Below are 57,671 nucleotides of genomic sequence, written 5' to 3'. Positions count from 1 at the left end.
TGCCCTGAGAGGATCTTGCTCTTAATATCATCTATGATGATCTGATATTTAGGTTTCATCTCGTTCACTTCTTTCATCTGATCCGAAAAAGTTGTACGTACATTTTAGCACGAAATTGAAAAAATGAAAATGTAATGACTGTTATTGTCGAAAACGTTTGATCTTTATCGATATATGTCACATGATTGCGTTGTTCGTTGAACAATAACGTATCAGTCCAGCGGTTAATGTAAGTATAACTATCTTCGTATATTGACAAAGGTACGTACAAAAAAATATACTTAAATTAAGTGAAGAAAGCGTATTCTCAAGTGCATCAAGCTGCCTTCATCATACAGCGTTCTATAAGAAAGGAGTTATGCGGCCATGAATCAAGAGAAGCTGCGGGAAGCGGTGGCGAATGGGGAAACCTCGCTGGGAATCGAATTCGGCTCGACGCGGATCAAGGCGGTGCTGATCGACCGAGCGTTTAACGCGATTGCGACAGGAAGCTATGAATGGGAGAACCAGTTGAAGGACGGGTATTGGACCTATGATCAAGAGGACATCATCGCTGGCATGCAGACGGCTTATCGCGAGATGAAGCGGGAAGTGCAGGATCGCTTCGGCATCACGCTCAGCAAAGTCGGCTCCATCGGATTCTCCGCGATGATGCACGGGTATATGGCCTTCGACGATCAGGGCCGGCTGCTCGTTCCGTTCCGCACATGGCGGAACGCGACGACCGGTGAAGCTGCAAGGAAACTCACGGAAGTGTTCCAGTTCAACATTCCTGAGCGGTGGAGCATCGCGCACCTGTATCAAGCGATCTTAAACGGTGAAGAACATGTGCCGCGGATCGATAACCTGACAACCTTGGCCGGCTATATCCACTGGCTGCTTACTGGGAAGAGAGCAATCGGAATCGGGGATGCCTCGGGGATCTTCCCGATCGATGAAGCGACCCGGGATTACAACCAGAGGATGATCCGGCAATTCGAAGAGTTGATCGCAGACCGCGGCTATCCGTGGAAACTGCAGGATCTCCTCCCGAAAGTATACCTCGCAGGGGAAGAAGCAGGTACGCTGACGGAAGAGGGCGCGAAGATGCTCGATCCGGACGGCGATCTTGTGCCGGGTATCCCGCTCTGTCCTCCGGAGGGCGATGCAGGGACGGGCATGGTGGCGACGAACAGTGTGCGCAAACGCACAGGGAATATCTCTGTCGGCACCTCCGTCTTTGCGATGATCGTGCTGGAGCGGGAGCTCAGCAAGGTGTATCCGGAGATCGATATGGTGACGACGCCCAGCGGCGATCCGGTAGCCATGGTTCACGCCAACAACTGCTCGAGCGACCTGAATGCTTGGATGGATCTGTTCCGCGAATTTGCAGAGGCGATGGGCTATGGGGTGGATGCCGGTAAGCTTTACAGCGTGCTCTTGAACAAGGCGCTGGAAGCCGATGCCGACGGCGGCGGACTGCTCAGCTACGGCTATCTCTCGGGCGAGAACATCACCGGCTTCGATCAGGGCAGACCGCTCTTCGTTCGCTCACCGAAGAGCAAGTTCAACCTCGCTAACTTCATGCGTACGCACCTGTTCACCGCCTTCGGTGCGCTGAAGATCGGCATGGATATCCTGACCAAGCAGGAGCAGGTTGAGATCGACGGCATCCTGGCCCATGGAGGGTTGTTCAAGACCCCTGTTGTTGGCCAGAAACTCCTGGCTGCTGCTTTGAACGTGCCGGTATCTGTGATGTCTACGGCCGGTGAAGGCGGAGCCTGGGGCATGGCGATTCTCGCCTCGTATATGATCAATCGGGATCAAGGCGAGAGCCTGGAAGATTTCCTCGACAAGAAGGTCTTCCTCGGTGTCGAGAGCACGGAGCTGGCGCCGGATGCTGAGGATGTGAAGGGATTCGAAACCTTCATCGAACGCTACAAAGCAGGCCTGGCGATCGAGCGGGCTGCTGTGGATCACCTGCTGGAGAATGGGAGGGCTTAATCGGTGCTTGAACAACTGAAAGAAGAAGTCTATGTAGCGAACTTGGAATTGCCCAAACACGGTTTGGTGAAGTTTACTTGGGGTAATGCCAGCGGCATCGACCGGGAGCGCGGTCTGTTCGTTATCAAGCCGAGCGGCGTCGACTATGACAAGCTAAAGCCAAGCGATATGGTCGTCGTCGATCTGGACGGCAACGTCGTCGAGGGGGACTTGAGACCGTCCTCCGATACCGCTACCCATGCGGTGCTGTACAAACATTTCCCGGAGATCGGCGGCATCGTCCATACCCACTCGACTTGGGCGACGATCTGGGCACAGGCCGGCTTGGATGTTCCCTGCATGGGAACAACGCATGCCGATACCTTCTATGGCACGATTCCCTGCGCCCGCTACTTAACCAAAGAGGAGATCGATCGCGGGTATGAGCATGAGACGGGCATGGTCATCGTCGAGACTTTCAAGGAGCGGGGGATCGATCCCATGGCGGTTCCAGCGGTCCTGCTTCATGGTCATGCGCCGTTCACCTGGGGCAAAGATGTGATGTCCGCCGTGGTGAACAGCGTCGTGTTGGAAGAGGTCTGCATGATGAATCTCTATACGCGTCAGTTGAACTCCTTCGCGAAGGAATTGCCGCAGGAGATCCTGGACAAACACTATCTCCGCAAACACGGCAAGGATGCTTACTACGGTCAGAATTAATGCAGCATCAGAAGCAATGCCACCATCTATAACAACTTATAGGGAAAGAGGTCGATAGCATGTCTCAACAACTCAAAAGAGAATTCTGGTTCGTCATAGGTTCTCAACATCTGTATGGGGAAGAAGCACTGGCGCAAGTCAAGGCCAATGCTCAGAAGATGACGGATGCGCTGAACAACAGCGGAGTGCTGCCATACCCCATCGTGTTGCAGGATCTGGCTGTCAGTGCAGAGAAGATCACAAGCATCATGAAAGAAGTGAACTACCGCGACGAAGTAGCAGGCGTGATCACCTGGATGCATACTTTCTCGCCGGCCAAGATGTGGATCCGCGGAACGCAGATTCTGCAGAAGCCGCTGCTGCACCTGGCTACGCAGTTCAATGAGAGCATCCCATGGGATACGATCGATATGGACTTCATGAACCTCAACCAAGCTGCGCACGGCGACCGCGAGTACGGTCATATCAATGCCCGTCTGAACAAACGCAACAAGATCGTCGTTGGCTACTGGCAGCGGCCGGAGGTTCAGATACAGATCGCCGAGTGGATGGATGTCGCTGTTGCTTATAACGAAAGCTTCAACATCAAGGTGGCGCGCTTCGGCGATAACATGAGAAGCGTTGCGGTTACCGAAGGGGATAAGGTTGAAGCTCAGATAAAATTCGGCTGGACCGTGGATTACTACGGGATCGGCGATCTGGTGCAGTACGTCAATGCGGTAACGGATAAGGAAATCGATGAGCTGATGGCGGAATATGCGGAGCTGTATGATTTTGACTACGGCAGCTACAGCAAGGAAGATTGGGAAGCCAGCGTGCGGATTCAAGCAAGCTATGAGATCGCCCTTAAGCGTTTCTTGGATGAGAGAGGGTACAATGCCTTCACTACGAACTTCGAGGATCTCCATGGCATGAGACAGCTTCCGGGTCTCGCTGTGCAGCGCTTGATGGCACAGGGCTACGGCTTCGCTGGAGAAGGGGATTGGAAGACAGCTGCCCTGAACCGCTTGCTTAAGGTGATGAGCCACAATCAGAGCACGGGCTTCATGGAGGACTACACCTATGAGCTGGCTGCTGGTCAGGAAGCGATCCTGCAATCCCATATGCTCGAAGTAGACCCGACCTTCGCCGGCAAGCGTCCGCGCATCTTCGTTGCACCGCTCGGCATCGGCGACCGCGAAGACCCGGCGCGTCTGGTCTTCGACGGCAAGGCAGGGGAGGGCGTCGTCGTATCGATGGCTGACTTCGGCACCCACTTCAAGCTGCTCGTCAATGAGATCTCGGCCTTCGAACCGACGGTTCCTGCTCCGAAGCTGCCGGTGGCGCGCGTGCTCTGGAAGGTGAAGCCGAACTTCCATGACGGCGTGAGAACTTGGATCGAGAACGGCGGCGGCCACCATACGGTAGCGTCGCTGAATCTGACGACGGATCAGATCGTCACTTTAGCGAAGATGTTTGATGTAGAGACTGTAGTGATTAAGTAACTCGAAAGAGCGAAACAAGACCGTTTCGATCGCGCTGTTGAAGTGCGAAGAAACGGTCTTTTTATATGCTATGCATGACACACGGCAAACAATTTATGGGAGATTAGTATACAGAAACGATACCCAAGCTCACCGATCCGTCATGAAATCATCCGGTGAGATGAATTTATTCCTCAAAATGATACAAATACACGTCTTCTAAGTTGGGTTTGACCTCTCTCATTTCCAGCTCGTCAGACAACGGTTCTTCATGAACGATTCTAACCCATATGCCATCGCGATCACTTGAAATATTACTAATTTTATAACGGGCTTGATATTGTGATAATTCGGTTTTATCTATACGTACTTCATGCACATGGCCTTCCATCTTCGATAGAATGTTCACAGGCTGATCTTTTAAGATCAATTTTCCCTCTTTCATCAGTAGAATTTCCTTAGAGATAAATTCGATATCCGACACAACATGTGTCGCAATTATAACAATTCTATTTAAAGCAATTGTTGATATAAAATTCCGAATACGAATCCGCTCTTTCGGATCAAGTCCTGCAGTCGGCTCATCCATGATTAACAGCTCTGGATCATTAAGCAGCGCCTGCGCAATCAATATGCGTTGTTTCATCCCTCCAGAATATGCGCCTAGTTTTGTATCGGCATCTTTAGTCAAATTGACGATCGATAATAATTCTTCTATTTTCGATTTTGCTTTACTCGTTGGCAATCCCTTAAGGGCAGCCATATACCATAAAAATCGCCGGCCGGTAAATTCGCGATAAATCCCCTGCTGCTGGGGCATGTACCCTAACACATCACGGTATGCGCGGCCCAGACGATGGATCGGCACCCCATTGTATAATATCTCACCCTCATCGGGCTTCATCTGATCCGTTACTAAATTCATTAAAGTTGTTTTACCTGCACCATTTGGACCTAATATACCATATATGCCGGGAGTTAGTTCTGCAGTAAACTGTTGAAGCGCTGCTTTACGTCCGCGCTGATAACGTTTAGTGACACCGTTAATCGATAGTTTCATGCTTAAACGACCCTCCATTCCGACCGATTGATCACCGACCAAGCCGCCCAAAAAGCCGCTGTGCCAATCACAAGCAGTGTGCCAAAGTATAAGCCAATCCCTGTTTCATAAGAGACTGAATGAAACTTGTCATACAACAAGAAGATAAAATTAAAACTATACTTGCTAATCATTGATAGTTCGAAATACTCAAGACTCAGCGGCAGAACCGTTAGTGATGTCGCCGCTATCAACATAAACATCTGTTTCCTCACTAAAACGGCACACATCAAAATGACATGAACGATCATGAGCACACCGCATATTTGAAGCAAATTCGTAATGATCACATAGGCTAATATACTGACTGGCCAATTGACGTGGCCTAATACTTCAATACTTTGAACGGGCAATTTCCAATCGATTGAAGGCAGGTGAACGATCACATTGAAGTATTTGGGAAATTGCATCAGCACGAACAAACCTATTGCGTATAAATAGGCTATGATGTACTTGATCGCAAACATCCGCCATCTGCCTTTGGAACTGCTCCAGATGATGCTCATGAATCCGTATTTCACATCTATGGGAAATAAAGGGGCTAGTCCGACAATCAATAAGATCAAATACGTGATGCCATCTCTAATCTGTTCCTGTTTTCTGTTAAATAAGGCATCGCTCGTCATTGTATTCACAAAACCGCCGGTGATTCCCTTATGCTCTTGTAACCGGATTAGATAATCACGTTGTTCAATGACATATTGGAACGCGCGCTGCCGGTTTAAATATCGTTCAATCTCATACTTTTCTTGATTATAGGTTAATAAGTCAATCTCTCCTGCATCCAAACTCGCTTTTAAATGGTTCAATTGATTTGGAAGTTCTGCAAATTGATCGAGTTCGTTCTGGATCAATTGAAGCTTATGGTCCGTTAATTTTCCATTTAAGATCGATATATAATGATTATAGGTGCCGGTTTCCACATCATATCGCCGTTCATCTTGCTCGATGTGTTGATACATATAGATGAAAGCGATAAGAAAAACGAAGATAGACTTGCCGACAATGAGCAGCTTAAACCATTCATGCATAATAAGTGAATTCGTCCGTTTATTATTCCATAACCAAGCTTTCCATCCAGCTATCCAGCGCCATGGAGCTGGTCTTGTGATCGTTCCAGATTGTCTTACAAAGAACCAAGCACTGACTGCCGGCAACACAATCGCTAAGATCCCCCAGCTGACAAAGGTTAATGTGTCTTTGCGAATGGGATAACCGAGTATGTTTAAGTTTCGATAATCCGAGATCAAATGAAAGAAATCATAAAAAGCAATTAGATTGATATATTTCAAAACGTTCATATAGGAGTTCGGATGAATAAGTACATAACATAGGAAGTTGGCTGCGATGAACAGGGTTAATACGATATATATTCTCGAAATGTGACCCAGCGAAACAAACAATGCGGTTATTAACCATGCCAATAAAACATTGACGATGATCTTCGCTGCCAAATAAAAGAGTAAATACTGACCTGCGGTGAGCGGTTCAACAGCATGATCGAAGGCGCTCATCGATTGGATATACCGCGAGAGATCGCCAAACCCATAGATTCGCCCGGCCAGAAACAGAATAGACCCATAATAAAGCAAAGATAGACCAATTGTGCAAATCGTGAGTACAGTAAACTTTGCTCCAAATGTGCGAAGCTTTCCATGACGAGCAGCGCGAATAAGAGGGACAAGCCCTTCCTCCTTTTCGACATAGAACAACACCGATGCAAGGAGTAAAAGGATAACAGCCATACAGAGATCTGTCGGCCTGAAATTCGATCCGGTAACCACACCCTCTTCCAACCCCAGTTGGAACGGCAACCCTCTGAGTGGTTTAAAATCCTCAACAGTTTTCACAATATTGCGATAAGAAAATGAGTGTTTGTCATTAAATATAGAAACCGACACCATATCCTTTGCCCGATCTTCCATAGTCATGATCTTCTCTTGGAAATGAAGGGCGTGTTCAAATTGAGATTTTAGCCGTTCATTAATAAAGGCATCTCGTCGGATCGCATCGGCATGATTGTAATACGGGCTCTCTAAGTATTGCTGGTATGTATCTTCTTGTTCCTTGATCAATTCTTCCATGAAAGATTGCCATACAGGATCATCAGAAAATACATCTGCTTGAACAAACTGTTGGAATAGATTCAGCTGCTCATATTGTGCGGATGTCAGTTGCCATCCTTCTTCAGGCGATATGCCTTCATATTTCTGTTCTTGCTGTTTATATGCTTGAAGATCCTGGATGAGTGTTTCGTTTGTTTTATATTGTTCATATACATAAAATACGCCATTAATCACTAATAGAAAGAAGGATAACAGCAACACAATCCGTTTTTTTGAAATTTTATAGAATTCGTAACCAATCAGCTTCATACAAGCGCCCCTTAGTCAAATGCAGGAAATCATCCTTGGGAAATCACTCCGTTCTCACAGTCTCCAGCAAAGGAATAAATGCAGCTTCTTGTGTTTCGAATTTTTGCTTGTCGATATAATAAAATCCGGACTTCGTATTGTCATCATAACTAACAAACATATAACGTTCATCACCTACATACACGTCGAGAAAGTTCGTCAAAGGGGTTAAATCGAGTGCGTGTATTTTCTTGCCATCTTTAAAAACCGCTAATTCATAAGGAACATCTTGAGGAAGAAGATCAGCGTAACCATCAACTGGACGAATATAGGTGTAATTCTGATCTTTAAGGAAATAATAAATAATCGGCGGATGTTGACTGATAGTTACTTCTTCTTGTATATCATCCCCTGCAAGATTAGAAGAATATTGAACAAGAGCTCTCGGATCAGTTGGATCGCCATAAAAGTAACTAAAATATATCCTTTGATCGGAGATCGTCGAATATGAACTGCTGCTGCCATCCCCGCGATCCCACAATGTTGCCACTTCTCCTGTGATCAAATCATATCTTTGCGTTACATATCCGCGCCTTCCAAAACCAACCCAATATACTTGATTGCCAAAAGGGGTCAGGGTCATAGGCGATATATCCTCGATTCCATCTGCTTCTCCGGAATAAATCAGTTCTTCTTCATTTGGTTTTTGAATACTCGAGCGAAAAATTTCCAACTTTTCTTCATTTTCCTTGCTAACACTTACGATAGCATAATAAATATAGCCGCGATGAATAGCGAGGGATTTTGGACGGATGGGAAACGTTTTGATTTCCTTTCTGTTTTTGCCATCTAAGTCGATTCGTGATAACTTCATATACCAACCAGCTTTAGAAATCTGGGGATCAAATAACGTCTCCGCTATGTATAAATGGGAGTTATAATATTGGATGAATTTTAAACCAGTCGCGCTTTGTTCAACATATGCATAACAGTTCTCACTATTCGGTTGATGATCACAACCATGATCAGGTCTATTGTCTAATATGACAGGTTGCATCGTATCTTTGTCCAAGTAATAAATCAAATTATCGTGAAGCAAGTAATATCCGTTTGGTGAACTTGCCACCTCCAGACCATATAAGCCGTCGCCATACATGTATGGAAAGTCCACCTCAGGATGATAGACATTGTCGTTTGGCAGCTCCTCGCGCTCACTGCAGCCTGTTATGAATATCGCAAATAATAGAGTTACCACGGCATATATAAGTCTTTTCATTATCTCATCCCTCTCTATAAACGAAATAGGTATGTATGGACGAAGTGCCTTAGTAAGAGGCTTCCCTCTTATCTAAGGCACTAAGTTCTTAGCATTACTTAAAGATTTGTTTCTGCTCCCCACTTATAATGCTCTGTGCCCCGGACGAAAAAAATGCTATGATCGCCTCTTGCAGAAAGAAACACTGCTGGGACGTATTCCGCTCGAGCAATCGCAGATGCAGATACCGTTCCAGAGGCTGAGGCTGTTACTGTTCGAGTTAAATTTATATCACCCCACAAGTAATTGTTGTGTTTTATGTGAATTCTGGATGTCATAACCCCTATTAAATGGGGGATATTCCCTAATATAGGATAATACTACATAAATATTTTGTCAAATGTTGATGCATTTTCTTTTTTATAATGTTATTTACATGAAACTTACAATTCGCATAAGATTACAACCAAATATTCTCTGCTTGCCACAATTGTTTATGAAACCTATCGTCGATTAGGGCGGAGGATCATTCATTTACCAATTCCGCTATCCGTATATGCTCTCTGAGACAACAGGATCTGCCATCTCACGCGCCAGCCGACTCACTCACCTGCCATCTTCACACACCAACTTCGAATCTGCTCGCCAGCATGTTCATACACACATGAAAATGGGCTGTCCTTACTCCTCAATCTTCACTAACATTCCTTGAAGCATCTCAACATCGAGATGAGGCGGAACTTCAAGATAAAAAGATCGAGAGAACAATCATCTTCCAACCTCCAATCGGCTCGTTAGGATGACGACAGATGTATAGAGGACGACCAAGGTGGCGATGATCTTGCAGCTATATACGAGGAGTGAGGTTTCCTCGGCATAGAATTGGAACATCATATATATTAATTCGAATTCACCGGAGATATTGAGCATGAGGAGGCTGATGAAAATTGCAGGAAGCACGATTATGAATAGTCTGACGAGTTGAATAAGCGTGCTCCATAGATAACCGATGGCCGATAATAAACTGACCGCCATGGTCGTCGCCCACATCCCAATGGCATACTCTTCTGCAGATAACACGACATCACCGGATAAGATGAGCGAACGATCAGTGGTTAAATAGATGATCAGCTTGAACAAAGAGCCTAAGAGCGGCACCGTGATGCCGGCATATAGACTTACCGTCAGCAAGAATGCGATATTGGACAGATGGCTGGTCAGGCGATTGGCCACGAAGAAAAAATCCGTGTCGCGCAGGGATTTGGGGTTGCCTGAACTCGGCCGATAGTATCCCGCGAGGATTCGCAGCAAAGTCGTCTTGCCCGCGCCGTTGCGTCCGATTAGACCGGTGATCGTATGTTCTTTGATGGTGAAGGACAGGTTATGCAGTGCGCGTTTTCTGTAATAGTACTTGCTTAATTGGTGACACTCGATCACATTCATGAGGTCCCATCCTTTCGCTCTGAGATGGCTTGTTTGATCATAGCGATCAAATCCTCCTCACTTACACCAAGATTAGCGGCTTCTCCCACGACGTCATAGATGAGCTGTCTTAAGGTGATCTCCTTCCTTTTGGCCTGGATCCTTGCTTGGGCATCTTCAGCGACAAACATGCCGAGTCCCCGTTTCTTGTACACTAGATTCTCTTCCAATAACAAGCTCAGCCCTTTAGCAGCGGTAGCAGGGTTGATGTTGAACATCTCTGCCAACTGATACTGTGAATAAATCCTCTCATGAGGTCTGATATTCCCGGACAGGATCTCGTTCTCCAGCCATTCTGCGATCTGGATGTAGAGCGGTTTGGTTGTATTCGAATGGAAAATCACCGTCAGACCTCCTAACCTCGGCATGATACCTTGATACCTAGTACATTACTGATGTAATGTACTATACACCGAAGGAATGGAAAAGTAAAGGGATAATACAAAAATATACCTTATATGGAATGGTGCGAGGCGAATAGAAATCCACTCCTTATGGAGTGGTTGGTTATTTATGTTTATGTTTCATGTGCGGGTTCTTCATAGGGAAGCGTTAAGCTCACTTCACCGCCGCCCGCAGCTTCCGAGTTGGCGATCAGCAGCTTGCCGCCGTGCAGATCTGCGACGAATTGCGTGATGTAGAGCCCCATGCCGTAATGACCGCTGGCCCCCCGCGAGGCATCGCCCATATAGAACGGCTCTGCAGCAAGGCGCAGGGCTTCCGGTGAGAAACCGGGCCCTTCATCGCGAATGCAGAAGCGAATGCTTCCCGGTATCTGCTCTGCTATGAAGGTCAGCTTGCCGCCATACGGAGAATGATCGACGGCATTGGCTATGACGTTCATCAAAGCTCGCTCCAACAGCCCAGGGTCCCCATATACGGTATCCGGCAGACCGCAGGTGATGACGTTGCAAGCAAGGGACTTGGTCACCGCTAAAGCGTTCATCTGATCTTCGATCTTCTGGATGAATGGGCAGATGGTGAAGTGTACAGGTTGATAGGAGGCGGCATGTTCGGCTTTGGTGATCTCGATTAATCGGTTGATATAGTCCTCCATCTTCCCGGCGCTTTCAGCGATATAGCGCACATATTCTTCCTGTTCAGCGGTGAGGTCCGTCTCCGCCAGGAGATCCGCATTGCCGCGGACGATGGTCAGCGGCGTCTTCACATCATGGGCCAGTGCCGACACCTGCTGCCGCCGGCTCCGCTCGAGCTTCCACTGCCGTTCAAGGGAGTTTCGCAGGGCGTTTCTCATCTGATCCATGGATTGCAAGACCTGATCGATCTCTGCAATCCCGCTGTATCGGATCGCAAACGCCAGATCCTGCTTTTGAATGTGCTTCGCGGCCTCTTGCAGTCCGCTTAGCTTAAGCGTCAGCTTGCGTCCGAAGGAGGAGGCAAGCAGTCCAACCCCGATCAGGAACGCGATGCAGAAGATGACGATGAAGCAGATCTCCGCATTGGGCAGCACTCTCTGCATGCCGGGATGGTTGAATTGCGCAGACAACGAATACCTAAGAATATAAACGTCCTGATCGTTCACGGCTTTGGCATAATTGTAAGGATAACGATAGATAAACTCCCTGTCTTCAAGCAGGTTCCATGCGGCAGCGGCTTGTTCGCTCGAGAGATTATGTTCCAGCAGCCGGCCGTCTAACGTGTACTTGGCGTAACGGAACAAGGCGTGCGGATCATCAAGCTCGGGCTGCTGCCCGGCTTGAATCTCCTCTCGGATCTGCATCACCTGCTGCTCGGCATAATTGGCCGGCAGGATCGCACCGATGGTCATTAAGCCGGAGAAGATCAGTACGATGGCCAGGACGAGGCCGATGGTTCCGGCACAGAAGACAGCAAGATACTTTAGAAAAAGCGTGCGAAGTTTTATGGTTTTCTGCCTTTTGCGGCGAAAGCTCATCTCCATCGGTATCCGATCCCCCATACGGTTTCAATCGGTGCAGCTCCCAGGCGCTTCAGTTTGGCGCGTATATTCTTAATATGTTCGACGATCGTGGTATAATCGCTGTTGCCGTCATAGCCGAAGACCGAATCATAGATCTGATCCTTGGAGAATACCTGCCCTCTGTTCATGGCTAGGAACTCACAGATGGCATATTCGCTCTTAGTCAGTGCGGCGATGTGATCCCCAACCATGAGTTCTTTGCCGGATAGATTAAAGGTAATCTCACCGAGGCAGAGAAGATTGCGCCGCTCCCGTTTCTCACGACGGAGATGAGCATGGACGCGGGCTCTAAGCTCACCGGCGCCGAAGGGCTTGATGATATAATCATCGGCACCCTCGCCTAAACCTGTCATGATATCCTGCTCCATGGATTTAGCTGTGAGAAACAGGATCGGACCATCCACCTTGCTGCGAATCTTGCGGCAGAGGGTGAAGCCATCTATCTCCGGCATCATCACGTCGAGCAAGATCAGATCATAGGCTCCCAGCTGAAGGTTCAACACCTCGGCTGGGGAGGAGATGGTCGTCACGAGATGGCCGTCCTTCTCGAGAATATTCTTGATCAGAGCCAGAACCGCAGGTTCATCATCGACAGCCAGCAGATTAGCCAAGAACATCACTTCCTTAATATTGCGTGCTATTAACGAAGAGACTGTTGCTCGTGTTATCCATGGGATAATCTGCCTTCCCAGCGGCAGAACCACCACCCTAATAATAGCATGCTTAAGAGGGTTCCGGCTGTGCTGAGCAGGATCCCCTGCTTGAACAGCAGTTCCGCAGGGAGGGGATGCTCTGAGATCCCAGCTTGCATCCAGAGGGTGATAAAGCGCGGAGCCCATGCGCAGGGAACATAGATCCATAAGCGATCTCCCAAACCGGTGAGGAGGAGGGCAGCGAGGAGGCTCTCCATGACTCCCAGTCCGATCGAGGCGCCGCTGCCGAATCTTAATCCAACATAAAGATGCAGCGCATAGAGAATCACCGTACTTGCAAAGAGGATGCAGGCAGCTTTCAGGTAAAACCCCAATTCAAAGGGGGATTGTCGCAGCCAATAGAGGAAGCCGCTTCCGAATCCCGCAGAGGCCAATACTGAGCTGCCGACACCTAAGCCCAGAAGAAGGGTCAACTTGCCTGCTAGAGGGACAAGCCGGCTTGGCTGGGTCAGCAGCTGCTGATACTGTCCGGCAGCTGCTTCTTGATCGGCAGCGATGGCGCAGACGATCCCGATCATCACAGGATAAGCGGCTGCCAGGACCTGCATATAGGCTAAGGCTTTAGAAACAGGTGAATAGGGTGTGAAGGCATAAAAGGCTAGGAAGATCCCTGCACCCGCTGACGGGACCAGCAGATGGATCAGCGGCAGCGGTTGTCTTCTGAGTTTGATCGTCTCTGCCAAGATACAGTGCAAGTAGGATCGCATGGCTTATAAAACCTCCCGGCGGCGAAAAGGCAGCATCGTCAGCAGACTCAGGATGACGAACAAGCCCAAGGTGATCAGCACGCCCGGCAAGATGACGCCTTTATCCAGCAACACATCTCCCTCGGGAACAGGCAAGCCGTTCGGCAGTACGCCGATCGCTGCGCACATCAGCCTTGCGGGGATCGCATAGGGAACGGTCCACCAGAGCGGCGTGTCTGCCAATAAGACGCTGCTTGCGATGTTGCCTGGCAGATTGAGGATGAAGGCAGCGATCATGCCGAGCCGATCGGTCAAGAAAAGGCAGAGGGGAATCTGCCAGAGATAAGACAAGTAGAGCAGTAAACTGCCCAGGGCATGCTCAGACCATGTCAGCGAGGCAGAGAATAAGACGCCGCCGATCCCGACGCCGATGAACAGGATGATGGTGGTAAGCAGGTACAGGATCATTGCGGCACCGATCTTGCCATACCAGACTTTCTCCAGCTGAATAGGCAGCCCGAGGATGGCGCGATAGTTTAATTTCCTCTTATCCCTCATCATGATTCCCGCGCAGATCAGCGTCAAAGCCCCCGGCAGCATGAGAATATACCACCAGTTGTAGGTTCCCGTTTGGAAATATTGGCCGCCCATAAGCGCGAAACTCATGAACATCGTGAGAAGCGGGGCGAGCCAGAACAATTGCTTCGTGAACGTTCTGCGTATTTTCAGATATTCCGCACGAATATAGACCAGCATCCTAGTTCCCTCCCTTCCGATGCTTGCTGATGATCTGCATGAACAAGGATTCCAAGTCCCCATCCGGGGTAACCGGCCCCTGATAGGCCAGCACGCCGCCGGCGATGATGCCGATATGATCAGCGATTTGTTCCACTTCACTTAAGATGTGGCTGGAGAGGATCACAGTGATTCCCTGCTTCGGAAACGAACGAATGAGCTCCCGCTGCTCCTGAATGCCGATCGGATCCAGGCCGTTGGCCGGCTCATCGAGGATCAGCAGTTTGGGCTGGTGGAGCAATGCAAGGGCGATCCCGAGCCTCTGCTTCATGCCCATGGAGAATTGGCCGGCACGTTTGTTCCCGGTATGTGCCAAGTCCACGATGTGCAGCACCTCATCGATCCGAGTGTCCGGCAGGCCGAGGAGGGTTGCTCTCACTTTCAGATTCTCCCGCGCGGTTAAGTTTTCATATAACGGCGGCGACTCGATTAAGGCGCCGATTCTTGCCAGATCCCTGCGTGACCAGGGTCTGCCCTCGAACAAGATCTCGCCGGAGGAGGGCCGCAGCATGCCGGTGAGCATCTTCAGCGTTGTTGATTTGCCCGCCCCGTTGGGACCGAGCAGTCCATAGACTGCGTGCTTAGGAATGGAAAGAGAAACATCTTGGACAGCTCGCTGTCCCTTGAATGATTTACATAGGTTTCTCGTTTGCAAGATCATTTCCATCGGTCTTCACCCTTTATCGCAGTGTTATCTTTCTCGCTGTCATCTACTTTACGAGGCAATTCTAAGAATTTTATAAGGATCATCGTAATGATGCTGGATTTTGGTATAATGCACCTAAGTGTCGTAAGAAACCATTTGGGGGAAGCGCGATGAGGAGCAGGAAGGGCGTTTATGTTGCCTCAGGAAGTATATTCGGAGGGCTCATTCTAACGGGAGTGTTGGCAGTTGGCCTCGTGTGGTTTGCCTGTTATCGAACAAGTTCAAGACGATTGCAAGAATAGGAGTAAAGTAATAAGAAGCCCTGGCTCTTTAGTAGAGGGAATCCGGGATTTTTCTAGTATTTAATCCAAAATTACTACAATAACATTAACTTATCAAAGAATGTTCTTTAATTCCTACGGTGATGTTTGAATGGAAATCATGCTAACTTTGAATATGGAGCAAAAGCTTCAAGTATTGTAACCGCTTTCTCCAGTAAATGGATATTATTAACGAGGGGGAATGCTAGGAATGAGTCGAGCGTTCAGACGAATCATCTCCGTATTGCTGGCAGCATTGCTGATCCCGGCAGGGTGGTTGACGCCCTTAGCAGCTGAAATGTCAGAATCATCTGACGATATGGTGATCTACCATGAAACCTTTGAAGATGGGTTGGGAGCAGTTATTCCTGCCGGAAGCGCTAAACTTGAAGCCGTTTCTGACCTGTTCTTCGATGGCAATGAAGACGGCAAAGCGGTTCGTGTTTATGACAGGGTGAATAACTGGGACGGCGTCGATATTCCGTTCAGCGAAGTCGGCATGGTAAACGGAGCGACTTATACGATTCAAGTCGTCGGCTATGTCGCTGAAGATGTCGATGTTCCGGAAGGTGCCAAAGCTTTGCTCCAGAATGTACAGAGCTACAGCGGCCTCTATGTTGAAGCGAATTATGAAGCGGGGAAACCCTTCACGCTTACAGGCACTTATACGGTAGATACAAGCAAAGATTTTGCCGTGAGAGTGCAATCTAATGATGCGGGCAAGGAAGTTCCCTTCTATATCGGGGAGATTCTGATCACGGGCAAGGAAGCGTCTGTTGAAGAACCCGATGATGACAGACCGCCTGCATTGCCTTTTACGACGATTGATTTTGAAGATGGAACGACACAAGGTTTTGAGGGACGTGCAGGTACGGAGATCTTGACGGTCACCGACGAAGCGAACAGCACGGAGGGCGGCAAGTACGCTCTGAAGGTTGAAGGCAGAACCGTAGAATGGCATGGTCCGTCGCTGCGCGTGGAGCAATATATCGACAAGGGCCATGAGTATCGCATCTCCGTGATGGTCAAATTGATCTCGCCGGAAACTGCGCAGATCCAACTGTCGACGCAGATCGGCTCGGGGGATGGAGCAAGCTATAACAATATCGAGGGCAAGACCATCAGCGTCGAAGACGGATGGGTCAGGCTTGAAGGGACCTACCGTTACAGCAGCGTCGGCAACGAGTATGTAACTGTCTATGTAGAGAGCTCGAACAATGCAACAGCTTCCTTCTACATCGATGACATTACCTTCGAACCGACGGGAGCTGGTCCAACGGATATCCAGCGCGATCTTCCATCGATTAAAGAAGTGTATAAGGACTACTTCCTGATCGGTAACGTTGTTTCGACGAAGGATCTGGAAGGTGTTCGCCTTGAACTTATTCAAATGCATCATAATCTGGTGACCGCAGAAAATGCGATGAAGCCGGCATATGCATACAATGAAGAGGGGGAATTTGACTTTACGGCGGAAGATGAACTGGTGCAAATGGTTGAAGATGCCGGTCTATTGCTGCACGGCCATGTGCTCGTATGGCATCAGCAGTCCAATGAGCTGCTGCATTCGGATGAGAACGGCAATCCGCTCAGCCGCGAGGAAGCACTGGCGAATCTGCGGAAACACGTGAAAACCGTCGTTGAGCATTTCGGCGACAGAGTGATTTCTTGGGACGTTGTCAATGAGGCGATGAGTGATAACCCGCCGAACCCGGAAGATTGGAGAGCATCGCTGCGGAACTCAGGATGGCTGCAAGCGATTGGTCCTGACTTTATCGAGGAAGCTTTCCGGGCTGCAAGAGAAGTAATCGATGAGAACGGCTGGGATATCAAGCTCTACTACAACGATTACAACGATGATAACCAGAACAAAGCCGAAGCGATCTATCAGATGGTGAAGGAGATCAACGAGCGCTATGCCGCTGAGAATGACGGCAGACTCCTCATCGATGGGATCGGTATGCAGGGGCACTACAACTTGAATACGAACCCAGCGAACGTAAGACGTTCCCTAGAGAAGTTCATCTCTTTAGGAGTAGAAGTGGGAGTTACTGAGCTGGACATCATGGCAGGGGAGAACCATGAGTTGACAGAGAAACAAGCGATGCAGCAAGCCTATCTATATGCTCAGTTATTCCAGCTGTACAAGGAGTATGCAGATCACATCTCCCGAATAACTTTCTGGGGACTTGATGATGGCGCAAGCTGGCGAGCAGCGAACAGCCCGACACTCTTCGACAGCGACCTGCAGGCGAAGCCGGCATACTATGCAGTCATCGATCCGGAAGGATTCATCGCAAGCTATGATCCTGAAGTACAAGCAGCGCGTCAAGGTCAAGGCGTGTACGGTACACCTGTGATCGACGGGGAGATCGATGACGTATGGAGCCATGCACCGAATCTGCCGTTAGACCGCTATCAGACCGCATGGCATGGCGCTAACGGTACAGCGAAGGTGCTGTGGGATGAAGAGAATCTGTATGTCTTAGTACAAGTTACGGATTCGGAGCTCGATAAGAGCAGTGCGAATGAGTGGGAGCAAGACTCCGTCGAAATCTTCTTGGATGAGCGGAATACGAAGGAGACCTTCTACGTAGACGGTGTTGGTCAATACCGCGTCAACTTTGACAATGAAACGTCCTTCAACCCGGCAGGGATCGAGGAAGGCTTCGAGTCGGCGACGAAGGTGTCCGGCACAAGTTATACCGTGGAAGTGAAGATTCCGTTCACAGAGATTACGCCTAAGGCGGGAGTTCAGATCGGCTTCGACGTTCAGATCAATGACGGTAAGGAAGGCGCACGTCAGAGCGTGGCGATCTGGAACGACCTCTCCGGTCAGGGCTATCAAGATCCGTCCGTCTTCGGTGTATTGACTCTGGTTGATGAGGCGACTTATGTATTCGAGGATATCGCACATGTGCCGTGGGCTGAAGAAGCGATCACAGCGCTGGCAGCACAAGATGTCATTCGCGGTGTAGGTGAGAACCGCTTCGCACCTGACAATAAGATTACAAGAGCGGACTTCGTCGCTCTATTGGTCAGGGCACTGGAGCTGCAAGCGTCGGATGAGGATGTGACGATGTTCGCAGACGTGCCGGCATCAGCCTACTACTATGATGAACTGCGCATTGCCAAGCAGCTGGGCATCGCAACAGGAGCCGCAGACGGTACCTTCAAACCGACTGCACCGATCACCCGTCAAGATATGATGGTGCTGACGGTTCGTGCGCTTGAAGCAGCAGGAAGATCCCTGGCAACAGACGGTTCGCTCGCCGCATATGCTGACGCAGACCTTGTGGCGGTCTACGCTAAGGACAGCGTCGCAGCGCTGGTAGAAGCCGGCGTGATCGTCGGCAAAGGCGGAGACAGAATCGCACCGCATGATAATCTGACACGTGCAGAGGCAGCAGTGATTCTGTATCGGATCTGGCAAGAGTAACATTAAAGCGTTGTGATGATGCGATAAGCATCTTCGCCATACAACCTTCCCTATGTGGTAATCATAGTGTGTCCGATCCTCGGCCGAGGGTCGGGCACGACTTTTTTCGAGGTAGTGCGCCCAGATGACTATTAACTTCACAAAGTATGTTCTTAAGTTTGTCTGGTAATGATTTCTTGGTAAACATGGTAAGTTGTTTAATAGGGGGATCTTGTAATTACATCATTGTGAAATCGCTTACCCCAAATTCGATCATCATTATTTAGGGGGAATGCTGGGAATGAGTCGAAGGTTTAGGCGAGTCATCTCTGTGTTGTTGGCAGTTTTGTTGATTCCAGCAGGTTGGTTGACACCTATAGCGGCCGAAATTTCAGAATCATCCGACAATTATGTCGTTTATCATGAGACGTTTGAAGAAGGGAATAGTGTTGCTCGTCAGTCTGGCGGAGCATCGCTCGAATACGTTACGGATAAAGTATTTGATGGAAATGAAGATGGTGCGGCACTGTATGTAAATAACCGTACAAATAACCATGATGGACCAGACTTTTTCTTTGAAGACTTAGGTTTGGTGGATGGACGGACGTATACCGTGACCATAGCCGTTTATGTGGATTCGGATGTTACTATTCCTGAGGGTGCTCTACTCGCTATTCAACCTGTTGGCAACGACAACTATGGATGGGTTACTGGTGCCGAGATTACAGCCGGTAAAGCAATGACGTTAACCGGTCAATTTACGGCGGATTTGTCGATGTATGACCGTCTGCGAGTGCAATCGGATGAAGCCGGGAAAACAGTTCCATTCTACATTGGAGATATTCTGATCACTGGTGAACCAGAACCGATTGATGAGGAACCGGTTGAAGAGCAGATTATCTACCATGAGACATTTAAAGATGACGCAGGAAAAGTTAAACCAGCGGGAGATGTCACATTAGAGGTCGTTTCGGATCTATATTTTGATGGCAATGAAGACGGAAAAGCGTTAAAAGTGGATGGAAGAACGCAGAACTGGCATGGAGTCGATATTGCGTTCAGTGATGTCGGCATGGCAGACGGAGCGACCTATACGATCAGGGTGATTGGCTATATTGCTGAAGATGTCGAAGTTCCGGCAGGCGCTAAGGCTACGCTTCAGAATGTTCAAAGCTATCAAGGCCTTTATGTTGATGCAGACTTCGTTGCAGGGCAGCCATTTGTGCTGACAGGAAGATATACGGTTGATCAGAGCAGGGATTTTGCCGTACGGATTCAATCAAATGAAGCAGGGCAAACTGTTCCATTCTACATTGGGGATATTTTGATTACCGGCGAAGCTCCCGTTGATGAACCTAGTGACAGACCGCCTGCGATTCCGTTCATACCGATTGATTTTGAAGACAATACAACGCAAGGTTTTGAGGGACGTGCAGGCAGTGAATCCTTAACCGTCACTGATGAAACGAACCATACGGAAGGCGGCAAGTACGCTCTGAAGGTAGAGGGAAGATCGGATACTTGGCACGGCCCCTCGCTGCGCGTGGAGAAATATATTGATCTCGGTTATGAGTATAAAATATCCGTGTGGGTCAAGATGATTGAACCTTCAACTGCGGAACTTACATTATCGACGCAAGTTGGTTCCGACCAATATATCAACCTGGCCAAACAAATTGTGACCAGCGGCGAATGGGTGCAGTTAGAAGGGCGTTACCGTTACACGAATGCGGGCGGCGAATATATAACCATCTATATTGAGAGCAATAATGCAACAGCGTCCTTCTATATCGATGATGTTGAGTTTGTGCCCACGGGCGCTGGACCGGTGGATATCGAAAGAGATTTGGATCCGATCAAAGAGGTGTATAAAGACGATTTCCTCATCGGCAGTGCGATATCCGCTGAGGATCTGGATGGCGTGCGCTTCGAACTGCTGACTATGCATCATAACCTGGCTACAGCCGGCAATGCCATGAAACCGGACGCCTTGCAGCGGACGAAAGGACAGTTCACCTTCGATGAGGCCGATGAGATGGTGAATAAGGTGCTTGGTGCCGGCATGAAGATGCACGGACACGTGCTGGTATGGCATCAGCAGTCACCGGATTGGATGAACATTGCGGGTACTGATGAAGAAGGCAAACCGATTTACCTCAGCAGAGAAGAAGCGTTAGACAATCTGCGAACACATATCAGGAAGGTTGTGGAACATTTCGGAGACAGGGTCATCTCCTGGGATGTTGTTAACGAAGCGATGAGCGATAACCCGCCGAACCCGGAAGATTGGGAAGGGTCGCTCCGCAAATCGGCGTGGTATCATGCGATTGGCCCTGATTACATCGAGCAGGCCTTCTTAGCAGCAAGAGAAGTGATCGATGAGCATGGCTGGGATATCAAGCTGTATTACAACGATTATAACGATGATAACCAAAATAAGGCCGAAGCGATCTACCAGATGGTGAAGGAGATCAATGAGCGCTATGCCGCTGAGCATAACGGCAGACTCCTCATCGACGGCATCGGCATGCAAGGACACTACAATCTGAACACCAACCCGGCGAATGTTCGACGTTCCTTGGAGAAGTTTATCTCGCTGGGAGTAGAGGTAGGAATTACTGAACTGGATATCAAGGCGGGCGAAAATTATGAACTAACAGATAAGGAAGCGAAGCAGCAAGCTTATCTGTATGCCCAGCTGTTCCAGCTGTACAAAGAGTATGCAGAACACATCTCCCGTGTAACCTTCTGGGGACTGGATGACGGCACCAGTTGGCTGGCAGACCGTAATCCGCTGCTCTTCGATCGGAATTTGAAAGCTAAACCCGCTTATTATGCAGTCATCGATCCGGAGAAGTATATCGAAGAATACGATCCGGAAGAGATCGAAGCGCGGCAAGGCCAAGGGGTATACGGTACACCTGTGATCGACGGGGAGATCGATGCGGTCTGGAACAATGCACCGGACTTGCCTATTGATCGTTACCAAATGGCATGGCAAGGGGCGAATGGTACTGCCAAGGTGCTGTGGGATGAAGAGAATCTGTATGTTCTCGTTCGCGTCAATGATTCTGAACTGGATAAGAGCAACCCGAATGAATGGGAACAGGATTCGATCGAGGTATTCCTTGACCAATTGAATACGAAACAAACCTTCTATGTGGATGGCGTCGGTCAATACCGAATCAATTACGAGAATGAAACTTCCTTCAACCCGGCAGGCATCGATGAAGGTTTCGAGTCCGCAGTGAAGGTGACAGGCTCCAGTTATACCGTAGAAGTGAAGATTCCTTTGACGGAGATCAGACCGAAACATGGTACCAAGATTGGCTTCGACGTCCAGATCAATGATGCCCGAAGCGGTGCACGTCAAAGCGTCGCGACCTGGAACGACTTGTCCGGTCAGGGCTATCAAGATCCGTCTGTATTTGGCGTATTGACGCTGATCGATCCATCTGCAGCTGATGAAGACAGCCGCAGAGGCTCATCGCCGGTGATTCTGCCTCCAACAGGATCCGTAGAGGTGCGAAACGGCGTTACAGCGATCCGTCCTGCTGTGAGGACGATAGGCGGACATGCAACCGCGGAGATCACGAATCAACTGCTGCGGCAAGCACTCGGTCAAGCGGCAGAACAAGCGGACGGCTCCAAGCAGATCGTGGTCGATCTAGCGGAACAGGTGCGAAGCGGCGCCGTGGATGTGCAGCTGCCAGCAAGCAGCTTGCAAAGCGAGGAGAACTACACCTTGCTCGTGAAGCTGGGGACGGTATGGGTGGAGATTCCGAGCCGTATGCTGGTGAACCACGAGAGCAGCCATGAGCAAGTGAAGATTCGTATCGCTCAAGATGCTAAAGAGCAATTAGCTGCTAATGTGCGCGATCAGATCGGCGATCGCCCTGTGATTAAGCTCGACCTCGTTGCTGGTGATGAGGTCATGCCTTGGAGCAGCGCTGATGCTCCTGTGATCGTGACGATTCCATATACACCATCATGGGTAGAGAGTCTTTATCCCGACCACATCGTCGTATGGCATATCGATGATGCGGGTAAGATCACGGCGATTCCGAACAGCCGCTACGATGCGGAAGAGGGTGTCGTGCGCCTCGCTGCCAAACATTTCAGCACCTTCGCGGTCACTTATGTATATCATGACTTCACGGATACGCATGATGTGCCGTGGGCGAGGGATGCGATCGAAGCGATGGCTGCACGGGATATCATCCGCGGGATCGGCGGCAAGCTCTATGCTCCGTATGACAACATCACGCGAGCGGACTTCGTCGCTCTGCTGGTCAGGGCGTTGGAGCTGCAAGCGCCGGATGAGCATGTGACGATGTTCCGAGATGTGCCGGCATCGGCTTACTATTATGATGAGCTGCGCACAGCCAAGCAGCTCGGCATCGCCGCAGGCACCGGTGACGGTGCTTTCCAACCGGCCGCACCGATCACTCGTCAAGATATGATGGTGCTGACGGTTCGTGCGCTTGAAGCGGCGGGCAGATCCCTGCCGTCAGGCAGCCCGCTCACCGCATATGCCGACGCAGATCTTGTGGCGGACTACGCTAAGGACAGCGTTACCGCGCTGGCAGCGTCCGGCATAATCGCCGGCAAGAGCGGGAACAGAATCGCACCGCAAGACCATCTCACCCGCGCAGAGGCAGCGGTAATTCTGTATCGGATCTGGAAGGAATGAGCTTATAACCCATACAGCCTCCCCTTTGGGTTATCCTATCGTGCCCGATCCTCTCCTGAGGATCGGGCATCAATCTCTCTCGGAGATTGTCTGCTCATGAAGCTGAGTGATCCCCAGAAACGGCTCCTCTACCGTGGACGTTCGGCCAGGAAAGATTTATAATAAATGAACAGCCTGTGAACAAAAGCGTACTATATCCAGACAAGAAATCGAGCGCAGTTGAGAACGGTTACATGAATCCCCTCCAGCATGAACGCGGCGTGATGCTTATCGCAGCTGCAACTCGTGCTTTAGAAGTTGGATACGAAGGGATATGACTATCCTTCAACTCAGTGTTGAATAAGCAGGTTAGGGCATAGACATAGCCCCGAGGAAAATTCTACTTATAGGGTGCGAAAGATCGTGGCAGAATTACATGAATTACAGATCGATGGGAAGGTATGGCAGAGGAAAATCTTAAACGTCTATTGGATCGTAGTAGGCATCGCTTTGCTGGCGGAGATCATCGCTTTGATCATCAAGATCTGGCTGCAGCCGGAGGATGTGCCGCGCTATCTCGTTCATACGCTGGTGATTCCTTCGGGTGTGCAGATCTTGATCGTGCTGGTGAACGAGCTGTTGGAAAGATACGGTACGAGACCGCATCCTTATATCATCATCCTGACGGGTACGCTGCTTGGAGCAGCCCTGATCTACGGCAATCAGACGCTGATCGGGATACAGTACACGATGATGATTCCGATGCTGGTCGCTGCTTTTCACTTTTCTAAGAAGTATCTTACCTTTTCATACCTGACCTCTATAGCAGTGCTCGTATTGATGTATCTATTGTTTCCCGTTACATGGAATCATATGACGATCTATGAGCGCTTCGCTTTGCTCTATATATTGACAGGCCAGTATCTGATCCTCATGCAGCTCATTCACAGGGGCAGGGATATGATGGAGAAGCTGATTCGTTCCGCCCATTCCCAGCGGGATCTGATGGTGAAGAACATCATCATGGAGCGGTTAAGCAAGACGGATGCGCTCACCGATCTGTACAATCACAGGACGTTCCAAGAATATCTGGAACACATGATCGAGCATTGCGAGAGGAATCAGATGCCGCTTCAGCTCGCGGTCATCGATATCGATGATTTCAAATCAATCAATGATACGTTCGGTCATGCGACGGGGGATCTCATCTTAAAACGGGTCGCTCAAACCTTGCAGCAGTCGCTTACAGCGGAGGAGATCATCGCCAGATACGGCGGCGAAGAGTTTGCGATCATCTTCCCAGAGCGGACCTTGGAAGAGGCTTTGGAACTGTGCGAACGAGTTCGCGAAGCCATCCATGGGCTTCATCATCCGGAACTTGACGGCCGCAGAGTGACGGTCAGCATCGGCCTTTCTTCCTATATCCATGGATCAGGCAAATCACGTTTCTTCGCCGAGACCGATGCCTTGCTTTATCAAGCGAAACACACGGGCAAGAACAGAATTGCATACGCAAGCCATTCGGCATAGGAGCCTCCGAGTCCGGGGGCTTCTGTACGTGAAACGCAAGGAATTCGCCGGGTGACATGAACTGCGCATTGACTTCAGTAAAGGCGATATGTCATGATGGGAATCGAGATAAACCAATCCATATTAAGCCAACCGATAAGGGGATTGTAGGATGAAACGAATCTATACGGGCAAGACCAAAGATGTATACGAACTGGAAGATGGAAACTATCTGCTCAAATTCAAAGATGACATGACGGGCGAGAACGGCGTGTTTGACCCAGGTGCGAACACCGTAGGTTTGGTCATGGAGGGCGCCGGCCGCGCTGGGCTTCGCCTGACGAAGTATTTTTTTGAGCGGCTGCATGAACGGAACATCCCAACCCACTATATCGATGCGGATATTGAGCAAGCGACGATGACCGTCGCTCCGGCGGACGTCTTCGGACATGGTCTGGAAGTGATCTGCCGTTATCGGGCAGCCGGCAGCTTCCTGCGCCGTTATGGGCTCTACGCGAAGGAAGGGCAACCGCTGGATGCTTTCGTTGAGGTGACGATCAAGGATGATGAGCGGCAGGATCCGCCGATCAGCAAGGCAGCGCTGGAGATGCTCGGGATCTTGACGGCCGAAGAATACGACACCCTGGAACGCTTGACGAAGGAGATCAGCCAAGTGGTAAAGGATGAGCTTGCGAAGAAGGGGATTGAACTATATGACATCAAGCTGGAGTTCGGTCGTCTGAAGTCGAATGGAGAGGTTGTGCTGATCGATGAGATCTCCGGCGGGAATATGCGCGCGTATAAGGACGGGGTCTATGTCGAGCCGCTGGAGTTGGAACGGTTAATCCTTGGAGATTAAGAAGGTGTCATGAAGATCGGAGAAGACAACGTGGAACAGCAAAGGGGCTGTCCAGTCATCGTTGACTGACTGGACAGCCCCTTTCTTCATGGGGATTAAGTTGTGAAGTTATCGAAATAACCTTGGATGAACACGATCGGTGTTCCTTTGTCGCCGCTGCCGGAAGTCAGATCGGACAACGAGCCGATCAGATCCGTTAGTCTGCGGGGAGTTGTACCTTGGGACTCCATCGCCCCTACCAGGTTATCGTCCTTATGGCTGATGAACTCGGTGATTGCTTGCTCCAGCTCTTGGCCCTTCAAGTTGGCGAAGTTGTTATCCGCGAGATATTTCAGCTTCACCTCATTCGGCGTACCTTCGAGACCAGATGTGTACGCCGGCGATACGCATGGGTCGGCCAGCTCCCAGATATTCCCTACGGGATCTTTGAATGCGCCGTCCCCATAGATCATCACTTCGATCTTCTTCCCTGTCTTCTCGAGCAGCATCTGTTGGATGCGTTCTACAACCGGCTGGCAGTTGCGAGGAAACAGTTTCACGCTGTCTTCCGTCGATTTGTTCGATCCCAGCAGTCCGTAGATTTCGTTATACCCGCTTCCGTCCACCGGTTCCCGCAAGATGTCCTCGAGATTGAAGATCCTCTCGCCGCCGTTTTCTACTAGGATACGTTTCGTGCGCTTGCGGCTGTGGATGTCACAGGTCAACACCTGCTTCGTATAGTTCAGAATCGTCTTAGGTTGATTAGAGAAGATCACCTCACAAGGGATGCCTTCACCTTCGACGATGGATTTGTAGTATTCAATATAATCAATTCCGGTGAAGGTATGTTTCCGATAGCCGAACAGCTTCCGGTATTCCTCTTCGGTCAGCACATCCGTCCAGGGATTGACTCCTTTGTCATCGAGGGTATCCAGATCGATCAAGTGATTCCCCACTTCGTCGGACGGGTAACTGAGCTGCAGGATGATCTTGCTTGCTCCTCTGGCGATGCCGCGCAAGTTAACGCCGAACCGGTTGCGGCTTAAGATCGGGAACAACACGCCCAGCGGTTCATCGTTGAATTTCCTGCGCACATCTTGAGCGATCTGGTCCACAGTAGCATAATTCCCCTGTGCTCTGGCCACGACGGATTCGGTGATGGATACGATGTCGCGATCACGGAACTCAAACCCCGCTTCTGCAGATGCTTGCAGGAGGCTGTTTACCACGATCTCTTCGATCACATCCCCTTGTTGGATGATGGGACAACGAATCCCTCGCACAACTGTACCAACCATTCTATCCATCCTATACGCTCCTCATTCGAAAAGTTATCCTACTATATAAACTATACAAGAGATGCCCGATATAAGTAAAATAGATATATCATATACTTGATATAAGGAGTACTTATCATGACGACGAAACTTGACCTATATAGAGTATTCTGCATCACGGCCAGAAATGGCAGCATCTCCCGCGCCGCCCAAGAGCTTTATATGTCTCAATCCGCCGTCAGCCAAGCGATTATGCAGCTGGAGAATGAACTGGATACGCGTCTTTTTAACCGTACGACCAGAGGTGTCACGCTGACGACGGAAGGCAGCTTACTCTTTGAGTATGCCCACTCCGCGCTGAGTTTAATTGAAGCAGGCGAGCAGAAATTAACCGAATTCAAAGATATGACGATCGGTGAGCTGAAGATCGGAGTCGGCGATACGATCTCGAAACATTTCCTTCTGCCCTATCTGGAGGAATTCCACATTCGCTATCCGAATATCCGGTTCAAGATTGTGAACGGTACGACACTGGAAATCTGTGCCCTGCTCAAGTCGGGGGCTGTCGATCTCGGCGTATGCAATTTTCCGCTGAACGATCCCTCCTTGGAACAGATCCCCTGTCTAGAAGTGCAAGATATCTTCGTCTGCGGAGACAAATATCGAGCGCAGTGCCGGGAACCGATGCATCTTCGGGACATTGCTTCTCTGCCCCTGATCTTGTTGGAGCCAAGCTCCAACTCGCGGAAGTATGTAGAGGATGTGCTGTCTGCGGCGGGGGTGAAGGTGTCTCCGGAATTTGAACTGGGATCCCATGACCTGTTGTTGGAGTTTGCCAAGATCAATCTGGGGATCGCCTGTGTGATCAAACAGTTTGCCCGCGATTATCTGGAACAGCAGCTCGTATACGAGATCCCCTTACAGCAGGAGATTCCGAAGCGGCACATCGGCATCTGTTATCTCCAAAGCGTCTCCCTGTCCCCGGCTTCGAAGAAGTTTGTCGAGCAATTGAGTCAAGAGCGGATATCACCATAAAATGATATTTTCATATATTCACAATAATGATACACTATGGATAGTAAAATAACGCAGAATTCGGACGAGAAGGTTGGTTGTATAACAGACTGGGTGAGCGCTTACATGGGGGCAACAGCCTCTTGTCTGCGACAAATACTCATGTGAGGACGGTATCTATGAGCAATCAACATTCTAGAACTGACGTCATCTTGATCGGCGCGGGGATCATGAGTGCGACACTGGGTACGCTGCTTAAGGAGTTAGCACCTGACTGGGAGATCACCGTATTCGAACGATTGTCCCGGCCGGGCGAAGAAAGTTCGAATGAATGGAACAACGCCGGCACCGGGCATGCATCCTTATGCGAGCTGAACTATACCGTCGAACAGCCGGACGGCTCCATCGACATCAGCAAAGCGGTGAAAGTGAACGAGGAATTCCAAGTATCCAAGCAGTTCTGGTCTTATCTTGTGCAGAGCAAGATCATTGAGAATCCGCGGGATTTTATCGCTCCTGTACCGCATATGAGTTTCGTCCAAGGAGAGCAAGATTCGGCTTTCCTTAAGAAACGCTACGAGACGATGTCACGCCATCCGCTGTTTCAAGGCATGGAGTATTCGGAGGATCCGGATCAGCTTCGGGAGTGGATCCCGCTGATGATGCAGGATCGGATCATAAAGGGCCCGATCGCGGCGACGCGAATGGAATCGGGCACGGATGTGAACTTTGGGGCATTAACGCGTCTGCTCTTTGGTCATCTGCAGCGGAAGCAGGTGAATGTCCAATACCATCGCCACGTGGATGATCTCAAGCGCGCCGGCGACGGATCTTGGGAACTTAAGGTTAGGAATCTTCAGACCGGTGAGACAGAATACCACCGTGCCAAGTTCGTCTTCATCGGCGGCGGAGGCGGCAGTCTGCATCTGCTGCAGAAGTCCGGCATTCCCGAGGGCAAGGGGATCGGCGGTTTCCCGGTCAGCGGCTTGTTCATGGTCTGCAAGAATCCGGAGATCGTCACACAGCACCATGCGAAGGTGTACGGCAAGGCTCCGGTCGGCGCACCGCCGATGTCGGTGCCGCACTTGGATACGAGGATCATCGATCACGAAAGATCCCTGTTGTTCGGTCCCTTTGCGGGCTTCTCGCCCAAGTTCTTGAAAGCCGGGTCGATGCTTGATCTGTTCACATCCGTGAAGCTGCACAATTTGTTGACGATGCTGGCCGCCGGGGTGAAGAATTTCTCGCTGACGGCATACCTCATCCAGCAGGTCATGTTGACGAAGGAACAGCGCATGGAGGCCTTGCGAGAGTTCATCCCGAATGCGAGGAGCGAAGATTGGGAGCTGATCGTCGCTGGACAGCGGGTTCAGATCATCAAGGACACAGCAGTCGGCAGAGGAACGCTGCAATTCGGAACTGAGGTGATCAGCGCGGCGGACGGGTCGATTGCCGCTCTGTTAGGTGCTTCCCCAGGTGCTTCCACAGCCGTATCCGTGATGTTGGAAGTGATCCAGAGATGTTTTCCGCAATATCTCAAGGCTTGGGAAGAGAAGATTGTGGAGATGATTCCTTCCTATGGCCTCAAGTTAACGGAACATCCCGAGCTGATTCAGGAACTGCACGAATCAACGGCACGCATGCTGGGATTAGAAGCAGAAGCAGTGCCCGGCCAAACAGCAAGTGTACAGCAAGAAGCCTGAATGCCGAGTCGTTCAGGCTTCTCTTATGAGAGTGCAGCCGCCAGATGGGATAGAGTGAAGGATGCATGCAAGAGTAAACAAGCGAAATAAATTCTAAAGACCTAATACATGAGGTAAGAACCAGTTCCAACAGACTGTTATTCCTTGCTGATAGACGTGAAGAATGTCGAATTATGTTGAACGTGGGGGACAGCTGATTTATAATTACTCTAAGAATTCGATAAGGGCAAACTTGTCGAAAGACAAAGACGCAAAGCTGCGGGCCTAAGGACAGATTCTATGACTATGGCAGCCGGTCCGCCGAGGCAAATAGACACTTCGGCCACTTTCCTATAAAGTGGCTTTTGTTATGTGTATGTATCGATCGGAGGGGGGAGAGGCTGATGAAGTCATGGGACTTATATTCATTGAACGATCGCAACAAGTTTATGCTGTTCATATGCTGGACGATGGCGATCGTGGGAAGCATCTCGGCAGCGATTGCCGTCGAATTAAGATTTGCCGCAGCGATTCTGACCGCAGGCGTCCTGCTCTTCACGATCCCCACCATTCTGGTATGGAGACAGATCCTCGATCGATACATCATGTACTATATCGCTTTGATCTTCTCGATCCAGGGTTATCTCCTTCCGCCGGAATTCGTCGTCTACATCCTGACTTTCTTCTACAGCGCCCTGATCTCCTTGTATTTTGATTATCGTCCTGTACTCATCATCGGATTGGCTAACGTAGTCTATACTATCTATTTTGTAAGCCGGTATCATGAAACGGTATTCCTTGCTCCAGACCCCCTGCATCACATGGTTCCATTGGTATCGATACATATCTTGGTCACCAGTTTGCTTGCGGCAGAAGCGATCATCGGTGCACGCCTTCGTTCCAACAGCATGATGATGGAGAAACTGTCCAAGACCGATCCGCTGACCGGGTTGTATAATCACAAGATGTTCTATGAATACCTGGATTCCATGCTGGAAGAGCTGAAGGACCGGCAGATCGAATACTTGCAGGTGGCGGTGATGGATATCGATAATTTCAAACAGATCAATGATACATACGGCCATTCAACAGGGGATGTGATCATTACGAGGGTCGCGGAGACGATCAGCCGCGAGAAGGAGAGCGAGGACTTCGCAGCACGGTATGGCGGTGAGGAGTTTGCATTGATCTTCACCGATAAATCGCTTAAGGATTCCTTGTACATCTGCGAGCGCATCCGTACATCCTTGATGCGTTTCCGACATCCAGAGACAGGGCATGAACCGGTGACGGTCAGCATCGGTCTCAAGGCGGCGAAGCCCGGTATGAGCGGTTCAGAGCTGTTCGATCAAGCAGATGCGTTATTATATAAAGCGAAGCGGAGCGGCAAGAATCACACCGTCAGCGATGAATAAGGGCTGTCCAGCAAGCAGTGATGACTGACTGGCGGACAGCCCTATGCGTACTTATGCGTGATGAACTTCGCCTCGCGCACTGATTTTACTCCTCTGCATGCTCATCTGCACACTTAAACATCCAACCATACGGGTGCAAGTTTGGAAGATGGTGAATCGCCAAGATCAGGAGTATAGTTTGGCGATCTCTTGCCGCACCAGAGGCGCCACCTTAGTCCCGAGGAGTTCGATCGAGCGCAGCATGTCTTCATGCGGGATCGAGCCAAAATCGCTGTGCAGCATGAAGCGGGTGATGCCGAGATTCTTATGCAGCAAGATGATCTTCTCTGCAACATATTCCGGATCGCCGACATAGAGCGCACCGTCTAAGCTGCGAGCGGCTTCGAAGGAAGCGCGGCCGTATGGAGGCCATCCGCGTTCACGGCCCAGCTTGTTCATCTGAGCAACATGCGGCGGATAGAACAGCTCCTCTGCCCGCTCCTTCGTATCGGCGATGAACCCGTGGGAATGGGTAGCGACGGGCAGTTGATCCGGATCATGGCCGGCCTTTCTGGCTGCTTCCTTGTACAGCTCAACCAGCGGAGCGAAGCGCGCCGGCTGTCCGCCGATGATCGCCAGTGCCAAGGGCAGTCCCAGCATCCCCGCGCGGGCGACGGATTGGGGTGTGCCGCCGCTTGCGATCCAGACGGGAAGCGGATCCTGCACGGCTCTTGGATATACACCCAGATTGTCGATCGCGGGGCGGTGACCGCCGGGCCAAGTCACTTTCTCGGATTTGCAGATCTCCAGCAGGAGCTGTAATTTCTCTTCGAATAATTCTTCATAGTCATTGAGACTGTAACCGAACAGAGGGAAGGACTCGATGAAGGATCCTCTGCCGGCCATGATCTCAGCCCTCCCGCCCGAGATGGCATCGAGGGTCGAGAATGCCTGATACACGCGCACCGGATCATCCGATGACAGGACGGTTACCGCACTGGTCAGCCGGATGCGTTTGGTACGTGCTGCACCTGCTGCCAGGATGATCTCCGGCGCCGAACTGGCGTAGTCCTCACGGTGATGCTCGCCGATTCCGTATACATCCAGACCGACTTCATCAGCCGCGACGATCTCCTCTACAGCACGCTGGATCCGTTCGGCATGGGTGATTCTCTTGCCGGTGACCGGATCGGGATCCGCTTCCAGGAAGGTCGTGATGCCGATCTCGATCACGGGCGCCTTTTTATTAGTTGCTTGTTCCGCCATGGTTATCAATCGCCTCCTTATCACTTGCCAACATTGTACTGTATTTTCGTAAGTATATCAATACAAGTAAGTGAACATTTTGTGTTGCATGAGCTTCGCTGCTGTTAGTGTTCCTTCTTCTTGAGGGTTCATCCAGGATGGATGGATAACAGCCGTTTCGGTTTACAGTTGAAAACGTGGTCGGTTACAATGGAGCTAAGAGATTGACGGGATATGATTAGGAGTGACCGGTATGCTGGCAAATTCCATCTTATATATGATCTTCGGCGCTTTGGTCTCCATGTTCACGATGGCAGGGGACTTGTCCGCCCCGATCTGGCAGGTCGAGCGTGACTATGCTATAGAAACCTCGATTCATCATGCAGAAGGATTGGCCGAGCTGATCGATCCGATCCTGCAGGACCGCCGATTGCAAGGGGCGCTCGCCGGGGTCAGCGTTCGCCATGCGGAGACCGGTGAATTGCTGTATTCCCATCTTGGGGATCTCCGTCTGCACCCTGCATCCAGCATGAAGATCTTAACGGCTGTGAGTGCATTGGAGAAGTTAGGTGCGGATTATCGCTTCAGCACGGAGCTGTGGACGGACGGTGAAGCGGAAGGCCGCGTGCTCACAGGAAACCTATATTTGGTAGGGAAGGGCGACCCCACTTTGATGAAGGAAGATTTGGATCAATTTGCGAAGCAGCTGCTGGAACTGGGCATCGAGCGGATTGACGGGCATCTGATCGGCGACGACAGCTGGTATGATGATGTGCGGCTGTCACGGGATCTCAATTGGAATGATGAACCTTACTATACGGGAACGCAGATTTCCGCATTAACTCTGTCGCCCAACGACGATTATGACGCAGGAACGGTGATCGTTGAGGTAAGCCCCGGCTCTGCTGCGGGCGAACCTGCTCAGGTTGCTTTGAAACCGGTTAATGAATATGTGACTGTCGTGAATCATGCGGTGACCGTGGATCGTAAAGGCAAGCGGAAACTGACCGTCGAACGCGAACATGGGACGAATCGGATCATCGTCGAAGGAACGATCCCGCTCGGGTCTTCGCCTGTGAGAAGCTTGGCTTCGGTATGGGAACCGACGGGATATGCCATCGATGTTTTCTACCAGTCGCTTCGCGAGCACGGCATCGAGTTCGCGCCATGGTCGGAACGGCTCACCGGCACGAAGCCGGAAGAGAGTACGCTGCTGATGTCGAAGCAATCGATTCCGCTGTCGGAACTTATCATCCCCTTCATGAAGCTGAGCAATAACGGTCACGGCGAGATCCTGACCAAAGAGCTGGGCAGGGTGATCTATGGGGAAGGCAGCTGGGACAAAGGATTGCAGGTGATCCAGGAGACGCTCGGCGAATTCGGTGTGGATACTTCGACGATCATGCTGCGCGACGGCTCGGGGATGAGCCATAAGACGATGATCCCGGCTGATCAATTATCTTGGCTGTTGTATGCCGTTCAGAGCAGGGACTGGTACCCGATCTTTGAACGTTCCCTGCCCGTGGCGGGTTCACCAGATCGGATGGAAGGCGGCACGCTGCGCTACCGCATGAACGGAACAGCCGCGCAGGGGAACGTGCTGGCCAAGACGGGCTCCCTAACCAGCGTTTCTTCTCTCTCTGGTTATGTGACGACACCGTCCGGTGATCGCCTGGTTTTCTCCATCATGATCAACAACTATCTCGCTTCTACGGTGAAGCCGATTGAAGACGCGATAGCCATTGCCTTGACGAAGGTAACGTTGGATTAATGAATGACATAATGATTGCTTAAGAGACCGGATCCTTGCCCGGATGAATTGGGTAAGGATCGGTTTTTTGTTCTTATTGGCCAGTTCGAACAGCGGGAAAGAAACCGTTGATGACGGATCAGATTTATAGTATTGTTAATATATCATCGAACATATTAATAATATAACATCTTGTAAGCGCTGTAATCGGGGTGATTTCCGGGATATGCACTGCTTGGATGGTCATGGTATGGGCAGTCTATGTGTAACATAGTGCAGCATTGGAAGCGGGGCTCGATTACGGTGCGCAACATGGGCACTGGAGTGAGGAAAGAGGGGAGGGGAGCTGCCATTGGGCAACGGAAGGATGACGCTGTATATCACGATCCTGTTCGCCGTGACAGCCATAACTTTCGGAGCGGGGGTGATCTATCTGAACCAAGGCCAAGGAGGGAACATCCAATCCCAAGATCCGGAAAGTCATGAAGACAAGAATGGCAGCGGAGAGCCGGCGTCTGCGACGGTGCAGTATGAAGCGGATCCGCCGGTGTTCACCAATGTATCCGTCCATGACCCGTCGATCATCAAGGCGGATGGGGTCTATTATATCTTCGGCACGCATATCGAAGCGGCCCGCTCTGAGGACCTGATGTCGTGGATGAGATTTACGAACGGCTACCGGACGCCGGGCAACGCCCTGTATGGGGATCTCTCCGCCAATCTGGCCGAATCCTTCGCATGGGCTGGAGAGGATGATGCGGACAGCAAAGGAGGATACGCAGTATGGGCGCCGGAGATCTTCTGGAATGAACACTATGTCCACGAGGATGGCACGAAAGGGGCCTATATGCTCTATTACAGTGTGTCTTCTACCTATATTCGGTCTGCCATCGGCTTTGCCGTATCGCGGGAGATCGAGGGGCCTTATGAATACGTAGATACCATCGTGTATTCCGGATTCACTGAACATGAAGCTTATGATGCGAACAGCGATGTGAACAAGGTCTGGACGAATACGAATATTCCGAAACTGATCGAAAGCGGGCAACTGAGCGGTGTGAACGAAGCCTGGTTCACTTCGAACGGGGCTTACAATAACCGCTTGTATCCGAATGCCATCGATGCGAATCTGTTCTATGACACTGACGGCAGGTTGTGGATGTCCTACGGCTCTTGGTCCGGCGGCATCTTCTTGCTCGAGATCGATCCGGTTACAGGACGCGCGATCTATCCTGGAGAGGACGGGGAGACAGAGGACGGCCGGATGATCGACCGCTACTTCGGGACGAAGATCGCCGGCGGGTATACCAAGTCCGGAGAAGGACCTTATATTGTCTATGACGATGAGACGGGTTATTACTATCTCTACATGACTTATGGCTGGCTGGGAGCCGACGGCGGATATAATATGCGTCTTTTTCGCTCGGAGAGGCCCGACGGACCGTATCTGGATATTCAGGGACAGCATGCGGTGCTGCCAGGAAGTGTGGACAATGCGCCCTATGGCAATAAGCTGATGGGTAATTTCATCTTCGAACGCCTGCCTGGGGATCCCGGGTCCGGCAGCGGGATCGGCTATGCATCCCCCGGCCATAATTCCGTGCTGATCGATCAAGAACTTGGCAAGCGATTCCTCGTGTTCCATACGAGGTTCCCAAACCGCGGCGAGATGCATGAGGTGCGGGTGCATCAACTGTTTATGAATAAGGATGGCTGGCCCGTAGCTGCCCCATATCGCTATGCCGGAGAAACGCTGGAGGAGATTGAGGAGGATTGGCTGGTCGGCAGTTACAAGATCATCAATCACGGAAAGGATAATCTGGCGGTACTCAAGAAACCGGAGCGCATCCGCTTCGAGGCCGACGGCACGATCACCGGGGCTGCCAGCGGCACTTGGCAGAAGACAGATCGCTGGTATGCAACGATCACCTTGAACGGCGTTACCTACGAAGGAGTCTATGTATGGCAATGGGATCCGGTGACCAGCAATTATGTATTGGCCTTCACCGCGGTGAGCGATGAAGGGATGACCTTATGGGGAAGCATGGTTCCCGAACGAAGCGACGAGGAAGTGGCGGCGGCCGTAGAACAGGAGTTGAAGCTGGAACAGACGGTGAACGTCGTGGCCGATCTTACGCTGCCAGAGGTCGGATCGGAAGGGGCGGTGATCAGCTGGACATCCTCGAATCCGGAGGCGGTAACGGATAAGGGGGTCGTGACTCGTCCGCCGGCGGGTTCGGAGGCGGCCAAAGCGACCTTGACTGCGACGATCCGGAAAGGGGATGCCGTGCGCACGAAGTCCTTCGAGATCACCGTATTGCCAGAGATCAAGGTGGGTTTGAAGGCGCATTATGCTTTCGAAGGGAATCTGGAGGACTCGACGGGGCAGCAAGCCGCAGGCAGACCGACGGGCGATCGCATCGACAACACCGGCGGTGAGATCACCTATGCTGAAGGGGTGATCGGCCAGGCGGCGGTTTTCGATGGTCAATCGGGGGTGCGGCTGCCGAACGGGCTCATCCTTGGGGATGAATACACCGTATCCCTGTGGATTCAGCCCAAGGACTTAACCTTGTTCACAACGACGTTCTTCGGAGCACGGGACAGCAATAACTGGGTCAGCATCGTGCCGATGGGACCGGCAGGCGACCAGACCATGGTGTGGTCAGGGAGCAGCCGGTGGTATGATGCGGCAACGGGTTTAACGGTGGACACCGATGAATGGACGCATCTGGCTTTTTCCGTGGAAGAAGGAACTGTTCGCGTCTATGTGGACGGGGAGGAGAAGTTCAGCGGCACGGACTTTCCGGATATCTTCACAACCTCAAGCGCAAGCTTCAGTTTGGGTGTGAATTGGTGGGATCCGCCTTATCAGGGGCTGATCGATGAATTGAGAATCTATGATGGAGTTCTCAGTGCAGAGGAGATTGCTGAGCTCTCCGCGATCCAGTAACTGAGACGATACTTCCTGTCGTCACAGCCATCGAAGCGCGCAGTTCTTATGTGAAGTCGATACATCTTGTCGTCTCAAGCATCGCATTGCACGTTTCCCACACCGAGACAACATTTCTTGTCGACTCAGGCGCAGCAACAGTGCATCAGATAGCTGAAGAGGCCGCAAGCGGCGGCCTCCTTCTTAATATTATTCTTCTAGATCTACGTTATGATAGATCTGCTGCACGTCCTCCAGATCATCCAGAGCGTCGATCAGCTTCTCGAACTGGGCTTGGGCGTCTTCCGGCAAGACGATCTCGTTCTTCGGCAGCATCGTCAGTTCTGCCACGGCGAACTCTGTGATGCCGGCATTCTTAAAGGCCAGCTGAACGTCGTGGAACTGATCCGGCTCCGCATAGACGATCACCGTGTCATCCTCTTCGATAATATCGCGCACATCGATGTCGGATTCCATCAGCAGTTCGAGCACTTCTTCCGCCGATTTGCCCTCGATTCCGAGCACAGCTGTGGCATCGAACATATAGGAGACGGAACCGCTCACGCCCATGTTGCCGCCGTTCTTGTTGAAGGCAGCGCGAACCTCGGCAGCGGTTCGGTTCACGTTATTCGTAAGTGTATCGACGATGATCATCGAACCATTCGGTCCGAAGCCTTCGTAACGCAATTCTTCGAAGGTTTCATCGGAGTTGCCCTTCGCCTTCTCGATCGCACGGTCGATGATGGCCTTCGGCACATTGTACGTCTTAGCACGCTCGATGACGAGCTTCAGCGCTTGATTCGTCTCTGGATCGGGGTCGCCGCGTCTGGCTGCCGCATAGAGCTCGCGGCCGAATTTGGCGTAGATGCGGCTTGTGTTGGCGTCTTTAGCGGCTTTTTTGTATTTGATATTGTTCCATTTGCGCCCCATAAGGTCATTCCAACTCGCTTTCGATCCTAGGATTTGTATGAATGCTACTGAAATATTTTATCATACCTCTATAGGCCGTTAAAGTGATCGATCTTAAGATCAGGGATGGAAGAAACCAACAATGAAGACACAAAATAAAGGCGCTATAGTAAAATGAAGAATAAAATTGGCACAAACCTCAGCGAATATCAAGGGAGTGGAGACGGCATGGATTGGATCTCGAGAATCGCCGAGGAGAAGATCCAAGAGGCGATCAACCAAGGGAAGCTGGATAACCTGCCGGGGATGGGCAAGCCGCTGCAATTAGAGGACGACTCGATGGTGCCGGAGGACCTTCGGGCGAGCTACCGATTGCTCAAAAACGCAGGCGTCTTGCCGGAGGAACTGCAGCTGCACAAGGAGATGGTCACGCTGCAAGACCTGATCAACAGCTGCCAGGATGAGCAGGAGAGGGTCAGGTTAGACCGGGAGCTTGCGGTGCTGCGGCTTCGTTACCAAGCTTTGATGGCGCAGAGAGGATGGGGGCACTCGGCTGTGTTCCAGGAATACGAAGAGAAGGTGCAGCGTAAGCTGACCCAGCGGGGGCGCGATTAAGTCCGCAGAGAAAGTACAGATTCACCAATTGCAGCTTCATCCATCGCATCCATATGTTGCGCATCCAAGATTCGTGATATGATGAACTTAGATGGACAGCCAAGGGAGGAATCGAGGGATGAAACGAGTTGTGGCAACGTTTCCAGAAGGGAAGTTCAAGGTACTCACGATGAGCTATGATGACGGACGCACCGCCGATCGCCGGTTAGTCGAGATCTTCAATCGCTATGGCATCAAGGGGACGTTCCATCTAAACGGCGGCTTGATCGGCCAAGGGGATCGCGTGACGGAGGAGGAGATTCCGGAGCTGTATGCGGGACATGAGGTGTCCGCCCATACGCTCACCCATCCTACGATCGCTAGATGCTCTAAGGAACAGCTGGTTTACGAGATCATGGAGGATCGCAAGCGGCTGGAGGGGATCGTCGGCTATCCCGTGCGCGGGATGTCCTATCCGAACGGTTCATACAACAGCACCATTAAACAGATGCTCCCGCATCTTGGCATCGAATATGCTCGCACGGTGGGCGGGACAGGCTCCTTCGGGCTCCCCGATGATCTCCTCGAGTGGCGCTCAACCTGTCATCATAACCGGGATCTGTTGAACCTGGGTGAACAGTTCTTAGCCTTACATAAGAGTCAGTACCTGTATATGATGTATGTATGGGGCCACAGCTATGAATTTGACAACGATAACAACTGGGACTTAATCGAGAAGTTCTGCAAGATGATGGGCCGCCGCGATGACATCTGGTATGCGACCAACATCGAGTATGTGGACTATATGAATGCCTTTCGAAGATTACAGTTCTCCGCATCGCAGGACTTTGTCTATAACCCGTCATATCAGAGTGTGTGGCTCAAGGTCGATGATGAGCGGATCGTGGAAGTGAAGGGCGGTACAACAACAGCGTTATAGAACCCGAGGGAAGCCCATGGCTGGCTTCCCTTTTATTGATCATCGGAAGCTGTCAGGGTCTGCAAATCAGCGGTTTAATGATGATGCCCCTTATTGTATAATGAATGAAGTTTGAATATTCGATGATATTCCGGCCGCAGTTCATGCGGCGTGATCTTGATGAAGGAAGGTTGCTATGACCGAGAACAATGTGATAGAGAAACAGGCGGTTGAAGATCATATCACGCGAATCCACCTGGATGGCAAAGAATATATTCTGATCGGAACAGCGCATGTATCGAAGCAGAGCGCCGAACAGGTCAAGGAAGTGATCGAGCGAGAGAGGCCTGATGCTGTTTGCGTGGAATTGGACGAGCAGCGCTACCAATCGATCATGCAGGAGAAGAAGTGGAAGGAAACCGATATCTTCAAGGTGATCAAAGAGGGGAAAGCCACTCTGCTGCTCATCAATCTGGCCATCTCTTCGTTCCAGAAGCGGATCGCCGAGCAGTTCGGCATCCAGCCGGGGCAGGAGATGATCCAGGGCATTCGCTCAGCCGAAGAGATCGGGGCGCAGCTGGTCCTTGCTGACCGCAATATCCAGGTGACCTTCTCGCGCATCTGGAAGAACGTCGGCTTCTGGGGGAAGATGAAGCTCTTGGTGCAGATCTTCTACAGCATCTTCAGCGATGAAGAAATCACCGAGGAAGAGCTGGAGAAGATGAAATCGCAGGATATGCTTGATTCGATGCTGGAGGAATTTACGCAGAGCTTCCCGCGTCTGAAGACGCCGCTGATCGATGAACGGGACCAATATCTCGCCCAGAAGATCAAAGAGGCGCCGGGCAATAAGATCGTTGCTGTACTTGGTGCAGCCCATGTACCCGGGGTGAAGGAAGCGATCAAGCATGACCATGATTTGACGGAATTAACGAAAGTTCCGCCGAAGTCCAAGTGGCCGAAGATCATCGGCTGGAGTATCCCGATCCTCATCTTGGCCGTCGTCTTGTATACATTCTTAGCCAATCCGCAGGCGGGCTGGCAGCAGACCGTCAGCTGGGTTCTGTGGAACGGCTCCCTTTCGGCGATCGGGGCAGCCTTCGCTCTGGCTCATCCGCTGGCGATTTTAACGGCTTTCATCGCCGCGCCGATCACGTCATTCTTCCCGTTTCTTGCGGCGGGCTGGTTTGCAGGTATTGTCCAAGCCTACTTCAAAAGGCCCAATGTGGGGGACTTTGAGCGCTTGTCCACCGACATCTTAAGTTTCAAAGGGTTCTGGCGAAACAAAGTGACACGCATCTTGCTCGTCGTCGTCCTGGCCAATCTCGGCAGCTCCTTGGGTACGTTCCTGGGCGGGGCGGATGTCCTGCGGGTATTCTTCGATAATCTCTAACAAGTTAAGGCAGCCTCCGGCTTCCATAAGAAACCGGGGCTGCCTTATTTCATTTAACCGATGATCGCTCGCAGCGCTTTGAGGATGCCTTCCTTCTCCAGGTCTCGCTTCTCTTGCCGCTGCGACATCATATATGCCCGCCATGCGGCGATTCCTTCCTCGCCGATGCTGTCTATGGACTTGCCTTCCCAGCTCCATTCCGGATGCAGCTGCCAGAACTGGGCGCGCCATTCGGGGATCATCTCCGTGATCTCTTCAGGGCGTTCGATGAAGGTGCCGAGTTCCCGTCCCTCACCGTCGAAGAAGATATAGGTAGGGAGTCGATGCTTCCCGTCCGCGGCCGGATAGGCATGGGCGATATCCCAGTTGTCCGGATCGCGGTTTAAGATATGCAGCTTGAGCTTGCCCGTCAGCTGTTCGATCTTCGCAAACAGCGGCAGGTTCGAGGCAACATCGCCGCACCAATCATGGGCAAGCACGATCACATCGATGGGCTCAGAGATGGATTGGAAAAAGGTTAGCTCTTCTTCCGTCAGTGCATATGCGTCAAAGTTGCTCGACAGCAGTTCTTGATTGACTTCCGCTTGTTCAACAAACTGCTGGAAGCTGATGCCTTCGGAGTAAGCACGGATTCTTCTCTCATCGGAGATTTTGCTCGCGGCATGCGCGGTCATATCCTATTCCTCCTTGTTGGGTGATGGTTAAGGATTCAGTGTTCGTGTGATGGATGTCCGGCATGGTACCATCATAGCATGTTGCCAGGAATGTGCAAAATCGAGGATCTATTCATAGTCTATGCCAAATCTTCTAAGCAAATCGCATCATAAAGTCTATTCTGGATCTGCAAGCGTACAATTGAAGTGTGATCACTGCGGTGATTCAGCCCAGATTCTTCGAAGCAGAGGTAACCAGCCGGTACATGGAATATGATAACATGAGAGCGTTTACAAATGAAGTCCCATAAACGGCTCATTTTATCATTATGCTTTTATTCATGCGGGAGCGGGGGATGGGGATGAGCAAGCGAGTGAACTCACCATATGCGTATGCAGCCGGCATGTTGGCGATGATGATTCCGGTGCAAGCCTTCATGTCCTTTCACAGCTACTATTACGTCGAGACCTTAGGCTTAGGCATCGGCCTTGCGACATTAGCGAGACTGATCTACACGATCTGGGATGCGCTCAATGAACCCATGCTGGGGTACCTTTCCGACCGGACGAGAACGCGCTTCGGACGGCGAAAACCTTGGATCTACGGAGCGTTGCCGTTTATGGCTCTCACCTTCATCATGATGTTCTCCGCTCCATCTTCCCTTGGACAGAACGGTCTGTTCATCTGGTTCCTGCTGGCGCTTCTCTTGTTCGAGACCGCATCAGCGGTCATCTGGGTGAATTACGGCGCACTATTTCCAGAGCTTTATCGAGGCGACCGCATACGGGCAAGGGCTTCGGCGATCCAGCAGGCTTATCAGATCGCGGCATTGCTTGTTGCAACAGCGGTTACGCCGCTGATCTACACGGCCTTAGGCTTTGGGTCGATGGCTTGGATCTATGCGGGGCTGTTCTTGCTGCTGATGTGGTACTGCATGGCGATGATCCGGGAGCGGGAGGATGCGCGAACGCAAGAACCGCTGAAGCTGGCCAAGGCGTTCCGGCTGACCTTAGGCAACCGTGCATTCTGGATCTTCAACATCGCCAATTCCTTCGCGCAGACGGTGAACGGCCTCATCAGTTCGATGATCCCCTTCTACGCGATCTATGTGCTCGGCATTCCCGATGCAGAGGTCACCCTGTTGATGGCGGCGGTGTTCGTCTCCGTCATCCCGCTGGTATTCGTGTGGTATGCCGTGGTACGGAGACTGGGAGCCGTCCGCAGCTGGCGGTGGGCCTTCGCCTGTTATGCTTGTTCCGTGATTCCGCTCTGGTTCGCCGAGGGATTGGCTGGAGGGATCCTCGCGGGCGTGATCGTCGGCTTCGGACTGGCGGGTTTCTTGGTGACGCCGCCCGTGGTCAGCGGTCAGATCATCGACCGGGATGCCAAACAGACGGGGAGGAGGAGGGAGGGCATCTATACCGCCGTTGCGGGATTCATCACCCGTTCGAGCGGTTTCTTGTCGGCCCTGGCCTTCTTCGTGGTCAGTGTCATCTTCGGATATGAAAGCGGGGAGCAGCCCGGCCCGAATCCGGAAGGTGCGTTCCGCTTCCTCATCTGCGTGATCCCATTCACCTTGCTGATGATATCCTTCATCCTCTCTTGGGCACTAAGAGGCTATACCGATAAGGTTGAGGAGGTCTGATCAGGATGGAGCGGCGTCTCATCTTGAATTGCGATGATTACGGCCAGTGCCGTGCAGCCAATGAGGCGATTCAGCATCTGCTTGAAGAGCGGCGGGTATCCTCCGCGACGCTGATGCCGCCGGCGCCGGCCTTTGCTGAAGCTGCCGCGTGGGTTAGACGGCGCGGGCTGAAGAATATCGGACTGCATCTGACCCTGACCAGCGAGATCGATGGGCTTCGCTGGAAGAGTCTGAGCGGCGGCAAGTCCCTGCACGATGAGAGCGGAGCGATGCCGAAGACGATCGAGGAATTCGAGATCAAGGCGGTGACGAAGGAGGTCAGGGCTGAGATTCAGGCGCAGTTTGCGGCGATGGCTCAGGCTGGGATTGCGATCTCTCACGTTGACAATCATATGGGCAGCTTATATGGGATCGCAACAGGGCGCAGTCATCTTCCTTATGTGCTCAGGGAATGTGCGAAACGGAGGCTGCCCTTCCGTCTGCCTCGTTACATCGCAGCCAAGGATGAGCTGCTCAACTCGATTCCCAATGCCGCAGGCACCCTGTCTATAGTCACTGCGTTTGCCGATCTGGTCGGCTGCCGCATCCCCGATTACCTGCTCTCTCATTCCTATGACGTGCAGCCTGGAGAGACCTACGAACGCTTCAAGCAGATGCTGATCACCAAGATTTATGAACTTCCCGAGGGTGTCTCGGAGATCTATATCCATCCGGCCTTGGAAGATGAGGAGATGAAGGCGAAGGTGCCCTCCTGGGAGAAGCGGGTATGGGAATACCGCTTGATGCTGGATTCGGATTTTGCTTATGCCCTTCGGGATGCAGGGGTCATCTTAACAGACTACTCCTATGTTCAGCGATATCGAAAGGCCTCGCGTCGGCGGGCATTGGGGAGATTATTGGGCGGATTAAGAGCCTGATCGGCAAGGCCGTCGTGAGGTCTTTCATAAGCGTCTCAAGATGAACCGAATCAGAGGAAAAATAAAGCCCTAAGAACGGGAAACAAATCCCCGGTTTCTGAGGGCTTCGTGCTGTCTGCAAGCGGTCTGCGTGTTATCCAAACACCAATTTATCATCGGCCAGCTTATGTCCGCTGATCTTCTCGAATTCGGCGAGCAGCCTGTCGATCGTCAGATCCTTCTTCTCTTCCTCGCTGTAATCGAGGATGATCCGGCCTTGGTCCATCATGATGAGGCGGTTGCCGAGGCGGATCGCCTGCTCCATATTATGCGTCACCATCAGCGTCGTCAGGCCCAGCTCGCGGACCAAGGTTTCTGTCATGCGCGTGATCAATTCGGCGCGGTTGGGATCGAGGGCTGCGGTATGCTCATCCAGAAGCAGCACCTGCGGCTTCGTGAAGGTCGCCATCAGCAGGCTCAGTGCCTGACGTTCGCCGCCGGAGAGCTGTCCTACTTTGGCGCGCAGGCGATCTTCCAAGCCGATGCCAAGCAGTGCGAGCTGTTCGCGGAAGAAATTGCGCTTCGCTCTGTTCACGCCGAGGCTGAGACCGCGCCGCTTGCCGCGGGCATAAGCGATTGCCAGGTTCTCTTCGATGGTCATCTCAGGTGCGGTTCCGGCCATCGGGTCTTGGAAGACACGGCCGATCCAGCGGCTTCGCTTATGTTCGGGCAAGTTCTGCACCTCGATGCCTTTGATCTTCACGCTGCCCGTCTCCGGCCGTAAGCTGCCCGAGATGATGTTCATCAGCGTGGACTTGCCGGCACCGTTGCTGCCGATGATCGTGACGAAGTCCCCTTCGCGAAGGTGCAGATTCACATCGATTAGGGCGATTTTCTCATCGATCGTCCCAGGGAAGAACAACTTCGTGACCTGTTTCAGTTCAAGCATCGATCTCACCCCCGGAGCGGCTTGGTGATGCGTGATTCTGTAAGGCATGATTCTGTGCTGCACGACTCTGCGATGCTTGCAGATCGATCGCGCGTTTGCGGGCGAGTTTGCTGTTTCGCCAATTTTTCTGGAAGGCCGGCACGATCAGGGCGATGATGACGATCACGGCGGTGATGAGTTTCGTATCCGATGCCTCCAGCCATTTCACCCGCAGCGCCAGATCGTAGACGATCCGGTAGATGACGGAACCAAGGGCTGCAGCCAGAGTGGCGAAGAATACGCTGCGTGCGCCGATGATCGCTTCTCCGATGATCACGGAGGCAAGTCCAATCACGATCATGCCGACTCCCATATAGAGATCGGCGTAACCGTAGTTTTGCGCGATCAGAGCGCCCGACAGGGCGACAAGCCCGTTGGAGAGGCTGATGCCGATGATTTTCGTCGTATCCGTATTCATGCCGAAACTGCGGATCATCCGGTCGTTATCCCCTGTCGCCCGAATCGCCAAACCCAAGTTGGTATGGAAGAACCAGTCCAACAGCAGCTTAACAAGGAGCACCGCGGCGATCACGCAGATGAAGACGATGTCTTCAAGCAGCGGATTCTTCGCCAACGCCTGGGCGTTCGGGAAGATCGTATCGATGCGGAACAGGGACACGTTCGGCATCCCCATGATGCGGTAATTGATCGAATACAGCGCGATCATCATCAAGATCCCGGAGAGGAGACCGTTGATCTTGCCTTTCGTATGGAGCAAGCCGGTACAGGCACCGGCAGCCAGACCCCCGGCGAAGGCGCAGGCCACAGCGAGCCACGGCTCATACCCATGGACGATCATGACCGCGGCGATTCCCCCGCCCGTGGTGAAACTGCCGTCGACGGTCAGATCCGGGAACTTCAGGATGCGGAAGGTGATGTATACCCCTAGGGACATAAAGGCGTAGAGCAGCCCGAGTTGGATTGTAACCTGCAATGATGCCAGCATAATTTAAACCTCCTGCATGTGCTAAAAAGCAGTGAAGCTTTAGTGCGATGAAGCAAGGAGCCCTTCTAAGCCGTCAAGCTTCACTGCTTCCTTGTCCGTTACTCCTCGATGAGGTTGAGTTCGGGCATGTTCACTTTACGGATCATCTCGTCCGTCACTTCGACGCCTTGCGCCTTAGCAGCGGGCATATTCAAGATCAGGTCCAGATTCTGCGGCGTTCTAACAGGCAGTTCCGCCGGGCTCTTGCCGTTCTTCAAGATCTCTACCGCCATCTCGCCGGCTTGGTATCCGTGTTCATAATAATCGAAGCCGTATGCGGCCACCGCCCCGCCCTCAACGGTATCGCGGTCCGCAGCGAAGAGAGGAATGCCTTCGGCTTCCGCGATCTGAATGATCGCGTTGACTGCAGCTACAACGGAATTGTCAAGGGTGATATAGAATGCTTGAACCTGACCGACAAGGGATTGCGCCGCCTGTTGAACTTCAGAAGTATTGGTCACCTGCGCCTCGATCAGTTCGATGCCGTGCTTGGCCAGCGCTTCTTTGGCTTGATCTGCCATGACACGGGCATTCGGCTCGCCGGTATTGATGATCAGCCCGACTTTCTCGATGCCCGGGATGTGCTCAGCGATGAAGTCCATCAACAGATCGATCGATTGCGGATCGAAGTCTGCGGCACCGGTGATATGGCCTCCCGGATTGTCCAGCGAATCGACGAGTCCCGCATGTACAGGGTCCGTGACGGCTGCGAACAGCATCGGCGTATCCTTGCGGGATTGCTCCAGCTGTTGGGCCAGAGGGATGGACGAAGGCGTCGATATCGCGATGACGAGGTCGTAATCACCGCCGGCGAGTTTGTTCGCGATCGACAGATTGTTCGTCGAATCGGCTTGTGCAGTATGGTAATCGACGACCAGATTTACCCCCTCTTCGATTCCGGCCTCCTTCAGTGCGTCTAAGATTCCTTCCCGCGTCGCATCCAGGGACGGATGTTCCAGGTATTGAGTGATTCCGATTTTATATGTTCTCTCGTCGGTGTCAGGATCATTGGTTTGACCGTCATTCTCCCTGCTTTCATCTGCATTGTTCGCATGATTCTCATTCAGAGCTTGGTTAGTCGGCGTGTTGTTTGCCGGATCTGAACCGCTTGCACATGCGGACAGGGCAAAGATGAAGGCGAGCGACAGGATGATTAACAGCGCTTTGCGCAAGAGACTCCCTCCTTAGTTTCATTTTATTGGGATTGATAGGATATGAAAGTTATTAATAGTTTAATGGGACATATATATTCCGTCAATTCGAATCACTCAAAAAGTTGAACGTTATGTCAAACATTCCCGCTGCAGGAACTGCTAAAAAGCGGCATATGTCATGGAGAGAATGGCGGGTCCATCCGGGGCTGAGTGATTCCATAGAAAAAGAGAGTTGACAGTGAGAATGATTATCATTTATTATAATAGCTGATGCATAACCTTAACCTATAAGGGATGCCGATCTCTATTGAGAATGATTATCAGATTAGAATTTCTACAATTAGCGATCTGACTGTTTAAGGGGCTACATAAAATACTAGAGATAGGAATGCTTATGAAAATCATCTATCTGTCCATCATACTTGTTGTTTTGTCCATCACATCTTTGTTCGTCGGAGTCTCGAATATCTCGATCGTCGACGCTTTGACCTTCTCGCTGACGGATACGCAGTGGCATGTGATGCGGGTCAGCCGCATCCCGAGACTTTTGAGTCTCATCATCGCAGGCACAGGTCTCAGCGTCGCCGGGCTCATCATGCAGCAGCTGACGCGAAACAAGTTTGTATCGCCTACGACTGCAGGGACGATGGACTCGGCCAGATTGGGGATTCTGGTGGCAATGTTGTTGTTCCCGGCAGCGAATTCTCTAGTTAAGATCGCGCTGGCCTTTGCCTTCGCGTTGGCGGGTACCTTCGTCTTCATGAAGATCCTTGACAAAGTCAAATATAAAGACGTGATTTTCGTGCCGCTCGTCGGCTTGATGTTCGGTAACATCGTCGGCTCGATCACGACGTTCTTCGCTTACAAGTATGATCTGATCCAGAGTATCGGGGCGAGGTTGTTCGGGAGCTTCTCCAACATCATCAAGGGCAATTACGAGATGCTGTATGTAAGCATCCCCGCACTGATCATTGCTTTCATCTATGCCAATCGCTTCACCATCGCGGGGATGGGAGAGGACTTCTCCACGAACCTGGGTCTGAACTACAAACAGGTGGTTAATATCGGGCTGGCGGTGGTTGCACTGATCACATCGGTCATCGTCCTGACCGTTGGCATGCTGCCCTTCTTGGGCCTGATCATCCCGAACATCGTGTCGATCTATCGCGGCGATAACCTGCGCAGCAGCCTGCCATACACGGCGCTGCTGGGAGCGATCTTCATCTTGGCCTGTGATATCTTCGGCCGATTGATCATCTATCCGTATGAGATTGCGATCGGCCTTACCGTCGGAGTGATCGGCAGCGGGACATTCCTGTATTTGCTGTTGAGGAGAAGAGCGTCATGAATAACACACACAGATTAAGCATATTAGGCGTCCTGGCGTTGCTCTTCATCGCTCTGTATCTGTTCACCGATGTCGGTCCTTACTGGGACTATGTCCTGCCGCGCAGGGCGAAACAGGTGATCGCCATCGTGCTCGTGGGTACTTCCATCGCCTTCTCGACGGTGGTCTTTCAGACGATCACGAACAACCGTATCCTTACGCCGTCGATCATCGGGCTGGATGCGCTGTACATGCTGATTCAGACGGTCATCGTCTTCGTCTTCGGGTCGCTGACCCTGGTGACGATGAACCCGAATGTGCACTTTATGCTGTCCGTCGGGCTGATGATCGTGTTTGCCAGCCTGCTGTTTAAATTTTTGCTGCAGCGCGAGGGCAATAATATCTATTTCTTGCTGCTGGTAGGGATCATCTTCGGAACCTTCTTCTCGAGCATCACTTCCTTCATGGAGATGATCATCGATCCTAATGAATTCGTGGTTATCCAGGATAAGAGCTTCGCCAGCTTTAACAACATCAATGATGACCTGCTGACGATCTCGATTGTATCGCTGTTTGCGATTTCGCTGTATTTTCTGCGTTTCACCAAGTATCTGGATGTGCTTGCTCTAGGCCGGGATCACGCGCTCAATTTGGGAGTTCCTTATGATCAAGTGGTTAGACAGCTGCTGTTCATCGTCGTGGTATTGATCTCGATCTCCACCGCGCTGGTTGGCCCGGTTACCTTCCTGGGACTCTTGGTGGCGAACATCGCCTACCAATTCGTCAGGTCGCACAAGCACGGCGTGATCATCCCTGCGGCGATCCTGATCAGCATCGCTTCTCTGGCTTGTGCCCAGCTGCTGGTGGTGCGTGTGTTTACTTTCTCGACGACGATCAGCGTGATCATTAACTTCCTAGGCGGGGTGTATTTTATCTACTTGTTATTAAAGGAGAGTAAATCATGGTAGTAGTGAAGGGTGTCAGCAAGAGATACGGCGGCAAAACCGTGGTGGATAACGTCTCCTTGACGATCCCCAAGGGCAAGATCACTTCTTTCATCGGTCCGAACGGGGCCGGCAAGAGCACCCTCGTGTCGATGATGAGCCGCCTGATCAGCAAGGACAGCGGCGAGATCTATATCGACGGCAAGGAGATCGGGCAGTACAAGAGCAATGAGCTCGCGAAGAAACTGTCCGTCCTGAAACAAACCAATCATCTGAATATTCGCTTGACGGTCCGCGATCTCGTCAGCTTCGGCCGGTTCCCCTATTCGCAGGGGCGCCTGACGAAGGAGGACCATGAGGTGATCGATCAGTCCCTTGCCTATATGGAACTGGAGGATATGCAGCATCAGTATCTGGATGAGCTCAGCGGCGGGCAGAGACAGCGCGCGTTCATCGCGATGGTCCTCGCCCAGGATACGGAATATATCATGCTGGACGAACCGCTGAACAACCTGGATATGAAGCATTCGCTGCAGATCATGCGCGTCTTGCAGCGGATGGTCGATGAACTGGGCAAGACGATCGTGTTCGTCATCCATGATATCAATTTCGCATCTTGTTATTCTGACTACATCGTGGCCTTGAAGGACGGCCGAGTCGTCAAGCAGGATATTAAGACGAATATCATCAACGAACATGTGCTGAAGGAAGTCTATGATATGGACATTCATATCGAGACGATTCGCGGCAATCGCATAGGTTTTTATTATACGTAATCTGTAACCGAGGTAATCAGTACATGCCATAAGTTCACTGGTTTGATGCCTTGTTGGAAGGCGCCAAGACAGGGCATCAAGTTCATCATAACAACTAATTCACTTAGTGAGGATAGGAAGTGGTAATCATGAAGAGGTTTATGATCATCTTGATCACGCTGCTGTTGGCCGTCACCACAGCCGCATGTGCTGCAGGCAGCGATGCGAAGAATGACAGCACACCAGGAAGTCAAGTCAGTGAGGGGTCCGACAACGGCGCAGCGAATCAAGAACAAGATACAGATGCTCTAGAAGAAACTGCCGAGGAAGAGCTGGAGATCACGCACCAACTGGGCGTAACGCCGGTGAAGAAGAATCCGCAGACCGTTGTGGTCTTTGACTTCGGCTCGCTTGATACGCTGGATAAGCTGGGCGTAGAAGTCAAGGGCGTACCGCAGGCGAACGTTCCCGGATATCTGTCCAAGTATGCTGAGGAGCCATATGTCAACGTCGGTTCGCTGAAAGAGCCGGATATGGAGACGATCTATGGTCTTCGGCCGGACCTGATCATCATCTCCGGCAGACAGTCGGACTATTACGAAGAGCTGAGCGAGATTGCACCGACGATCTTCATGGGCATTGACACAGAACGTTATATGGCATCCTTCCGTGAGAATGTGTTGACCTTGGCCGGCATCTTCGGCAAAGAAGAAGAAGCTGAGGCTGAACTGACGGCAATCGAAGAACGCGTTGCGGCGGTGTCCGAGAAGATGTCCGCCAGCGAAGAGACGGGTCTCATCATCCTGACCACAGGCGGCAAGGTGAGCGCCTTCGGTCCGGGTTCCCGCTTCGGCATCATCCATGACGAATTGGGCGTAAAACCTGCTGATCCTTCGATCGATGTGGATACTCACGGCATGAGCATCTCCTTCGAGTTCATCGCGGAGAAGGATCCGGATTATCTCTTCGTTGTAGACCGCGATGCGGTTGTCGGCGATGCCGCAGCAACTCCAGCCGCGGCAGTATTGGACAATGAACTCATTCATAAGACGAAGGCTTATCAGAATGACAACATCGTCTATCTAAGCCCGGACTACTGGTATCTGTCCGGCGGCGGCCTGATCTCGACAGCAGAGATGGTCAAGGAAGTTGAAGAAGGCCTTAAGTAAACGCAGATCCTCCCACCAGTGAGGAGGGGCTGTCCTGTAAGTCAGCGATGACTGACTGAAGGACAGCCTTTTCGTTTACATATTCCGCTTATCGGCAGGTACTCTGAGTCAACAGGAACTGTCGTATCCGTGTGCTGCAGCGGTCTCGACGTATTCTGAATCAACACTTCTTGTTGTCTCACATACCGAATCGCATCATTCGCACTTCGAAAGGGTGTTGAAACGAGTCCGTTTTGATACAATTAAGAACAGAATGAACGGGGAGGCGCATCCAGGTGATGGCGTACCCCTTTCAAATTCAGAGGAGAGATAACGCTTTCATAAGGTTGGGATCGCAGGTGTGGACCTTTCTAAAACCGTATAAGAAGCCGATCATCATCGCATTAGCCTTGATGGGCGTGGAGTTGATCGTAGAGCTGTGGCATCCGCTGTTGATGAAAACCGTGATCGATGAAGGCATTATGAAGCAAGACTTGTCAGCGGTTCTGGGATGGGGAGGATTAATGGTCGCAGTCGCTTTGCTCGGTTTTGCGGCGGGGATTACGAATTCCTTTTATTCTTCTTATGTCAGCCAACATTTTGGTTACGATGTTCGCGCGAAGTTGTTCATGCGCATACAGCATTTTTCTGTCAGCGCGTTCCAGCACTTCCCGCCATCGTCGCTCATCACGCGGATGACGAGCGACGTGAACCAGCTGCAGAACGTCGTGTTCATGGGGCTGCGCATCATGCTGCGTGCACCGCTCTTGATGGCAGGTTCCCTGATCATGGCTCTGTTAATCGATGTGAGGATCGCAGGGATTCTGCTGATCGCGGTGCCGATCTGCGTGACCATCTTGATCTGGTTGATGAGGAAGGGCTTCCAGTTGTTCCGAGCGGTGCAGAATCAATTGGATGCGACCAATGGAATCGTCCGTGAGAATCTGATGGGCATGCGTCTGATCAAGGCCTTCGTCCGATATCGCCGGGAGATCGACCGCTTCGATCGAAGCAATACCGAGCTCATGGAACGCACCGCAAAGGCGCTGCGTCTCATCGAGACGACGATTCCAATCCTGCTTCTGTTGATGAATATCAGCATATTGGTAATCTTATGGTTCGGCAATTGGCAGATGGGAATCGGCGGTGTAAGTGCAGGGGATACAGCGGCGATCGTCATCTATGCGACGCGGATCACGGGAATCTTCGGTTTGCTCTCTCACATTCTGATGAGTATAGCCCGGGCAAGAGCATCGGCCAGCCGGGTTCAAGAAGTGCTGCAAGCGGAGGATCCGGGGGAGGAAACCCTGGTCTGGGAGGATAGCAGAGCAGAGATGGGCGCGGAGGTCGAGGAGGAAGGTCCAGCTGCCGCTGCTGCAGAGGACCCCTGCCTGGGCAAAGAGATCATAGGCAAGCTGGAGTTCGAAGCGGTGACCTTCCGCTATCCGGGCACTTCGGAACCGGTGCTGCGTGACTTGTCATTCGTGGTGCATCCGGGTGAGACCGTGGCCGTTATGGGCGCGACGGGTTCCGGCAAGTCCTCGATGTTCCAGCTCATCCCGCGGCTATTCCAGCCGGAGCGGGGCCGGATCTTGATCGACGGAGTCGATATCCGCGATCTTCCGCTGGAAGAGTGGCGCCGTTCGATCGGCATGGTGCCGCAGGAGGTCGTCTTATTCACCGGTACCATCGCCGACAATATTCGCTGGGGACAGAATAACGCTTCGCTGGATGAGGTGATGGAAGCCGCCAAGCATGCCCAGATCCATGAGACGATCCTGGAACTCGGCGAAGGCTATGGGACCATCGTCGGGCAGAAAGGCGTGAACCTATCCGGCGGGCAGAAGCAGCGGCTCTCTATCGCAAGGGCGCTGATTCGTAAACCAAGGCTGCTCTTGCTGGACGACAGCACCAGTGCCCTCGATCTGAAGACGGAAGCGAAGTTGCTGCGAGCGTTGAAACGATATGATTGCACGACGCTCATCATCACCCAGAAGGTGAGCACCGCGATGCAGGCAGATCGGGTGATCCTGCTCGATCAGGGACGGATCATCGCACAAGGAACGCATGAAGAACTCACGGCATCATCCGATCTCTACCGACGCATCGTCGCCTCTCAGTTTGGAGAAAAGGCGGTGAGCGGATTATGAGTGAACAGCAGCGTACGAACACATCCATACAGGACCAGGGCGGATCGCCGGCGAATATGCCGGGATTCGGCGGCCCTAGAGGCCCCATGGCTAATCTGGGCAAACCCAAGGTAAGGGCCAAGGATCTCGGCGGAACGATCCGGAAATTGTGGCGGTACTTGGCGGTCCATAAGTGGATGCTCATTCTCGTGCTCTTCATGGTTGTGGTGAATGTCGCGATGGGATTGCTCGGCCCCTATGTACTGGGATTGGCCGTTGATAACCTGGTTTATGAGGAAGGCGACGGGCTCATGAGGCTGATCATCTGCCTGGGCGGCATCTATGCGGGCTTGTCGTTGTCGGCCTTTTTGCAAAACTATTGGATGATCGGCATCTCGCAGAAGACGGTCTACACGATGCGCAAAGATCTGTTCCGCCGCCTTCATCTCCTGCCGATCGATTATTTCGTAAAACGAAGACACGGCGAATTGATGAGCCGCATAACCAATGACATCGACAATGTCAGCCAGACGCTGAATAGTTCCTTCATTCAGATCTTCTCCAGCGTGCTTACCTTTGCCGGCATGTTGGTTTTGATGGCGGCGCTGAGTCCGCTGCTTACACTGGTGACGCTATTGATCGTACCGCTGATGCTCCTGGGTATGCGTTGGATCACTTCACGCACCGGCAGACTGTTCAAGGAGCAGCAGCGGCACCTCGGTGAACTTAACGGGTACGTGGAGGAAACAGTGTCCGGACAGCGCATCGTCAAGCTCTTCTCACAGGAGAAGCGGGTGATCGAGGAGTTCATGGAGAAGAACCGCCGATTGCGGGATGCTTCTTACTGGGCACAGGTATATTCCGGCTTCATCCCGAAGCTGATGAATGTGCTGAACAACGCCAGTTTCGCGATCATCGCCGCCATCGGCGGCTGGCTCACGCTGCGCGGAGTTATCTCGGTGGGCACCATTCTCGTCTTCGCCGAGTATGCTCGGCAGTTCACACGACCGCTGAATGACTTGGCGAATCAATTCAACACCTTGTTGTCCGCAGTGGCGGGTGCAGAGCGGGTGTTTGAAGTGATGGAAGAGGAGCCGGAGTTCGAAGATCATGAAGATCATGAAGACCCTAGAGAAAAAGTGCATCCGCAGACGGCGCAGTTGCAGACTGTTCGCGGGGAGATCCGCTTCGAAAACGTCTCCTTCTCCTATGACGGAGATGAGGGGGAGAAGCTGGATACACTGCAGGGGATCGATCTGCATGTGAAACCCGGCGAGACGATGGCCCTGGTCGGGCCGACGGGGGCAGGCAAGACGACGATCACGAGCCTGCTCGCCCGTTTCTATGATCCGCAGCAGGGACGCATCCTGATCGACGGCCTCGATATCACAACGATTGCGCGAAATGAGCTGCGCCGGCTGATGGGTTTCGTTCTGCAGGATACCTTCCTCTTCACAGGGACGATTCGCGAGAATATCCGCTATGGCAGGCTCGACGCAAGCGATGAGGAGGTCGAGCGGGCAGCGAAGCTGGCCAATGCTCATTCCTTCATCATACAGTTGCCGCAGGGCTATGATACGGTCCTGACGCAGGATGCAGCGGATATCAGCCAAGGTCAGCGGCAGCTTCTGGCGATCGCCCGAGCGATCTTGGCGGATCCGGCGATTCTCATCCTCGATGAAGCGACGAGCAGCATCGATACGATCACGGAGATCAAGATTCAGGAAGCCTTGTATCGGCTGATGCAAGGGCGCACGAGCATCGTGGTAGCCCATCGGCTCAACACGATTCAAAATGCCGATCAGATCGTGGTGCTGCATCAAGGGAGGATCATCGAACGCGGCACCCACCAATCGTTGTTGGCGAAGAAGGGGTATTATCATGACCTCTATCAGAGCCAGTTCACTTCAGAGGCCATGTAGATGTCTTGTGACGAAGGATATTCTCTTTGAGCATATCATTTCTGCCCCCTTGTATCCTTGTATACAAGCATACAAGGGGGTGGATCGAGAGATACTTGGTCATACGTCTATTCTTTAGGATCGATGTACGTGATAAACGGATGCGCCTGTGACAAAAAACAACGTTGTTATTTTTCGTGAACAAGAGTAAGCTATAAAGTAGAAATACTATGAAGAGGGGTGCTTGTGTTGGCTAAACCATTCATGGATGAAGATTTTCTATTGAGCAATGAGACCGCTCGCAAACTGTATCATGATTTTGCGAAGCAGATGCCGATCATCGACTACCATTGTCATCTGAGCCCGCAAGAGATCCATGAGAACAAGACGTACAAGACGATCACTGAAGTATGGCTGTACGGCGACCATTACAAGTGGAGAGCGATGCGTTCCAACGGGATCGAAGAACGGTACATCACCGGCGACGCCAGCGATTATGACAAGTTCTTGGCGTATGCGAAGACCTTGCCCGATGCCATCGGCAACCCGCTGTATCACTGGTCCCATCTGGAGCTGAAGCGGTATTTCGGCATCGACGAAGTGCTGAATGAGAAGACCGCGCCGGCGATCTGGGAGAAGGTCAATGCCCAGCTGAACAGCGAAGGGTTTGGTGCTCGGGATTTCATCAAGAAGTCCAATGTTGAAGTCATCTGTACTACGGATGATCCTGTGGATTCGTTGGAATATCATATCCAAATCGCCAAAGACGAGTCCTTCGATGTGAAAGTGCTGCCATCTTTCCGCCCGGATAAGGGACTGGAGATCAACCGCGAGACCTTCTTGCCCTGGATTAAGCAGCTGGCGGAAATATCCGGTCACCCGATCAACAACTACAGCGATTTCCTCGCTGCGCTGAAAGCCCGCGTCGATTTCTTCCATAAAGTCGGCTGCCGTGTCTCTGACCATGCTCTGGACTACGTACCTTATGCTGAGGCGACGGAGGAAGAGGTCAGCGAGATATTTGCCAAGGCATTGACGGGCGAAAAGGTTTCCCATGAGGAAGAAATGAAGCATAAGACGTATACGCTGCTCTTCCTGGGTAAGCTGTACGCTGAGTACGGCTGGGTGATGCAGTATCACATGAATGCATCGCGCAATAACAACTACCGGATGTTCAAACAACTGGGTCCAGATACGGGCTTCGACTCCATCAGCGATACGCTGATCGCGCTTCCGCTGACGGGACTGCTGTCCGCACTGGACAAGGAAGACAAACTGCCGAAGACGATCCTGTACTCGCTGAATCCATCCCATAACCACGTGATCGGTGCGCTGATCGGCAGCTTCCAAGGCGGCGGCATCCCGGGGAAGATCCAGTTTGGTTCCGGCTGGTGGTTTAACGATACGAAGCTGGGCATGATCGCACAGATGACCACGCTGGCTGATCTTGGTCTGCTGGGCCGTTTCGTCGGTATGTTGACCGACTCCAGAAGCTTCCTGTCCTATACTCGCCATGAGTATTTCCGCCGTATCCTGTGCAACTTGATCGGTGAGTGGGTCGAGAACGGGGAGTATCCTAACGATCTTGAAGAGGTCGGCCGGATCGTGCAGAACATCTCTTATTACAATGCACGCAACTACTTTGGATTCTAAGAGCGCGATGTGAAACGTCCCTGTAAGCAGGGGCGTTTTCTGTATCTTTATGGTATGACATTGATTAGGCAGATAATAGTATTGGAAGGAGCGATAATATGTGGAAGGAATTTAAGAAGTTCGCTGTGCGCGGCAATGTGATCGATCTGGCCGTGGGTGTGATCATCGGAACGTCATTCACCGCAATCGTCAATTCCCTGGTCAACGACATCATCATGCCGCCGATTGGTGCGCTGTTGGAAGGAGTGGATTTTAAAGATCTGTTCATCAGTCTGGACGGCGGTGAATACGCGAGCCTGGCTGCGGCGCAGGAAGCCGGTGCAGCCACCTTAAACTACGGACAGTTTATCAACACGGTGATCAACTTCATGATCATCGCCTTCGTGATCTTCCTTTTGGTAAGGCAGATCAACAAGATGAAGCAGAAACTTGACAGACAAGAAGAAACCAAGGCGCCGAAGACGAAGGAATGCCCGGAATGCCTGTCGGAG

43 protein-coding genes and 1 riboswitch (2 of these 44 cut by a window edge) are annotated in these 57,671 nt (G+C 51.6%); of the genes, 25 read left to right on the top strand and 18 right to left on the bottom strand.

The window, feature by feature from the left end; all coding sequences use genetic code 11:
• A protein-coding gene (locus PRECH8_RS02925) for a GntR family transcriptional regulator (RefSeq protein WP_200965615.1) crosses the window boundary here: on the bottom strand, positions 1-59 show its 5' portion. The gene continues 1,045 nt to the left of window position 1, outside the view; 59 of the gene's 1,104 nt are visible here — the first part of the coding sequence; the start codon lies at positions 57-59; the stop codon falls past the left edge of the window.
• 307 nt (positions 60-366) lie between these two features.
• Between PRECH8_RS02925 and PRECH8_RS02920 the strand changes: the two genes are divergently transcribed.
• From PRECH8_RS02920 to araA, 3 genes are read left to right on the top strand one after another with little or no spacing between them, the layout of a single operon-like run.
• Positions 367-1,983 carry a xylulokinase gene (locus PRECH8_RS02920; RefSeq protein WP_200965581.1) on the top strand — a complete coding sequence of 539 codons (1,617 nt, stop codon included), beginning with the start codon at positions 367-369 and terminating at the stop codon, positions 1,981-1,983.
• Positions 1,984-1,986: 3 nt separating this feature from the next.
• A complete protein-coding gene (locus PRECH8_RS02915) occupies positions 1,987-2,682 on the top strand; it encodes an L-ribulose-5-phosphate 4-epimerase (protein WP_200965580.1) in 696 nt (231 codons plus the stop codon).
• Positions 2,683-2,741: 59 nt separating this feature from the next.
• Positions 2,742-4,166: an L-arabinose isomerase gene (gene araA / locus PRECH8_RS02910; protein WP_200965579.1), complete on the top strand. Its 1,425-nt coding sequence runs from the start codon at positions 2,742-2,744 to the stop codon at positions 4,164-4,166.
• A 166-nt stretch (positions 4,167-4,332) separates the two neighbouring features.
• On the opposite strand, the gene PRECH8_RS02905 is transcribed toward araA, so the two are convergent.
• From PRECH8_RS02905 to PRECH8_RS02860, 10 genes are all read right to left on the bottom strand, one after another.
• Positions 4,333-5,205: an ATP-binding cassette domain-containing protein gene (locus tag PRECH8_RS02905; RefSeq protein ID WP_200965578.1), complete on the bottom strand. Its 873-nt coding sequence runs from the start codon at positions 5,203-5,205 to the stop codon at positions 4,333-4,335.
• A 2-nt stretch (positions 5,206-5,207) separates the two neighbouring features.
• Positions 5,208-7,619: a hypothetical protein gene (locus tag PRECH8_RS02900; protein ID WP_200965577.1), complete on the bottom strand. Its 2,412-nt coding sequence runs from the start codon at positions 7,617-7,619 to the stop codon at positions 5,208-5,210.
• Positions 7,620-7,662: 43 nt separating this feature from the next.
• The gene (locus tag PRECH8_RS02895) at positions 7,663-8,874 is read right to left on the bottom strand and encodes a hypothetical protein (protein ID WP_200965576.1); all 1,212 of its coding nucleotides are present in this window, start codon (positions 8,872-8,874) and stop codon (positions 7,663-7,665) included.
• A 747-nt stretch (positions 8,875-9,621) separates the two neighbouring features.
• Positions 9,622-10,296: an ATP-binding cassette domain-containing protein gene (locus PRECH8_RS02890; RefSeq protein WP_200965575.1), complete on the bottom strand. Its 675-nt coding sequence runs from the start codon at positions 10,294-10,296 to the stop codon at positions 9,622-9,624.
• Entirely contained in the window at positions 10,293-10,703 is a 411-nt protein-coding gene (locus tag PRECH8_RS02885; RefSeq protein WP_371871170.1) for a GntR family transcriptional regulator, read from the bottom strand. The genes PRECH8_RS02890 and PRECH8_RS02885 overlap by 4 nt, the downstream gene beginning before the upstream one ends.
• Positions 10,704-10,852: 149 nt before the next feature.
• Positions 10,853-12,274: a HAMP domain-containing sensor histidine kinase gene (locus PRECH8_RS02880; protein ID WP_242457404.1), complete on the bottom strand. Its 1,422-nt coding sequence runs from the start codon at positions 12,272-12,274 to the stop codon at positions 10,853-10,855.
• Entirely contained in the window at positions 12,247-12,906 is a 660-nt protein-coding gene (locus PRECH8_RS02875; protein WP_200965574.1) for a response regulator transcription factor, read from the bottom strand. The genes PRECH8_RS02880 and PRECH8_RS02875 overlap by 28 nt, the downstream gene beginning before the upstream one ends.
• A 53-nt stretch (positions 12,907-12,959) precedes the next feature.
• Positions 12,960-13,715 (bottom strand): lantibiotic immunity ABC transporter MutG family permease subunit, encoded by a 756-nt coding sequence (locus tag PRECH8_RS02870; protein WP_200965573.1) that lies wholly within the window; start codon positions 13,713-13,715, stop codon positions 12,960-12,962.
• 3 nt (positions 13,716-13,718) lie between these two features.
• Complete coding sequence (locus tag PRECH8_RS02865; RefSeq protein ID WP_200965572.1) at positions 13,719-14,450, bottom strand: lantibiotic immunity ABC transporter MutE/EpiE family permease subunit; 732 nt, start codon at positions 14,448-14,450, stop codon at positions 13,719-13,721.
• A 1-nt stretch (position 14,451) separates the two neighbouring features.
• Positions 14,452-15,156, bottom strand: a complete 705-nt coding sequence (locus tag PRECH8_RS02860) for a lantibiotic protection ABC transporter ATP-binding protein (RefSeq protein WP_200965571.1) — start codon at positions 15,154-15,156, stop codon at positions 14,452-14,454.
• Between the two features lie 510 nt (positions 15,157-15,666).
• Between PRECH8_RS02860 and PRECH8_RS02855 the strand changes: the two genes are divergently transcribed.
• From PRECH8_RS02855 to PRECH8_RS02840, 4 genes are all read left to right on the top strand, one after another.
• Positions 15,667-18,894, top strand: a complete 3,228-nt coding sequence (locus tag PRECH8_RS02855) for an endo-1,4-beta-xylanase (RefSeq protein ID WP_200965570.1) — start codon at positions 15,667-15,669, stop codon at positions 18,892-18,894.
• A gap of 271 nt (positions 18,895-19,165) precedes the next feature.
• A complete protein-coding gene (locus tag PRECH8_RS02850; protein WP_308808421.1) occupies positions 19,166-23,566 on the top strand; it encodes a glycoside hydrolase family 10 protein in 4,401 nt (1,466 codons plus the stop codon).
• Positions 23,567-23,968: 402 nt separating this feature from the next.
• Complete coding sequence (locus PRECH8_RS02845) at positions 23,969-25,075, top strand: GGDEF domain-containing protein (RefSeq protein ID WP_200965568.1); 1,107 nt, start codon at positions 23,969-23,971, stop codon at positions 25,073-25,075.
• A 151-nt stretch (positions 25,076-25,226) separates the two neighbouring features.
• Positions 25,227-25,913, top strand: a complete 687-nt coding sequence (locus tag PRECH8_RS02840) for a phosphoribosylaminoimidazolesuccinocarboxamide synthase (RefSeq protein WP_200965567.1) — start codon at positions 25,227-25,229, stop codon at positions 25,911-25,913.
• A gap of 95 nt (positions 25,914-26,008) precedes the next feature.
• Here PRECH8_RS02840 and PRECH8_RS02835 read toward each other — a convergent pair whose 3' ends face one another.
• A complete protein-coding gene (locus PRECH8_RS02835) occupies positions 26,009-27,199 on the bottom strand; it encodes a coenzyme F420-0:L-glutamate ligase (protein ID WP_200965566.1) in 1,191 nt (396 codons plus the stop codon).
• A 108-nt stretch (positions 27,200-27,307) separates the two neighbouring features.
• Between PRECH8_RS02835 and PRECH8_RS02830 the strand changes: the two genes are divergently transcribed.
• The 3 genes from PRECH8_RS02830 (at position 27,308) to PRECH8_RS02820 (ending at position 31,280) form a co-directional block, all read left to right on the top strand.
• Positions 27,308-28,204, top strand: coding sequence for a LysR family transcriptional regulator (locus tag PRECH8_RS02830; RefSeq protein WP_200965565.1), 897 nt, complete (start codon positions 27,308-27,310; stop codon positions 28,202-28,204).
• Positions 28,205-28,326: 122 nt separating this feature from the next.
• Positions 28,327-29,886 carry a malate:quinone oxidoreductase gene (locus PRECH8_RS02825; RefSeq protein WP_276569082.1) on the top strand — a complete coding sequence of 520 codons (1,560 nt, stop codon included), beginning with the start codon at positions 28,327-28,329 and terminating at the stop codon, positions 29,884-29,886.
• 215 nt (positions 29,887-30,101) lie between these two features.
• A riboswitch (cyclic di-GMP riboswitch) is annotated at positions 30,102-30,191 on the top strand.
• Between the two features lie 78 nt (positions 30,192-30,269).
• A complete protein-coding gene (locus PRECH8_RS02820) occupies positions 30,270-31,280 on the top strand; it encodes a GGDEF domain-containing protein (RefSeq protein WP_200965563.1) in 1,011 nt (336 codons plus the stop codon).
• 165 nt (positions 31,281-31,445) lie between these two features.
• Here PRECH8_RS02820 and PRECH8_RS02815 read toward each other — a convergent pair whose 3' ends face one another.
• Positions 31,446-32,525, bottom strand: a complete 1,080-nt coding sequence (locus PRECH8_RS02815; RefSeq protein WP_200965562.1) for an LLM class flavin-dependent oxidoreductase — start codon at positions 32,523-32,525, stop codon at positions 31,446-31,448.
• Between the two features lie 232 nt (positions 32,526-32,757).
• Here PRECH8_RS02815 and dacB point away from each other — a divergent pair, with 232 nt between their 5' ends.
• Positions 32,758-34,275: a D-alanyl-D-alanine carboxypeptidase/D-alanyl-D-alanine endopeptidase gene (dacB, locus tag PRECH8_RS02810; RefSeq protein ID WP_242457403.1), complete on the top strand. Its 1,518-nt coding sequence runs from the start codon at positions 32,758-32,760 to the stop codon at positions 34,273-34,275.
• 346 nt (positions 34,276-34,621) lie between these two features.
• Positions 34,622-37,207, top strand: a complete 2,586-nt coding sequence (locus PRECH8_RS02805; RefSeq protein WP_200965611.1) for a LamG-like jellyroll fold domain-containing protein — start codon at positions 34,622-34,624, stop codon at positions 37,205-37,207.
• Between the two features lie 189 nt (positions 37,208-37,396).
• Here PRECH8_RS02805 and PRECH8_RS02800 read toward each other — a convergent pair whose 3' ends face one another.
• Positions 37,397-38,116 (bottom strand): YebC/PmpR family DNA-binding transcriptional regulator, encoded by a 720-nt coding sequence (locus PRECH8_RS02800; RefSeq protein ID WP_200965561.1) that lies wholly within the window; start codon positions 38,114-38,116, stop codon positions 37,397-37,399.
• 207 nt (positions 38,117-38,323) lie between these two features.
• Between PRECH8_RS02800 and PRECH8_RS02795 the strand changes: the two genes are divergently transcribed.
• The 3 genes from PRECH8_RS02795 (at position 38,324) to PRECH8_RS02785 (ending at position 41,001) form a co-directional block, all read left to right on the top strand.
• Entirely contained in the window at positions 38,324-38,710 is a 387-nt protein-coding gene (locus tag PRECH8_RS02795; protein WP_200965610.1) for a DnaJ family domain-containing protein, read from the top strand.
• 118 nt (positions 38,711-38,828) lie between these two features.
• Positions 38,829-39,629, top strand: coding sequence for a polysaccharide deacetylase family protein (locus PRECH8_RS02790; protein ID WP_200965560.1), 801 nt, complete (start codon positions 38,829-38,831; stop codon positions 39,627-39,629).
• A 175-nt stretch (positions 39,630-39,804) separates the two neighbouring features.
• Positions 39,805-41,001 carry a TraB/GumN family protein gene (locus PRECH8_RS02785; RefSeq protein WP_200965559.1) on the top strand — a complete coding sequence of 399 codons (1,197 nt, stop codon included), beginning with the start codon at positions 39,805-39,807 and terminating at the stop codon, positions 40,999-41,001.
• Positions 41,002-41,054: 53 nt separating this feature from the next.
• Here PRECH8_RS02785 and PRECH8_RS02780 read toward each other — a convergent pair whose 3' ends face one another.
• A complete protein-coding gene (locus PRECH8_RS02780; RefSeq protein ID WP_200965558.1) occupies positions 41,055-41,675 on the bottom strand; it encodes a thioredoxin family protein in 621 nt (206 codons plus the stop codon).
• A gap of 341 nt (positions 41,676-42,016) precedes the next feature.
• On the opposite strand from PRECH8_RS02780, the gene PRECH8_RS02775 reads away from it, so the two are divergent.
• Both PRECH8_RS02775 and PRECH8_RS02770 read left to right on the top strand, forming a co-directional pair.
• The gene (locus PRECH8_RS02775; RefSeq protein WP_371871169.1) at positions 42,017-43,300 is read left to right on the top strand and encodes an MFS transporter; all 1,284 of its coding nucleotides are present in this window, start codon (positions 42,017-42,019) and stop codon (positions 43,298-43,300) included.
• Positions 43,301-43,305: 5 nt separating this feature from the next.
• Complete coding sequence (locus PRECH8_RS02770; protein WP_200965557.1) at positions 43,306-44,217, top strand: ChbG/HpnK family deacetylase; 912 nt, start codon at positions 43,306-43,308, stop codon at positions 44,215-44,217.
• A gap of 133 nt (positions 44,218-44,350) precedes the next feature.
• On the opposite strand, the gene PRECH8_RS02765 is transcribed toward PRECH8_RS02770, so the two are convergent.
• The 3 genes from PRECH8_RS02765 to PRECH8_RS02755 form a co-directional block, all read right to left on the bottom strand.
• Complete coding sequence (locus PRECH8_RS02765) at positions 44,351-45,145, bottom strand: ABC transporter ATP-binding protein (protein ID WP_200965556.1); 795 nt, start codon at positions 45,143-45,145, stop codon at positions 44,351-44,353.
• Complete coding sequence (locus tag PRECH8_RS02760; RefSeq protein ID WP_200965555.1) at positions 45,138-46,130, bottom strand: ABC transporter permease; 993 nt, start codon at positions 46,128-46,130, stop codon at positions 45,138-45,140. The genes PRECH8_RS02765 and PRECH8_RS02760 overlap by 8 nt, the downstream gene beginning before the upstream one ends.
• A gap of 98 nt (positions 46,131-46,228) precedes the next feature.
• A complete protein-coding gene (locus tag PRECH8_RS02755) occupies positions 46,229-47,341 on the bottom strand; it encodes an ABC transporter substrate-binding protein (protein WP_200965554.1) in 1,113 nt (370 codons plus the stop codon).
• 376 nt (positions 47,342-47,717) lie between these two features.
• Between PRECH8_RS02755 and PRECH8_RS02750 the strand changes: the two genes are divergently transcribed.
• The 8 genes from PRECH8_RS02750 to mscL form a co-directional block, all read left to right on the top strand.
• Complete coding sequence (locus PRECH8_RS02750) at positions 47,718-48,671, top strand: ABC transporter permease (RefSeq protein ID WP_200965608.1); 954 nt, start codon at positions 47,718-47,720, stop codon at positions 48,669-48,671.
• Positions 48,668-49,618, top strand: a complete 951-nt coding sequence (locus PRECH8_RS02745) for an iron chelate uptake ABC transporter family permease subunit (protein ID WP_200965553.1) — start codon at positions 48,668-48,670, stop codon at positions 49,616-49,618. The genes PRECH8_RS02750 and PRECH8_RS02745 overlap by 4 nt, the downstream gene beginning before the upstream one ends.
• Entirely contained in the window at positions 49,612-50,370 is a 759-nt protein-coding gene (locus PRECH8_RS02740) for an iron ABC transporter ATP-binding protein (protein ID WP_200965552.1), read from the top strand. The genes PRECH8_RS02745 and PRECH8_RS02740 overlap by 7 nt, the downstream gene beginning before the upstream one ends.
• 128 nt (positions 50,371-50,498) lie before the next feature.
• Positions 50,499-51,518, top strand: coding sequence for a siderophore ABC transporter substrate-binding protein (locus PRECH8_RS02735; protein WP_200965551.1), 1,020 nt, complete (start codon positions 50,499-50,501; stop codon positions 51,516-51,518).
• A gap of 278 nt (positions 51,519-51,796) precedes the next feature.
• A complete protein-coding gene (locus PRECH8_RS02730) occupies positions 51,797-53,647 on the top strand; it encodes an ABC transporter ATP-binding protein (protein WP_200965550.1) in 1,851 nt (616 codons plus the stop codon).
• 56 nt (positions 53,648-53,703) lie between these two features.
• Positions 53,704-55,548, top strand: coding sequence for an ABC transporter ATP-binding protein (locus PRECH8_RS02725; RefSeq protein WP_200965607.1), 1,845 nt, complete (start codon positions 53,704-53,706; stop codon positions 55,546-55,548).
• A gap of 243 nt (positions 55,549-55,791) precedes the next feature.
• Complete coding sequence (uxaC, locus tag PRECH8_RS02720) at positions 55,792-57,180, top strand: glucuronate isomerase (RefSeq protein WP_200965606.1); 1,389 nt, start codon at positions 55,792-55,794, stop codon at positions 57,178-57,180.
• 98 nt (positions 57,181-57,278) lie between these two features.
• Positions 57,279-57,671 carry the 5' portion of a large conductance mechanosensitive channel protein MscL gene (gene mscL, locus PRECH8_RS02715; RefSeq protein ID WP_200965549.1) on the top strand. 75 nt of this gene lie beyond the right edge of the window, so 393 of the gene's 468 nt are visible here — the first part of the coding sequence; it begins with the start codon at positions 57,279-57,281; its stop codon lies beyond the right edge, outside the window.

Source organism: Insulibacter thermoxylanivorax (genome assembly GCF_015472005.1).
GTDB lineage: Bacteria > Bacillota > Bacilli > Paenibacillales > DA-C8 > Insulibacter > Insulibacter thermoxylanivorax.
This window is presented reverse-complemented; position numbering and strand designations above follow the sequence as displayed.

Bases quoted from the DNA above. Each gene is read 5' to 3' on its own strand.
- PRECH8_RS02920 (WP_200965581.1), top strand. From the start codon at position 367: ATGAATCAAGAGAAGCTGCGGGAAGCGGTGGCGAATGGGGAAACCTCG.
- araA (WP_200965579.1), top strand. From the start codon at position 2,742: ATGTCTCAACAACTCAAAAGAGAATTCTGGTTCGTCATAGGTTCTCAA.
- PRECH8_RS02905 (WP_200965578.1), bottom strand. From the start codon at position 5,205: ATGAAACTATCGATTAACGGTGTCACTAAACGTTATCAGCGCGGACGT.
- PRECH8_RS02900 (WP_200965577.1), bottom strand. From the start codon at position 7,619: ATGAAGCTGATTGGTTACGAATTCTATAAAATTTCAAAAAAACGGATT.
- PRECH8_RS02895 (WP_200965576.1), bottom strand. From the start codon at position 8,874: ATGAAAAGACTTATATATGCCGTGGTAACTCTATTATTTGCGATATTC.
- PRECH8_RS02890 (WP_200965575.1), bottom strand. From the start codon at position 10,296: ATGAATGTGATCGAGTGTCACCAATTAAGCAAGTACTATTACAGAAAA.
- PRECH8_RS02885 (WP_371871170.1), bottom strand. From the start codon at position 10,703: ATGCCGAGGTTAGGAGGTCTGACGGTGATTTTCCATTCGAATACAACC.
- PRECH8_RS02880 (WP_242457404.1), bottom strand. From the start codon at position 12,274: ATGGGGGATCGGATACCGATGGAGATGAGCTTTCGCCGCAAAAGGCAG.
- PRECH8_RS02870 (WP_200965573.1), bottom strand. From the start codon at position 13,715: ATGCGATCCTACTTGCACTGTATCTTGGCAGAGACGATCAAACTCAGA.
- PRECH8_RS02865 (WP_200965572.1), bottom strand. From the start codon at position 14,450: ATGCTGGTCTATATTCGTGCGGAATATCTGAAAATACGCAGAACGTTC.
- PRECH8_RS02860 (WP_200965571.1), bottom strand. From the start codon at position 15,156: ATGGAAATGATCTTGCAAACGAGAAACCTATGTAAATCATTCAAGGGA.
- PRECH8_RS02855 (WP_200965570.1), top strand. From the start codon at position 15,667: ATGAGTCGAGCGTTCAGACGAATCATCTCCGTATTGCTGGCAGCATTG.
- PRECH8_RS02850 (WP_308808421.1), top strand. From the start codon at position 19,166: ATGCTGGGAATGAGTCGAAGGTTTAGGCGAGTCATCTCTGTGTTGTTG.
- PRECH8_RS02840 (WP_200965567.1), top strand. From the start codon at position 25,227: ATGAAACGAATCTATACGGGCAAGACCAAAGATGTATACGAACTGGAA.
- PRECH8_RS02835 (WP_200965566.1), bottom strand. From the start codon at position 27,199: ATGGATAGAATGGTTGGTACAGTTGTGCGAGGGATTCGTTGTCCCATC.
- PRECH8_RS02830 (WP_200965565.1), top strand. From the start codon at position 27,308: ATGACGACGAAACTTGACCTATATAGAGTATTCTGCATCACGGCCAGA.
- PRECH8_RS02820 (WP_200965563.1), top strand. From the start codon at position 30,270: ATGAAGTCATGGGACTTATATTCATTGAACGATCGCAACAAGTTTATG.
- PRECH8_RS02815 (WP_200965562.1), bottom strand. From the start codon at position 32,525: ATGGCGGAACAAGCAACTAATAAAAAGGCGCCCGTGATCGAGATCGGC.
- dacB (WP_242457403.1), top strand. From the start codon at position 32,758: ATGCTGGCAAATTCCATCTTATATATGATCTTCGGCGCTTTGGTCTCC.
- PRECH8_RS02805 (WP_200965611.1), top strand. From the start codon at position 34,622: ATGACGCTGTATATCACGATCCTGTTCGCCGTGACAGCCATAACTTTC.
- PRECH8_RS02800 (WP_200965561.1), bottom strand. From the start codon at position 38,116: ATGGGGCGCAAATGGAACAATATCAAATACAAAAAAGCCGCTAAAGAC.
- PRECH8_RS02795 (WP_200965610.1), top strand. From the start codon at position 38,324: ATGGATTGGATCTCGAGAATCGCCGAGGAGAAGATCCAAGAGGCGATC.
- PRECH8_RS02790 (WP_200965560.1), top strand. From the start codon at position 38,829: ATGAAACGAGTTGTGGCAACGTTTCCAGAAGGGAAGTTCAAGGTACTC.
- PRECH8_RS02785 (WP_200965559.1), top strand. From the start codon at position 39,805: ATGACCGAGAACAATGTGATAGAGAAACAGGCGGTTGAAGATCATATC.
- PRECH8_RS02780 (WP_200965558.1), bottom strand. From the start codon at position 41,675: ATGACCGCGCATGCCGCGAGCAAAATCTCCGATGAGAGAAGAATCCGT.
- PRECH8_RS02775 (WP_371871169.1), top strand. From the start codon at position 42,017: ATGAGCAAGCGAGTGAACTCACCATATGCGTATGCAGCCGGCATGTTG.
- PRECH8_RS02770 (WP_200965557.1), top strand. From the start codon at position 43,306: ATGGAGCGGCGTCTCATCTTGAATTGCGATGATTACGGCCAGTGCCGT.
- PRECH8_RS02765 (WP_200965556.1), bottom strand. From the start codon at position 45,145: ATGCTTGAACTGAAACAGGTCACGAAGTTGTTCTTCCCTGGGACGATC.
- PRECH8_RS02760 (WP_200965555.1), bottom strand. From the start codon at position 46,130: ATGCTGGCATCATTGCAGGTTACAATCCAACTCGGGCTGCTCTACGCC.
- PRECH8_RS02750 (WP_200965608.1), top strand. From the start codon at position 47,718: ATGAAAATCATCTATCTGTCCATCATACTTGTTGTTTTGTCCATCACA.
- PRECH8_RS02745 (WP_200965553.1), top strand. From the start codon at position 48,668: ATGAATAACACACACAGATTAAGCATATTAGGCGTCCTGGCGTTGCTC.
- PRECH8_RS02740 (WP_200965552.1), top strand. From the start codon at position 49,612: ATGGTAGTAGTGAAGGGTGTCAGCAAGAGATACGGCGGCAAAACCGTG.
- PRECH8_RS02735 (WP_200965551.1), top strand. From the start codon at position 50,499: ATGAAGAGGTTTATGATCATCTTGATCACGCTGCTGTTGGCCGTCACC.
- PRECH8_RS02730 (WP_200965550.1), top strand. From the start codon at position 51,797: ATGGCGTACCCCTTTCAAATTCAGAGGAGAGATAACGCTTTCATAAGG.
- PRECH8_RS02725 (WP_200965607.1), top strand. From the start codon at position 53,704: ATGCCGGGATTCGGCGGCCCTAGAGGCCCCATGGCTAATCTGGGCAAA.
- uxaC (WP_200965606.1), top strand. From the start codon at position 55,792: ATGGATGAAGATTTTCTATTGAGCAATGAGACCGCTCGCAAACTGTAT.